This is a genomic window from Chryseobacterium gregarium DSM 19109, assembly GCF_000430845.1.
Lineage (GTDB): Bacteria > Bacteroidota > Bacteroidia > Flavobacteriales > Weeksellaceae > Chryseobacterium > Chryseobacterium gregarium.
Genome location: NZ_AUMU01000012.1, coordinates 1 through 57,671 on the forward strand (window position 1 = coordinate 1; position 57,671 = coordinate 57,671).

General features: G+C 39.3%; 42 protein-coding genes, 2 tRNA genes and 1 riboswitch (1 of these 45 running past the window's edge). Of the genes, 13 read left to right on the forward strand and 31 right to left on the reverse strand.

Features of this window, described 5'->3' with window-relative positions:
• Positions 1-5: 5 nt before the first annotated feature.
• Both H561_RS0113960 and H561_RS0113965 read left to right on the forward strand, forming a co-directional pair.
• Positions 6-77: transfer RNA gene (locus tag H561_RS0113960), tRNA-Glu, on the forward strand.
• 97 nt (positions 78-174) lie between these two features.
• A tRNA-Glu gene (locus H561_RS0113965) sits at positions 175-246 on the forward strand.
• 519 nt (positions 247-765) lie between these two features.
• Here the strand turns inward: H561_RS0113965 and H561_RS0113975 are convergent.
• The 16 genes from H561_RS0113975 to H561_RS23360 form a co-directional block, all read right to left on the reverse strand.
• Complete coding sequence (locus tag H561_RS0113975) at positions 766-3,054, reverse strand: DUF5074 domain-containing protein (protein WP_027387575.1); 2,289 nt, start codon at positions 3,052-3,054, stop codon at positions 766-768.
• A gap of 34 nt (positions 3,055-3,088) precedes the next feature.
• On the reverse strand, positions 3,089-4,285 hold the full coding sequence (locus tag H561_RS0113980) for a hypothetical protein (protein ID WP_027387576.1): 1,197 nt from the start codon (positions 4,283-4,285) through the stop codon (positions 3,089-3,091).
• Between the two features lie 12 nt (positions 4,286-4,297).
• Positions 4,298-5,434, reverse strand: a complete 1,137-nt coding sequence (locus tag H561_RS0113985) for a YncE family protein (RefSeq protein ID WP_027387577.1) — start codon at positions 5,432-5,434, stop codon at positions 4,298-4,300.
• Positions 5,431-7,407 (reverse strand): TonB-dependent receptor plug domain-containing protein, encoded by a 1,977-nt coding sequence (locus tag H561_RS0113990; protein ID WP_316929424.1) that lies wholly within the window; start codon positions 7,405-7,407, stop codon positions 5,431-5,433. Before H561_RS0113990 ends, H561_RS0113985 begins: the two co-directional genes overlap by 4 nt.
• Positions 7,408-7,578: 171 nt before the next feature.
• Positions 7,579-7,764, reverse strand: a riboswitch (cobalamin riboswitch).
• 256 nt (positions 7,765-8,020) lie between these two features.
• Positions 8,021-8,962 carry a transporter gene (locus tag H561_RS0114000; RefSeq protein WP_027387579.1) on the reverse strand — a complete coding sequence of 314 codons (942 nt, stop codon included), beginning with the start codon at positions 8,960-8,962 and terminating at the stop codon, positions 8,021-8,023.
• A gap of 11 nt (positions 8,963-8,973) precedes the next feature.
• Positions 8,974-10,017 carry a cytochrome-c peroxidase gene (locus H561_RS0114005; protein WP_027387580.1) on the reverse strand — a complete coding sequence of 348 codons (1,044 nt, stop codon included), beginning with the start codon at positions 10,015-10,017 and terminating at the stop codon, positions 8,974-8,976.
• A complete protein-coding gene (locus H561_RS0114010; RefSeq protein WP_027387581.1) occupies positions 10,010-10,837 on the reverse strand; it encodes an MbnP family protein in 828 nt (275 codons plus the stop codon). The genes H561_RS0114005 and H561_RS0114010 overlap by 8 nt, the downstream gene beginning before the upstream one ends.
• 190 nt (positions 10,838-11,027) lie before the next feature.
• The gene (locus tag H561_RS0114015; RefSeq protein ID WP_051349390.1) at positions 11,028-11,396 is read right to left on the reverse strand and encodes a hypothetical protein; all 369 of its coding nucleotides are present in this window, start codon (positions 11,394-11,396) and stop codon (positions 11,028-11,030) included.
• Between the two features lie 3 nt (positions 11,397-11,399).
• Entirely contained in the window at positions 11,400-12,074 is a 675-nt protein-coding gene (locus tag H561_RS0114020) for a superoxide dismutase (RefSeq protein WP_027387583.1), read from the reverse strand.
• A gap of 109 nt (positions 12,075-12,183) precedes the next feature.
• The gene (locus H561_RS0114025) at positions 12,184-12,864 is read right to left on the reverse strand and encodes an SCO family protein (protein WP_027387584.1); all 681 of its coding nucleotides are present in this window, start codon (positions 12,862-12,864) and stop codon (positions 12,184-12,186) included.
• Complete coding sequence (locus tag H561_RS0114030) at positions 12,851-13,126, reverse strand: YHS domain-containing protein (RefSeq protein ID WP_027387585.1); 276 nt, start codon at positions 13,124-13,126, stop codon at positions 12,851-12,853. The genes H561_RS0114025 and H561_RS0114030 overlap by 14 nt, the downstream gene beginning before the upstream one ends.
• Before the next feature lie 790 nt (positions 13,127-13,916).
• A complete protein-coding gene (locus tag H561_RS0114040) occupies positions 13,917-15,875 on the reverse strand; it encodes a heavy metal translocating P-type ATPase (protein ID WP_027387587.1) in 1,959 nt (652 codons plus the stop codon).
• A 48-nt stretch (positions 15,876-15,923) separates the two neighbouring features.
• Complete coding sequence (locus H561_RS0114045) at positions 15,924-16,343, reverse strand: Fur family transcriptional regulator (protein WP_027387588.1); 420 nt, start codon at positions 16,341-16,343, stop codon at positions 15,924-15,926.
• A gap of 12 nt (positions 16,344-16,355) precedes the next feature.
• Entirely contained in the window at positions 16,356-17,600 is a 1,245-nt protein-coding gene (locus tag H561_RS0114050) for an efflux RND transporter periplasmic adaptor subunit (protein WP_027387589.1), read from the reverse strand.
• A gap of 1 nt (position 17,601) precedes the next feature.
• Positions 17,602-21,960: a CusA/CzcA family heavy metal efflux RND transporter gene (locus tag H561_RS0114055; RefSeq protein ID WP_027387590.1), complete on the reverse strand. Its 4,359-nt coding sequence runs from the start codon at positions 21,958-21,960 to the stop codon at positions 17,602-17,604.
• A gap of 239 nt (positions 21,961-22,199) precedes the next feature.
• Positions 22,200-22,523, reverse strand: coding sequence for a DUF6660 family protein (locus H561_RS23360; RefSeq protein ID WP_051349391.1), 324 nt, complete (start codon positions 22,521-22,523; stop codon positions 22,200-22,202).
• Positions 22,524-22,637: 114 nt separating this feature from the next.
• Here H561_RS23360 and H561_RS0114065 point away from each other — a divergent pair, with 114 nt between their 5' ends.
• A complete protein-coding gene (locus tag H561_RS0114065) occupies positions 22,638-23,048 on the forward strand; it encodes a type II 3-dehydroquinate dehydratase (protein WP_027387591.1) in 411 nt (136 codons plus the stop codon).
• 119 nt (positions 23,049-23,167) lie between these two features.
• On the opposite strand, the gene pckA is transcribed toward H561_RS0114065, so the two are convergent.
• The 11 genes from pckA to rimP form a co-directional block, all read right to left on the reverse strand.
• Positions 23,168-24,787 (reverse strand): phosphoenolpyruvate carboxykinase (ATP), encoded by a 1,620-nt coding sequence (pckA, locus tag H561_RS0114070; protein WP_027387592.1) that lies wholly within the window; start codon positions 24,785-24,787, stop codon positions 23,168-23,170.
• 127 nt (positions 24,788-24,914) lie between these two features.
• The gene (locus tag H561_RS0114075; RefSeq protein ID WP_027387593.1) at positions 24,915-25,820 is read right to left on the reverse strand and encodes a GYDIA family GHMP kinase; all 906 of its coding nucleotides are present in this window, start codon (positions 25,818-25,820) and stop codon (positions 24,915-24,917) included.
• Positions 25,821-25,831: 11 nt separating this feature from the next.
• Positions 25,832-26,707 (reverse strand): ACP S-malonyltransferase, encoded by an 876-nt coding sequence (gene fabD, locus H561_RS0114080; protein ID WP_027387594.1) that lies wholly within the window; start codon positions 26,705-26,707, stop codon positions 25,832-25,834.
• 68 nt (positions 26,708-26,775) lie between these two features.
• A complete protein-coding gene (locus tag H561_RS0114085) occupies positions 26,776-28,728 on the reverse strand; it encodes a LysM peptidoglycan-binding domain-containing protein (protein WP_051349392.1) in 1,953 nt (650 codons plus the stop codon).
• Positions 28,729-28,765: 37 nt separating this feature from the next.
• Entirely contained in the window at positions 28,766-30,352 is a 1,587-nt protein-coding gene (gene bshC, locus H561_RS0114090; protein WP_027387596.1) for a bacillithiol biosynthesis cysteine-adding enzyme BshC, read from the reverse strand.
• 12 nt (positions 30,353-30,364) lie between these two features.
• The gene (locus H561_RS0114095; protein WP_027387597.1) at positions 30,365-32,296 is read right to left on the reverse strand and encodes a putative porin; all 1,932 of its coding nucleotides are present in this window, start codon (positions 32,294-32,296) and stop codon (positions 30,365-30,367) included.
• A gap of 142 nt (positions 32,297-32,438) precedes the next feature.
• Positions 32,439-33,920: a RagB/SusD family nutrient uptake outer membrane protein gene (locus H561_RS0114100; RefSeq protein ID WP_027387598.1), complete on the reverse strand. Its 1,482-nt coding sequence runs from the start codon at positions 33,918-33,920 to the stop codon at positions 32,439-32,441.
• Between the two features lie 12 nt (positions 33,921-33,932).
• Positions 33,933-36,710 (reverse strand): SusC/RagA family TonB-linked outer membrane protein, encoded by a 2,778-nt coding sequence (locus H561_RS0114105; RefSeq protein WP_027387599.1) that lies wholly within the window; start codon positions 36,708-36,710, stop codon positions 33,933-33,935.
• 297 nt (positions 36,711-37,007) lie between these two features.
• A complete protein-coding gene (gene infB, locus H561_RS0114110) occupies positions 37,008-40,007 on the reverse strand; it encodes a translation initiation factor IF-2 (protein WP_027387600.1) in 3,000 nt (999 codons plus the stop codon).
• A gap of 76 nt (positions 40,008-40,083) precedes the next feature.
• Entirely contained in the window at positions 40,084-41,319 is a 1,236-nt protein-coding gene (gene nusA / locus H561_RS0114115; protein WP_027387601.1) for a transcription termination factor NusA, read from the reverse strand.
• A 15-nt stretch (positions 41,320-41,334) separates the two neighbouring features.
• Positions 41,335-41,802, reverse strand: a complete 468-nt coding sequence (gene rimP, locus H561_RS0114120) for a ribosome assembly cofactor RimP (protein WP_027387602.1) — start codon at positions 41,800-41,802, stop codon at positions 41,335-41,337.
• 219 nt (positions 41,803-42,021) lie between these two features.
• On the opposite strand from rimP, the gene H561_RS0114125 reads away from it, so the two are divergent.
• From H561_RS0114125 to H561_RS23365, 7 genes are all read left to right on the forward strand, one after another.
• Complete coding sequence (locus tag H561_RS0114125) at positions 42,022-43,335, forward strand: UDP-glucose dehydrogenase family protein (RefSeq protein ID WP_027387603.1); 1,314 nt, start codon at positions 42,022-42,024, stop codon at positions 43,333-43,335.
• 4 nt (positions 43,336-43,339) lie between these two features.
• Positions 43,340-44,419 carry a dTDP-glucose 4,6-dehydratase gene (gene rfbB, locus H561_RS0114130; protein ID WP_027387604.1) on the forward strand — a complete coding sequence of 360 codons (1,080 nt, stop codon included), beginning with the start codon at positions 43,340-43,342 and terminating at the stop codon, positions 44,417-44,419.
• Positions 44,420-44,436: 17 nt separating this feature from the next.
• Positions 44,437-45,300: a glucose-1-phosphate thymidylyltransferase RfbA gene (rfbA, locus tag H561_RS0114135; RefSeq protein WP_027387605.1), complete on the forward strand. Its 864-nt coding sequence runs from the start codon at positions 44,437-44,439 to the stop codon at positions 45,298-45,300.
• Positions 45,301-45,477: 177 nt separating this feature from the next.
• Positions 45,478-46,146 (forward strand): carbonic anhydrase, encoded by a 669-nt coding sequence (locus tag H561_RS0114140; protein ID WP_027387606.1) that lies wholly within the window; start codon positions 45,478-45,480, stop codon positions 46,144-46,146.
• 22 nt (positions 46,147-46,168) lie between these two features.
• Entirely contained in the window at positions 46,169-46,468 is a 300-nt protein-coding gene (locus tag H561_RS0114145) for a hypothetical protein (protein WP_027387607.1), read from the forward strand.
• Positions 46,469-46,614: 146 nt separating this feature from the next.
• A complete protein-coding gene (locus H561_RS0114150) occupies positions 46,615-48,207 on the forward strand; it encodes a SulP family inorganic anion transporter (protein ID WP_027387608.1) in 1,593 nt (530 codons plus the stop codon).
• A gap of 185 nt (positions 48,208-48,392) precedes the next feature.
• Positions 48,393-48,815 carry a hypothetical protein gene (locus H561_RS23365; RefSeq protein ID WP_051349393.1) on the forward strand — a complete coding sequence of 141 codons (423 nt, stop codon included), beginning with the start codon at positions 48,393-48,395 and terminating at the stop codon, positions 48,813-48,815.
• A gap of 52 nt (positions 48,816-48,867) precedes the next feature.
• On the opposite strand, the gene pth is transcribed toward H561_RS23365, so the two are convergent.
• The 4 genes from pth to mfd form a co-directional block, all read right to left on the reverse strand.
• Positions 48,868-49,431 (reverse strand): aminoacyl-tRNA hydrolase, encoded by a 564-nt coding sequence (gene pth / locus H561_RS0114160; RefSeq protein WP_027387609.1) that lies wholly within the window; start codon positions 49,429-49,431, stop codon positions 48,868-48,870.
• Between the two features lie 89 nt (positions 49,432-49,520).
• Positions 49,521-50,462 carry a hypothetical protein gene (locus tag H561_RS0114165; RefSeq protein WP_027387610.1) on the reverse strand — a complete coding sequence of 314 codons (942 nt, stop codon included), beginning with the start codon at positions 50,460-50,462 and terminating at the stop codon, positions 49,521-49,523.
• Between the two features lie 101 nt (positions 50,463-50,563).
• Entirely contained in the window at positions 50,564-51,424 is an 861-nt protein-coding gene (locus H561_RS0114170) for a hypothetical protein (RefSeq protein WP_027387611.1), read from the reverse strand.
• 175 nt (positions 51,425-51,599) lie between these two features.
• Entirely contained in the window at positions 51,600-54,974 is a 3,375-nt protein-coding gene (mfd, locus tag H561_RS0114175; RefSeq protein ID WP_027387612.1) for a transcription-repair coupling factor, read from the reverse strand.
• Between the two features lie 298 nt (positions 54,975-55,272).
• On the opposite strand from mfd, the gene H561_RS0114180 reads away from it, so the two are divergent.
• The 3 genes from H561_RS0114180 to H561_RS0114190 all read left to right on the forward strand — a co-directional run.
• On the forward strand, positions 55,273-55,665 hold the full coding sequence (locus H561_RS0114180; RefSeq protein WP_027387613.1) for a hypothetical protein: 393 nt from the start codon (positions 55,273-55,275) through the stop codon (positions 55,663-55,665).
• A 244-nt stretch (positions 55,666-55,909) separates the two neighbouring features.
• The gene (locus tag H561_RS0114185) at positions 55,910-56,170 is read left to right on the forward strand and encodes a hypothetical protein (RefSeq protein ID WP_027387614.1); all 261 of its coding nucleotides are present in this window, start codon (positions 55,910-55,912) and stop codon (positions 56,168-56,170) included.
• A gap of 127 nt (positions 56,171-56,297) precedes the next feature.
• Positions 56,298-57,671, forward strand: partial view of a GH3 auxin-responsive promoter family protein gene (locus H561_RS0114190; protein ID WP_027387615.1) — the 5' portion only. It continues 126 nt past the right edge of the window; only the first 1,374 of its 1,500 coding nucleotides appear in the window; its start codon is at positions 56,298-56,300; its stop codon lies beyond the right edge, outside the window.

Consider the following 57,671-nt stretch of genomic DNA (forward strand, 5'->3'; position numbering starts at 1 on the left):
TAGATGGCCCGTTCGTCTATCGGTTAGGACCTCAGATTTTCATTCTGGTAAGAGGGGTTCGACTCCCCTACGGGCTACTAATTTTAATTACTGCTAACCGGGTAATTGAATAAGAGTTGTAAACTTATAAAAACAAAACACTAACCCTGTAGATTTATTTACAGTTTGGTAGATGGCCCGTTCGTCTATCGGTTAGGACCTCAGATTTTCATTCTGGTAAGAGGGGTTCGACTCCCCTACGGGCTACTTAAAGAGATTCATTTTGGATCTCTTTTTTTATTTTTATATCTATCTTTATTCTGGTCATCCTTCATAGTATGCTTTCATAAAGTGTAATCAATCAATTAATTACAGTATTCTTTGCTATTAATCATATCGGTCGTTGCTCCATTCAGGAAATATTTACATGTATGATATCAGAGAAGCTTTAAAAAAGCTTCTTTCTGTTTAACGAGAGCTGAGCTGATATGGAAAACAGGGATCTGTTTTTCAATGCAGGTTGCGCATTTGGCAGCAAATTCCGAAGCAAAAGAAATCATTAATAACCTTAAAAATACCCACGTAACAAAAGCCCGGATAATAAGCAATATTTTGACATTGATCTTTGTAAAAGGTTTACATTAAGATTAAAGCCAATGGATAATTTCCAAGCCTTGATAGTAAATTTCGGGATAGGAATAAAAACTTAAGAAATGATCAGAGCATAAAAAGCCCCCACCAAATAAAATGGTGAGGGCTGACAAAATTGAATATATGATTAAAGATTTAGTTTTTAATCAATTTCTGCTGATAGACCGCCTTTTCAGTTTTTGCTGTTAAAATATACACCCCTTTCGGAAGCACACTTACATTCACCTGTCCATTGCTGAACGGTGCATTCACCGCTTTACCAGACATATCGTACACAAAAATACTTAAGACCTTCTCCTGAGTCCGGATATTCAGAATATCAGTTGCCGGATTAGGATAGATACTGAAATCTAATTTTTTAACTTCAGCCGTTCCCAGTACAGATACTGTACTTGTTATGGCTAAAGTTTTATCAACTACTTTTCCGTTAGAATTGAAACTTACTACAATATTTGCCGTTCCGTTGGCAAGCGGCGTAAGGACCAATTCATCGTTTATATTCACTGTTGCAGAAACAGTAGCGGAATTACTGTTGGATTTTACCGATTTTACCGTAGCAACAGTCAGATTATCAGTGTCTGCAATAACCGTTTTAAGATCAATGATTGTAGTAGCATTTACATTAACCTGAGCCGGGAATGTATTGATGATTACAGGAGCCGTATTATCCGGGAATACAGCCATTGCCGGGAACCAGTAATAACTGTTCAGAACTTTCGTCCCTAACAGGGTTCCGGTATTGCTGAAAGTATGAATCCAGTTATTTTGGAAATGGGCCCCGTAGCCGCTTTCCGTTGTATTTAAAATTAATTCATCAGTTGTCGGGTTTACTCTTAACGCTGCCCCATATGGAATTTGTTTAAACGTTCCCGTCTGTCCCGGTATCGCAGCAAAATTTTCGTTAAAGGTTTTTGTTGTCACATCAAACTTTACAATCTGTGTTCCTGAAATGGAACTGTTGATAGAATTAATCCAGTACAATGAATTGTTCTGGCTGCTGGCGGTTAAGCTTCCGGCATTCCAGGCTCCCCAGGATCCGATATATTTCGTGGTCGGAATATTATAAACCGTCGTAGCAAAGGTGGTCGGATGAATATTAACCAGCTTCTGATCCTGGATGGCCCAGACACTTCCGTCCTTTGCCTGAACGATTGAATGGAAAGAACCCGTAATTGTTGCAACGATTGTATCCGTATTCGGATTAATCACTAAAACTCCTGCAGACTGTTTTACGGCAAAAACATATTGGGAGGTTCTGATCATGTTTCCGATCTGTCCGGTGTACTGACCTCCGCCACCTGTTGTCGGAATTAAGCTTCCAACCTGTAAATTATCAATATTAAAAGTAAAGATTCCATTGGAAGCCCCGATGTATCCCTTATGTTCATTGACACCGACAAAAGATCTTCCGTCTCCTCCCCCAATAGTATTAAATCCTGCAATTTTCTGCATGGTCTGGGCATTGGCGACGACTAATCTTCCCCCCGGAGTATATTGTGTATCTCCGCCGTCAGCAGCCTGTTTTGAAATAAAATAAAATTTATCCCCATAAATCGTTCCGTACTGAGTGGTTGCTCCAAAAGCCTGATTGTTATTGACGTTGCTGTACACTCGGTAATTTACATTTCCGTTATTATCAATAAAATTAACGGAGCCATTGGTGTGGCCGAACCAATCTTCGTTCACCATGAAATATCCGTTGGTAAAGTTTGCCGGAGCAGCATACGGAGCTACCGGAGTTAAAGTTGAGGAAATTGGAGGATCTGAAAATCCTGCAGCATAGTTCCAAACATCATAAGATCCGTTAACCAGCACCCTGCCTGTTGCGCCAATTCCAGAATATCCGAAATCTGCATCCGTAGGATCTTTTATCCAATATGACCAGTATCCGTTGGTCATCCAGCCTGACTGCCAGTGATCATTAGCGTCTGCAGCGGTATAATCATCAAAATCATACGCCGCTGTGTTTACGATTCCACTGACCGGATAATATGGATACGTTACATTTAAGTTTTTGTAAAGGGCATTTGTTTCTGTTCCGTTCAGATTAAAACCCAAACCACCGACTGCAGCCCCGTAAGAGGTTCCCTGGTAAAGCAATGAAAAAAACCGGTGGTCAGCAGCGGCAATAGCTTTCAGCATATCCTCTCCCGTTGCTGTTCCGTTCCATCTGAACCCCCAAACCAAAGCATCAGGGTTTTTGCTGTCGTTCCATTGGACCACAAAAGCGGCCTCATTAGTCCCTGTTCCTACCCAATATTGGATATCAGAGAAATTAATGGTGGTAGTTAAATTCTTAGCTGCCTGATTCTTCGAAGAAGATTTCAGTTGAATATCATTTCGGGGCACGCCCTGCACTTTTATCTGAGCATTCGTAAACGATGCAAACAGGAAAAGTAAAATAAAAAGGTAAAACTTTTTCATTTTCAGTTTAATTATAAATATTTATTGTTGAATTTTAATTAAGATATAAATCATAGGCTCCGGCAACTTCCGTAGAAACTTCGCCCAGCCAGCCTGCTTCCTGATTGATTCCTGTATAGACTTTTACAAAATCAATTCCGGGAAGTTTTACATATTTTCCGCCTTTATCAACGGCCCATGAGATATCGATATTGGATGCGTCATCATTATTGGGCGCATTATCGGCATATCCGAAATCGTATGATTTTCCTGCCCAGTATTCGCCCGTACCACTCTGATCATAATAATTGTTCATCAGCTTTGTCCCGGTAAAACTGTAAGAAGCATCGCCGAGCCACAACGGATAGTAGCTTTGCGCATGGAAGGTATTTTTTGTTTTAAACCCTAAATTTCCCAGATTATCCTGCCATTTGATATATTCCACATCAGTCTGCCAGAATTCACTTCCCGGAACAGGAGCCTTGTTTTCATTGGGCCTGAAATAGGTGATGCTGTAATCTTTTACCGTTGTATTTTTAAAATATTCGCTGCCTGCAATTTCGTACCATTCATTATCATCGGGCTTCCCGTTTTTGTTCCTGTCGTAGGCCACCATGATGATTCCCGGCTCACAAGAACCTGAACGGGGATCGCTTGCCGCATTTCCGAAGAATGCATTTCCAAAAATTTTGAAATCCCGCCCGTTCATGTTTGGAACGGTATGATCAAACCCGAAAACCACGTATCCGCCGTAACCGCCCAGAGTAAGCATCGTGGAATTTCCTCCTACCAGAGATTCTTTAGCTTTCTGAAGCATCTGGCTGAAAGTATTTCCGTTTTCGTATTCGGGAATTTCGTTAATGAACTGACCAACAGCAGGTCGGAAATCGAAAACATCAGAAATGTATCTGCTGTAGGTCCCTGCTTCCTGTTTTACAATAATTTTTGAATTGTAGGTTTTTGTTGTCCCGTTGCCTTCGATTTTTAAGGTCAAAGGATATGTTTTCACTACCGGACTGATAAAATCCAACTGGGGATCCTGGGAAATAATAGAATCATTGATGCTCCACGTAAAATTTCCTCCGGTTTTCGGATCGATATTCAAAACTTTAAAACGGTCAATCGTATAATATTCTTCCAATCCGTTGAAATTTGATCCGTCTTCATCTCGGTCACTTTTACATCCAGCGGTTCCGAGAAGGACCATTGAAAATACTACTGTCTTTATAACATTAAAAAATGTTCTTTCCATTTTTGATTTGATTTATTTATATAAAAAAGTAAAGTGTGCCGGGATATTCCCGCCTTCCGTTTTCCATTTGAAATGCCCGTTTTTATCGAAGCAATAGACATATCCTGTAGAAACATAGTTTCTTGCATCGGTAAGGTAAATATCTTCTGTAACAGGATTTACCGTAATGCCATAAGGCGTTTTGATGGCATCCACATATTCCTGATCAATAATTTTATTGGAAATAACCTGCTCTGTTTTCACATCAATGATTCCAAATGTTTTTGTCGAGGAATGTGTATTATAATTGAATTCGTTGCCATAATAATACAGTTTGTCATTCACAATGGTCATTTCGCTTACCGCTATGTGAAAATCTTTTTTCACCAGTCCTGTAGCCGCATCTATTAAAAATAAATTTGAAGGAACATTGTAATAATCGCCTCTGGAACTCACGTACAGATCTCCGTAGTTGTCTTTTTTCAGCCGGTGAAGATTTATCGCCACATCAATCTTTTGGGTTTCAGTGAAAGAATTCAGATCGATTACAGAAACGGTTTTATCATAATTCGGAACCATATACCCTCCCGAATTTGCCACGAATAATTGATTTCCCACAATTTCCATTTCTTCAGGCTGATAACCCACCGTAACCTGACGCTGGATCGAAAGGGAAACGGTATCGATCTCCACTACTTTTCCTTTTGGCGCGTTGGGATTAATATCCACCGGTCCGGCGTAACTGCTTGCATAGGCTTTCCCGTCTTTAAAAGCCATGTACCGGCAGTTCTGTAAAGGAATGGTTTTGATTCTTTTCGCCGTTTTGGCATCCAACACTTCAATTTTATTGGAAACATTCACCACCACATACAGCTTGTTTCCGTAGATCTGAATATCATTTCCTACATCGCCAAGTTCTTTTACCACCGTCGGATTGATCTCTGCATAAATATTCCTGTGATAGGTTCCTGTAGTGTAATCAAAGAAATCAAGGGTACATTTATTACTACCCATATTTCCTTCGTTCAGAATATAGAATCCTTTGATCGCCGTATTTTCCGGTTGTGCCAGTCCTGTTACGGTTTCTTCCTGCGGAATATATTCATCTGTTCTACACGAAACCAATGAAAATAATACATAAATCAGGATATAAAAGCTAAATTTTTTCATAATGTAAAACTTACAATGAGTTTAAAATTTCTTCCGGGCATCGGATAATTCAGTACCACATCATAGTATTGGTTGAACACGTTATTCACTTCAAAACTGGCTTTGAACTGATGCTCTTTCCATTTTATTTTTTTCTGAACTGACAGATCATGCGTATACCAGGGCTGGATATAATTGAACTGAATATTATTTTGCTGACCGTCATAACGTTCGCCTACGTACATAAAACTGTAATTAAAGCTCCAGTCTTTATAATCTGCCATCATCACAAAATTTCCGCTGTGCCAGGGCGTATAAGGAATCTGATCTCCAAAATAAGATTCGCTTCTGTCTGAAAAGTCCCTTGCCTGCTGAAATGTATAATTGATCTGGGGCTTTAATACTACATTCCCCAATTGCAGATTGGCCTGAACATGAACATCCGTTCCAAGAATTTCCACATCTCCGAGATTAAGCATGGTCCACCGGAAAAGGTTTCCGGTAGGCGCAGCAATGATTTTATTTTCAACCTTATTAAAATAGCCGTCTGCCCTGGCATACAATAATTTCAGAATTCCGCTCTTAAACTGTTTCTCATAAGTAAATCCAATATTGTACTGATTGGTAAATTCCGGTTTAAGCATTACACTTCCGATAACCGTATAATACAGATCATTGAAAGTCGGCATCCTGAAAATCCTTTTATAAAATGCTCTTATTGTAAGATTTTTTGTTGTAAAAGGGTTATAAGAAAGATAGGCTGCAGGCGTCCACTCTGTTTTATCAGGAGATTTTGCATTCATTTCTACTTCTTCATGGACAAAAGTTCCCAGTATACTTCCGAGAAACTTCAATCTTCCTATCTGATATCGTGTTGCAAAAGATACCAAAGAAGTATACCGTACAGGATAGGAAAAATTATACAGATTGGCATTCAGCGTATTATACTGAAAATCGGCACTGGCGCTTACCTCCCAATCTTTGGTGATAGAATATAAATTGGAGGAAGAAACAAAAAATTCTTTCTGAATGTAGGTATTACGGGCCGGATAAGCCGTTTCCGTAGAGAGCGTATCGGCATAAAAAGTATAATCGTAAGCAAATTTTGCTTTAAGCTGAGTTTCAAATTTCGGGAATATTTTTTTTCTGAAACTTCCCTGAACAAAATAGTTTTCATCGGTTAACCGCTGGCCGCGGCCTCCGAAACGGTTGTTGACAATCGCAGCAGGAATCCCTCTGTCTGACAAATATCCATAGCCCCGCAATGACCATTCTCCATCATTCATTTTACCGTTAACGGCCGTTTCAAAACGTTTTGACTTAATATCAGAATCAAATCTTCTGGCAATGGTATCGTTGGCGATTGTTCCGTCAGGATATTTCTTTTTATACCTGAATCTGTAAACCCCATCGCTCTGCATGAATTCTGAACTGAAACTCGCCGAAATTTTATCTGAGATTTTCTGCTCCAAACGAAATGAAGGATTAAATAAATCAATCGAACTGTTTTTAAACTTAACCGTAAGGTTTGTTTTCCGGCTTCCTTTAAAGCCCGGAATTTTTGGCTGTAAATAGACAGATCCCGAAGCCCCAAAATCTGTAGCCGGCTGGAAAATTTCGCTTTTTTGTCCATTGTACAGAGAAATTTCTTCCAAATCATCAAGGGAAAATCGCCCTAGATCTACAATTCCGTTCTGTGCATTTCCAATCCTGATTCCGTCATAAAAAACCCCGACGTGCTGGCTTCCCATGCTCCGGATATTAATGGTCTTCAGCCCGCCGATTCCGCCGTAATCTTTAATCTGAATTCCTGCAAAATAACGCAAAGCATCAGCAACAGACTGGCTGTTCAGCCTTTCGAGCTGTTCACCGGATAAAATCTGGGCCGGAAGAATTTCTTTGAAATTTTTCTTTGTAATGTTGACAGGAACAATGTTCTGCTCTTTCGTTGTATCTTTTTTGGATTGCGAAAATATAAGTTGAGCCGCTAACACAAAAACTGTGAAAACAACCTTCTGAAATTGAGATATAAAAAATCTAGTCACCATTACCATTAGCTCGTTTAGAATAATGATGACGCTAATGGATATAAGAATATAACGACTAAGTACAGCTGTATACTGCACAAAATCAATCATGTCCTAAGCTTTATTCCACGAAAGCGTCAAACGTTAAATCTTCTGGCAGGTCTTCTGACTTACTCCGTTTCTGAAATCCTTCCCATTAAAAAACAGTGGATATTATCTTCAAAAACTTGTTTTGTGGAGCTTACAGCAGCGGGTCTGTTCCGGATTTTCACCGGATTCCCTTTTAAGCGCTTTTTATGGCTCACCAGATTCCGGCAAAGATAGAAAATAAATCATAGAATCAAAATTGAATTTAATTCTATGATTTTCAATCAGATAAATTTTATATTTTAATGTAATGAAATATTTTTAACGCAAAGTTCTGATTTCCGTTATGACTATTTTAAGGAGCAAAGGGAATTCATTAAAATTGATTTTAAGAAGCTAAGTATACAATGCTCGATTCATCAGACAGTGCGCTGCCAGACCTTTACCTTCTTAGAGTTAACAAAAAAACTTTGCATTAAAAAATACATAAAAGTTAAATTCCAACATTCAGGAAAATACTGAAACGGGATTTCGCTTCAATATCTCCTCCCGCCAGATGGGTATACGCAGGAAGCATAATTTCACTTCCCAAACTAAACTTTTTATAAGAAGCTTCAAAACCTAATTTTCCGTACAAAGCACTTCCTGCCGTGTTGGGCAAAACCTCATCGAACTGTTGATTACGGTCATACACTTCTCCCTGAAGGCCGGCCTTCCCTGAGAAAACTACTTTTTCACCTGATAAAATCTGATAGAATCCTGTTGCGGCATAATTCCACTGATTCCCAAAACGGTAGTGTTTCTTGTTTTCGGTTTTAACGGTGTAATCCGTATTGAGGAGAACAGCCAATTTATTTTTCTGGAATTTATAATTCAAAGCCATCTGATAGTCCCAGCTTCCGGTTCCCAGCTGAAAACTGGGATTGACGCCCGAAATTCCTTTCTCATCAAATTTTCCCAGCGGGACTTTCATTCCCACTCCGCCGTTTAACTGATGAATGTTGTCTCTGGAATTCATCAGTTGGTAAATTCCCATCAGATTCAGATCACCGATTCCATGAATCTTAATATCTCCCTGCAGCGTTTTCTTTTCATGAAAATGAAATGGCAGACTTGCATATACACTCAGCTTTTTAGTGAACGGAATTCTACCCCAAAGCTGGATCGTATTAAAATACTGGTCCTGCGTCAGGTCTTTTACAAACAAATTTTCTTTTGCTTTGTAATGCTGGGCAAAGTATTTAATTCCGATAAACTGCGGGTTCAGTAAAGATTCAAAACCTGATGACCCGTTTCCGGCAGCACAGCCGCAGGCATCACAATCGTCCAAAGCCATGGGATGAAAATTATCCGGAATATAGAGGCTGTCAGTGATTGTTTTAGCCTGATGTACATTAAATAAAATCAGGCATATGATTAAAAATATCTTCTTCATATTCAATAAAATTATTCAGCAAATTTCGGGTCAGTAATAAACTTTTTATCGGACAATGTTTTCAGGAATGCAATAATAAATTGTTTTTCCTGAGCATTCATGGCAATTCCGATGTGCCCGTTTTGCTTCAATTGCGGGTCAAGATTCAGATTGTCTTCCACCTGATCTGAATAGAAATTAAGCACGGCATCCAGGGTATAAAATCTTCCGTCGTGCATATAAGGCGCGGTGTATTCTACATTTCTTAAACTCGGAACACGGAATTTCATCCAGTCATTTTGGTTCAGGGTCACACGATACCGTCCTGCATCTTTGAACTGCGTATTGTAGTACATTCCCGTATTCCTGAAACTTTCATCGGTAAACAATGCCCCGCTGTGGCATGAAGCACATTTCTGCTGGAATAGATTCATTCCCTGACTTTCTTCTGATGAAAAGTTTTCTTTCCCCTGTTTGAATCTGTCATACTTTGAATCTGCAGAAATCATTGTTGCCATAAACTGTGACAATGCCTTCAAAACCCTTTCTCCCGTAATGTTTTCATCGCCATATGCTTCTTTGAATAACTTTTTATATTTTGAATCTGAACTCAATTTTGAAATCACCTCCGGCATTGAGCTGTCCATTTCATCTTCATTGGTAATCGGAATAACCGGCTGCTCATTCAGGTTGTGGATCACGCCGTCCCACATATACCGCTTAAAAAAAACCATATTCTGAACCGGCGGCGCATTTCGTATCCCGGTCCTGTCATCAACGCCGTGGCTCACCGTATGGCCGTGATGGGTAAATGCATTTTCCTGGATATGGCAGAAACCGCAGGAGATGGTATTATTCCGTGAAAGGCGCCCTTCATAGAATAATTTCCGGCCCAGTTCCACCCCGTTTTTTGTAACAGGATTTCCTGACGTATCGAAAGTCATTTCAGGAAAGTATGACGGAAATGAAAGATGATAGGATTCATCTTTTTCCAAAGGCTGCATTACCTCATCAGAACATGCTATAAAACCTGAGAGAACTAAAAGAAATAAGCCTCTTTTAAATATCCTAGTCATTGTGAACATGATCTACTTTAAACATTTTCGTTAAATTATTCGTCATGTCTACCAGATGCTGGCTTGAACCCATCATCATATCATTGGCAGCATTCAAAATAAGCGGGGTATCGCCACTCAGATACTGATTGAAATCTGCAAGAATGTGAACCGAAGGCGTAATCTGCCCTGTAACCCTTGCTGTTACCGGAAGGCTCAACGTAATTTCCCGGTAAAGATCAGGAGTCCCATTTGCCGCTACACTGCCCATATTGCCAGTGTGATTCATAAATTCCTTGTCGGGGGAACCCGTTCCGTATTTCCCTTCCAGCTTTACAAATACATACCCGGCAGCCCAGGACCATGACATTCCTTTCTGTTTAGCTTTGTTCCAGAATTCTGCCTGTCCGTCCTGTCCCAGCAGATACGCATTCTGGCTGATTCCCAATCCGAATTTTATCTTTTTATAATTGTTTTTCGGGACCTCATTCAGATTTACAGGCACAATACCCGCGACTGCATCGGCCTGGTCGATGATAAATGCACCTTTGTCGGGATTGTTTTCATTGTATCTGAACTCATTTCCGTTCTCATCAATCAGGCTGATGTTGCTGATCACATATTTTAAGGCAGATAGCTGATGCTTTTGGCCCTGCGAAGAAGTCTGTGTGGTTTGATTCAGAACAATATCACCCAGATTATTGAATCCGTTTTCAAATTTAATCTGAAGATTTCCGGTTGTCTGTGCTGATGACTCTTCTTCATCATTGTTCTGGCATGATATAAAAGTGAAAAAAGTAAAGGCAATAAGGAATAATGATAAAAATTTATATATTTTCATTGTTGATTTTTTAAGTTGAAATTTTAAAATAGAAATGTTCTTGAATGCAGATACATTCAATTTTTTAAACCACAAAAGGCACAGCAGTTTTTAACACTTTGGATTTTAAAGTGAATATATGATATCTGAAGTAACAAGTAGATTTTCATCTTATGTCACCCGTGCGGTTAAAAAAGGATTTAAAACTAACTTAAAAAACGGGAGGCCTGAAAACAGGATTTAAAAACAGAAAAGAATAGTCTGTTTTATAAGTGAACTTGAAATCAAAGAGAAAAATTTTCCCGGTATTCTGAATTTCCGTACGATCAGGAAGAATGTAAAAATCAAGGATCTTCTGTCCTGAATTTTTTGTTTTGCTGAAAGGGGAAGAATCGGCATCATTGGTTTTCGCAAGCTCTTTGCTCAGGTAACATTTTCCGTTACAGTGAAGCTCGGGATTGCTTTTATTGACACATAATACTCCGGAGATATAATCATAATTTACAGCATATTCCACCAAGGGTACCAGAGGCCTGAATACCAGAAATAAAGTGAGGAATATGCTGCAAATAAAGTTCATGAATTATTTTTTGCCGGTCGCTTCTTCGTATCTTCTGCTGATTTCTTTCCAGTTGGTTACGTTCCAGATCGCCATTAAATAATCTGCTCTTTTGTTCTGATATTTCAGGTAATATGCATGTTCCCAAACATCAATCCCGAAAATAGGCGTTCCTTTTTCTTCCACCACATCCATCAGAGGATTATCCTGATTAGGCGTTGAGGAAACAAATAATTTCCCGTTTTTATCAACAGACAGCCACGCCCATCCGGAACCGAAACGGTCTGCTCCCGCTTTAGCCATTTTTTCTTTAAAACCGGCCATGCTTCCGAACGTTTCATTGATCGATTTTGCTAATTTTGCTGATGGCTGCGTATTTTTTTCAGGGGTAAGAACGGTCCAGAACAATTCGTGATTATAATGCCCTCCCGCGTTATTCCTGACAGCCGGACTCAATTTTGAAGCATTCGACATGAGCTGAAACAACGTCTGTTTTTCCTGTGGAGTTCCAGCAATGGCTTTATTCAGATTGGCCACATACGCCGCTGCATGCTTTGAATAATGAATTTCCATGGTCTGCGCATCGATATTCCCTTCCAATGCATTGTATGCATAAGGCAGTGCCGTCTGTTTGAACTGTGCAAACGCAAACTGCGCCGCAAATACTGCACTTAAAGCAGCAACTTTCATAATCTTCATAATGTCTTGTTTATGGTTTAACAATTGTTTTGTGGTCAGGATGATAAAGGGTGGAAGCCTGAATGTTATATCATTCTAAAACAGTTCCCGGCTTCCAGTTTTTCTCCTTTTATCTGAGCAATTTCTTAATATCTTCAATTAACAGTTCTCTGTCGGGATGGTATTTTCCTGTCAGTTTCGGAGTCTTGCCCTGCTTATCTTCATAATTCAACCCGGAGTAATACAGAATCGGCATATTTTCTTTATTATACCGGCAGCGGATATTGCCTTCTTTGTCCACAAGCGCAATCATTCCGCTGTGGTTCAGGCTTTCGCTTTCGTCTTCTTTGTCACCAACATAAATATTAAACTGATCCGCTATTTTCCCGATATAATCCCTGTCTCCTGTCAGGAAATGCCAGTTCGGGGATTTCACACCGATTTTCCGGGCATGTTCCTTCAGTAATGCAGGGGTATCGTTTTCAGGATCTATGCTTATGGAGATGATTCCAAAATCAGGATTATGGATTTCGTTTTCAATGGCCCTCATATTCGTATTCATGATCGGGCAAATCGTAGGGCACCTACTGAAAAAAAACTCCACCAAATATACTTTTCCCAGCATATCTTTACGGGTAATTTTTTTATTGTTTTGATCGGTCAGTTCAAAATCCGGGACTTTCATCACGGTATAAAGGTTCTTTTTAAAATAGCCCATTCCGACACCGATTCCTACAAACAATAAAGCAATAATTACAACCGGAATAATTACCTTACGCTTGGTATGATTTTCTTTTTTACTTCTGGACATATTTCGCCGGATCTTTTTTAAACTCGTCTTTACAGTACACACTGCAAAAACCGTACGTTTTATTTTTATACACTGCGGTATCTTTCATATCGCTTTCTGTCGGCATATGGCAGATCGGATCTTCCGCATTGGCAAACTTTACTTTTTTAATATCCGATTTTGAGGCTGTACTGCTTTTTTTATGCTTTACTTTGGGCGTTTCCTGGGCACACGCCATCAGTGAAACCGACAACAATGCCGTTATAATGATTTTTGATTTCATTTGAATTAAATTGAAATTAGTAATTGTATTGAATGAAAACTGGCTGATTTTTTAAACTAAACTTAATGCTGGTGAATTAATTTCAAATCATTAAGAACAGGTAATCAGTTAAGATTAATTAAGAAAAATCAAAACGATCTTTAAGCTTTACATTCAGTAAGCCTATCTTAACCGTTAATCAAATTCAATAATTAAAACGAAAACCCGAATCAGTTTAAAAAAATTTTAAGCTAAAGGAGGATGGAATATCCGGGAAAAATATTCTGAAGTATCAAGATTGATATAATCTAAATCGGAATTTTTTATTGAAATATCTGATTGAACTGTGTCAGAAAAAGAAAGGATTTCATTCGATAAGAAAACATCCAATCCTGCAATTTTTATATTTTGATTGTTATTGGACTGCTTTTCTGTTTTGGCCAGTTCTTTTTCAACATAGCATTTTCCTTTACAAGTAGATTGTGGGATGTCTCTTTTTTCACAGAGGTTTTTTACAATATATTCATAATTCACCGCATAATTTACCAGTGGCAAAACAGGCCGGACTGCTATGGTAAAAATGATGAATATGGAAATGAAAAACCTCAATTATAAATTCTTTCCTACAAATATACTACAGAAATGGTTTTTGTGAGGCATTTATGATGAAAGTCATTTTTTAGTTGATGGGTTTAGATTAATTGTTGATCTCTTTTCTTTTTCTTTTGATAGTATTATTAATCGTAAACCTCGTCAAGGTTTTAAATCTTGACGAGGCTTCGCAACCATGTGTGTAATCTGTTGAGACTGTTTAAAACTTCATTCTCTGGATTCGGACAGCATTTAAAATCGCCAATAAAGCAACTCCCACATCGGCAAAAACGGCTTCCCACATTGATGCCAGGCCTCCTGCGCCGAGTGCCAGAACAATTCCCTTTACCACAAATGCCAGGATGATATTTTGCCAGACTATTTTTTTTGTCTGCTTTCCGATATTAATAGCCATGGGAATTTTGCTTGGCCTGTCATCCTGAATAACAATATCTGCAGTTTCAATAGTCGCATCACTTCCCAGTCCGCCCATGGCAATTCCCACATCACTTAAAGCAACAACCGGCGCATCATTCACTCCATCACCAACGAAAGCAACGGTTTGGTTTTTCGCTTTAATTTCTTTGACTTTATTTACTTTATCTTCGGGAAGCAGATCACCGTAAGCATTTTGGATCCCCAGTTCGTCTGCAACAAATTGTACAACGGAAGTTTTATCGCCGCTGAGCATTGTCGTCTTTATGTGGAGTGTTTTTAATTTGTCAATGGTTAATTGGGCATCTGCTTTAATAGAATCCGCAATGGTGAGGTAGCCGACAAATTTCCCATCATAGGCAACGGCAATTAATGTATAGACGATATTTTCAGGCTGAACATCATAAACAATACTGAATTTGTCCATCAGTTTGAAATTCCCCACTAACAACTCCTTCTCATTAATGCTGGCTTTTAAACCATGGCCTGCAATTTCCTCTGTATTTTCCAGGGGAACGGTATGATCGATTTCACCGACGTATTCATGAATAGCCGTTGCTACGGGATGTGAGCTTTTACTTTCCAAAGCATTGACGAATTTCAAAATTTCATCTTTATCAGATTCATTTTTAAAATGAACTTCCTGTACTTTGAAAACGCCTTCTGTCATCGTCCCGGTTTTATCCATGACCACATTTTGAATACTCGCCAGAACATCTAAGAAATTACTTCCCTTAAATAAAATTCCGTTTCTGCTTCCGGCTCCGATTCCACCAAAATATCCCAGCGGGATTGAGATTACCAAAGCACAAGGACAGGAAATGACCAAAAAAACCAATGCCCTGTACAGCCAATCTCTGAAGAGATAGTCTTCAACAAAGAAATAGGGTAACAATGTAATTCCAATGGCCAGAAATACGACAATCGGAGTATATACTTTTGCAAACTTTCTGATAAAAAGTTCCGTCGGTGCTTTCTGCGCCGTTGCATTCTGAACCATTTCCAGGATTTTGCTCAGCTTACTGTCCTGGTACGCTGTGGTTACTTTAACCTGACTGACTGTATTCAAATTAATCATTCCGGCTAATACAGTCTCGCCTTTTATCTTGGTATCCGGTTTACTTTCCCCGGTCAGCGCAGAAGTATTGAATGAAGCAGTTTCAGATAATAATTCTCCGTCCAATCCCAATTTCTCGCCGGATTTTAACTGAATAATTGCTCCGATATTTACTTGCGCTGCTTTTACGGTCTCCGGTGTTCCATTTTTTAAAACAGTAACTTCATCCGGACGCTGGTCGAGCAGAGATTTGATGTTACTTTTTGCCCTCGTTACCGCCATGGCCTGAAAAACTTCACCAACCGAATAGAAAAGCATGACCGCAACACCTTCCGGATATTCTCCGATACCGAATGCACCGACTGTTGCCACCCCCATTAAGAAAAACTCAGAAAAAACATCGCCATGAATAATACTTTGATACGCTTCCTTTAAAACCGGCCATCCAACCGGAATATAGGCAATTAAGTACCAGACCGGACGGATCCAGCCGGTAAACCAACCGGGTTTGATATAATAGTCCAAGATAATGCCCCCCAACATCAATGCAAAGGAAATAATTGCAGGAAGAAACATCTGTAAAACAGATTGATCTCCCGTATCATGAGAGTGGTCATGGTCGTGTTCTTCATGATTATGATCGTGATGAGGTTCCTTTTCCGGTTTTGTACTGCAGCATTCTTCCATACTCTGAATTTTATTTTAGTCAAAATTAAAGACAAATGTAATGCAACACTATTGCAAACTTCCCAGGCATTTTTCACAGATCCCTTTGGCGAAAAGCCGTATTTCATCAATCCTGAAATTGGTGTGGATATTTTCGGAAAAAGAAATATCTTCTTTACAGGTCGTCTGTTTGCAGATTTTACAATAAAAATGAAGATGCCGGTCATTGTGGGTCGTTTCATCACAACCATCATGACAGAGCTTATATTTCGTCGTTGTGTTTTCCTGGATGCTGTGAACAATTCCCTTTTCTTCAAAAGTTTTTAATGTTCTGTAAATGGTGGTCCGGTCTGCATTTTCAAAATAATTTTCAATATCAGAAAGTGATAAAGCTGCCTGCTGGGAACTTAAAAAATCATAGACCAGAATTCTCATGCTCGTAGGCTTGGTATTTTTATCAATTAATTTATTTTCGGTATCCTTTTTCATTTTGTAAATCGGTTAATGTTCATGTTCTCCGGAATTAGTGAGCTTTGCGTTGATAAAAAATGCCCCCTTCACAGCGATTTTCGCAGCAGGAGAAATATCCTTCACAGCAGTAACCGCCGTGTAGCCCATATCTGATGCCCCTTTTACCACTTCTACCTTCTCAAAGGTAACGGTTTTTGATTTCCGTGTTACCTTTTCAGGTTTTTCATTATGCTGTTCATGGTCTGCTTCCTGGTTTTGATCGGTCTTGACAAACAGGTAGAATTTCCCGTCTGCTTCTACTATGGCTTCATCAGGAATCGCAGGCGTAGTGGTTTTATCAAGGCTTACGATTCCGGTGATGTTCATTCCGTCGATCAGTCCGGTTTTATTTCCTGTCACGTCCGCATGAACGGAAATGGTTTTGCTGTCATTTTCAAATGAAGATCCGATGCTGTAAATAGCAGCATCATATTCGGTTTCCGGATTATTGGTCAGCTTAAAATGGACGATCTGCCCTACTTTCATTTTAGGAAGGTCTTTTTCAAACACCTGAAGATCAAGATGGATGGAATGGTTATCAATAATCTCCGCAACCGGTGAAGACATGTCCGCATAACTGCCGATCTGTGCGGAAATGCTGCTGATGGTGCCACTGATGGGCGCTGTGATGGCAAGGCCCGATCTCATATTTCTATTGCTTATTTTCCCCGGACTGATTCCCATCATCTGAAGCTGTCTCAGGAGAGATGCTTTTTTTGTCCGTAAGGTTTTCAGCTCCGCCTCTGCGTTCTGCAGGTTTTTCTTTGCCCCGGCATCATTGTCAAAAAGTTCCTTCTGCCTTCTGTATTCCTGTTCTGCATAGGTGATCCGGCTGTTGGCTATCAGGTATTCTTCCTGTAACTGAATGAATTCAGGATTGGCTATCGTTGCAATGACCTGCCCTTTTTTTATAAAGCTTCCGACCTGGACATTCAGGGTTTTAATAATCCCGCCGTACAGGGAAGTTACCGTTGCTTTATTATTGTTCGGAACTCTCAGTAAACCATTGGCTTTGATGGTGGAAGTCAGTTCTTTCATTTCAACTGTTCCCAGTGTAATTCCGACAGCTTTGATCTGTTCTTCTGTCAATGACACAACTGACGGCTGATTGTCTGCATGACCATCAGTTTGTTCTGTTTCCTGTTCAGAATGTTCCTGGAGATTTTCTTTTTTTTCGCAGCCTACTATAAAAGCCGCGATGCACAGAAGATATAGGATAGGGTATTTCAGTTTCATATTATTGATTGATGAGTGAGTTAATCGTAATGACAGATTCATTAACCTGCTGAATGGATTCTAAGTATTTTAATTGAATATTCGTTGCGGTCTGCAATGCAAAAAGATATTCCACATAAGAGATTTCTCCTGTTTTATACCCTAATTGTGATGCTTTCACCATTTTTTCCGCATTGGGAACAGCCTGGCTGATATAATAATCATATTGCTGAATATCCTGCTTATATTGATTCAGGGCATTTTCCAGCTGTGCCGCGAGCTGTTTCTGCCGTTGCTTTGCGTTAATTTCTGCCGTCTGCTTCTGATATTCCCAAGACTGGATTCTTGCTTTTGCAGCTCTGGAACTTAACGGAATGGCAACCCCCAGCGTTACGGAGCTGAAGCGGTCTCCTGCATTGTAAAACCGTTCCCCGCCGTTTCCGGTATGGAACCCGATTAATGACTGGTTGGTATAACCGAGGCTGAATTCAGGAAGCGCCTGAGATTTTTCAACATTTTTATTTTTTTCGGCAATTTCCATTTCCTGATAAAAAGATTTTACCGTAGGATTGTTGACGACCGACGTACTGTCCAGTACCATTTCTGCGTGTAAAGGCCTGTAGCTTTTGTTCAAAGGGATTTCGAAAGCCTCAGAAGTATCCAGTACTGTGTTTAAATTTCTGTATGCATTCTGCAGATATACCTCATTTTGCCTTAACAGAAGGCTGATTTCACCTTTCTGCGTTTCTGCGGTACTGATTTCAATTTTTTTAACATCTCCCGCTTTAAATCTTACCGTGACAATTCTGATAAAATCCTGATACAGGCTGTCGAGATATTTTAATTTTGACTGGTTGTACTGCAGGTATTCAATCTGATAATAATAGGTTCTTACCTGCTTCACCAGTTCATTCACCGTTATCTCCTTATCAATCTGCCGGCTTTTAAGATTCTCATCCACCAGTTCTTTTCTCGCTTTAAACAAAGTCGGGAAAGGAATGCTCTGTGAAATGGAAAACGACTGGTCGAATTTCGGGCTGTTGTACTGTCCCAGCTGAGCCTCAGCATTAAGTTTCGGAAGCTCATTTGCCGTGCCTTTCAGGGCTTCTGCAGACCGTATGCTTAGGTCTTTTGATTTCAAAGCCAAATTGTTCTTCAAAGCCATGTCCACTGCCGCTTCAACCGAAAGCTGCCGTGACTGGGCTTTAAAAACCTGTCCCGAAAGCAGAAATCCGATGATCAGAACTGGCATTATGGGTTTCAACCCGATTCTTTTCCCCGGAATTTTCGAATTAAAAATAATATACAACAAGGGCAGAACGAACAAAGTAAGGAAAGTAGCTGTTATGAGACCACCAATCACTACTGTTGCCAGAGGCTTCTGTACTTCCGCGCCGGCACCCGTAGAAATGGCCATCGGTAAAAATCCCAGAGAAGCAACAGTTGCGGTCATTAAAACTGGCCTCAGCCTGGCCCTTGTTCCTTCAAATACCCTTTTCAAAATATCTTTTTCTCCTTCTTTTTCCAATTCGTTAAAGGTCCCGATCAAAACAATTCCGTTCAGGACCGCAACTCCGAAAAGAGCAATAAATCCGATCCCCGCACTGATGCTGAAAGGCATATCTCTTACCAATAAGGCAAAAACACCTCCGATGGCACTCATCGGAATAGCCGTAAAAATTAAAGCAGCCTGTTTGAATGAACGAAAAGTAAGATACAGGAGAATAAAAATAAGCAGCAAAGAGACCGGCACAGCAATCATCAGACGTTGGCTTGCCGCCTGTAAATTTTCAAACTGCCCGCCATACGTAAAATAATAGCCGGACGGCAGTTTTACCTTATCTAACTTTGTCTGAATGTCTTTCACTACACTTTCCACATCCCGGTTTTTCACATTAAACCCGATCACGATTCTCCGTTTCCCTTCTTCACGGCTGATCTGTGCGGGACCAAGTTTATAGCTGATATCGGCCACCTGGGAAAGCGGAATCTGTGCTCCTGAAAGGGTAGCAATCATCAGGTTATTCACATCATCAATATTCGTCCGGTGCAGACTGTCAAGACGGACGACCAGATCAAAACGCCTTTCATTCTCAAAAACCTGTCCGGCACTTTTCCCTGCGAAAGCTGTGCTGATAATATCATTTACCTCTTCGATATTCAATCCGTAATTGGCCATCCGTGTCCTGTCATATTCCACATTGATCTGTGGGAGCCCGCTGATCCGCTCAATCTGCGCAGCAGTTGCCCCGTCAACTGTCTGAATGACCTTTCCGGCTTTATCTGCATAGACTGACAGCGAATCTAAATTTTCACCAAAAATTTTCACGGCCACGTCCTGGCGGACTCCTGTCATCAGTTCATTAAACCGCATCTGGATCGGCTGGTTTTTTTCAAAAAACACGCCGGGAATGACCTCTAACTTTTCCAGAATTTCATCGGCGAGCTCTTCGTACGACTTTTTTGTTTTCCACTCATTCTGAGGTTTTAACACAACAATTAAGTCCGAAGCTTCAGGCGGCATAGGATCAGTCGGAACTTCCGCAGAACCTGTTTTTCCGATCACCATTTTTACTTCTTCAAACCCTTTGATCATCCTAGAAGCCTGCATGGAGGTTTCAATACTCTGGCTTAACGAACTTCCCTGAGGTAAAATGCAATGAAAAGCATAATCGCCTTCCTGTAGCTGAGGCATAAATTCGCCTCCCATATTTTTAAAAATAAAAACCGTAATGATAAAAACCGCTACAGTAACTGAAACCATGAGATATTTTATCTTAATCGCCTTCTGAAGCAGGGGCTGATACAGATGCTGAAGCTTGTTCATCATTTTATCTGAAAATGTCTCTTGATGTGAGATTTTTTTAGATAAAAACAACGCACTCATCATCGGAATGTAGGTCAATGACAAGACCAGTGCTCCCAGAATAGCAAATCCTACCGTTTTGGCCATAGGGGTAAACATTTTCCCTTCTACGCCTGCCAAAGTAAGAACCGGGATGTAAACAATAAGGATGATGATCTCTCCGAAAGCGGCACTGTTCCTGATTTTTGAAGCAGAAAGAAAAACCTCTTCATCCATTTCTTTCTGGGAAAGTTTCTGTACTGATTTTCTTAACCCTAAATGATGAAGGGTGGCTTCAACGATAATAACTGCTCCATCGACAATCAAGCCGAAATCAATGGCTCCGAGGCTCATTAAATTGGCACTTACCCCGAAAATATTCATCATTCCCAATGCAAATAACAAAGAAAGCGGAATGGCTGAAGCTACAATCAGCCCTGCCCGGAGATTTCCCAGGAAAACGACAAGAACAAAAATAACGATCAGGGCCCCTTCCACTAAGTTTTTTTCAACGGTTTTCATAGCCCTGCCTACCAGGTCGGTCCTGTCAAGAAAAGGTTCTATGACAATATCATCAGGAAGCGATTTCTGGATCGTGGGAATTTTTGCCTTGATGTTCTTTACCAATTCATCGCTGTTGGCCCCTTTCAGCATCATGACCACTCCGCCTACTGCATCTACTTTTCCGTTATAGGTCATCGCCCCGTAACGGACCGCACTTCCAAAACGTACTTCCGCAACGTCTTTGACAAAAACAGGAACACCTCCCGTTTCATTTTTTACGGCAATGTTTTTTACGTCATCCAAAGAAGTGACAACCCCGATTCCACGGATAAAATAAGCATTCGGCTTTTTATCGATATAAGCACCGCCCGTATTGCGGTTATTTTTTTCCAAAGCCGTAAAAATATCGGTAATGCTTACGCCCATTGCTTTCAGACGGTTGGGGTCCACAGCCACTTCATACTGCTTTACCTCTCCTCCGAAACTGTTGACTTCCGCTATACCGGGAGTTCCGTTGAGCTGCCTGCGGACAATCCAGTCCTGCATGGTCCGGAGTTCTTTGGGACCATACTTATTTCCACTTCCTTTTTTCGGATGAAGAATATACTGGTATACCTCACCCAACCCGGTACTTACAGGCGCCAGTTCAGGCGTTCCGGTCCCCGCCGGGATTTCTTCTGCAGCTTCTTTTAATTTTTCATTAATCAGCTGACGGGCAAAGTATAGATCTACATTTTCTTTGAAAACAACCGTAATGACCGACAGCCCGAATCTTGAAATGCTTCTTGTCTCTTCGATATCAGGGATATTGGCAATGCTCTGCTCAATCGGAAATGTGACTAACTGTTCAACCTCCTGTCCGGCCAGTGAAGGGCATGTCGTAATGATCTGAACCTGATTATTGGTAATATCCGGCACTGCATCAACAGGCAGTCTGGAAGCGCTCCAAAGGCCCCAAATGATCAGCAGCAGGGTCATAAAGCCAATGACCATCTTGTTCCTGATGCTGAATTTTATAATTTTATCTAACACAAACTGAGATTTAATTTGTGATTATCTGTCTGACTGCCTATTAGCACGAGACCGCCTAAGTTTACACTGTACGGTATTTAAGCACATAAAAGGATACTGATTAAAATTTTCAGGTAACGGAGTCAAAAAGATAATCGATTAACTTTATTGAAAATATTCACATTTCATTCATAAAATGAAATGCAAAATATCATGAACACCTCTGTAACAAAGGTTCAGGAATTCAAAAATCAATACAATTAAATCTTGGGAGGCTGCCAGATGTGATCATACACCTGATAGGCAAAACTGTTGGTATGGAATAAAATTTTCTTTGAGAAAGATGCCTGAATATGAGGGGGAACTTCTATTAAATCATTTATTTTAAAGGCAGCAACCGTTATCTGACAGCAATTGCAGGTACACAACGGAGAGCAGACATCTCCTTTATCTTTAGAATGGGAGTCATCTTTATTGAAAGAAAGCGGCATCTGCCCTGAACCTGACTGCTGCTGCACATCTTCACAAGGCATCAGAGACAATGCCATGAAATAAAATGCAAGAATAAATTTCAGAAGGTTCATATAGACAAAGGTAGAGATTTTCCATCAACCGCAGGATGGAATTTTAAAATATGGATCACAAATTCTTATGTAACAAGTGAAGGTATAATTGAAAAAACTTTCTATTTTTATATTATGAAAATTTTAATTGTAAACGGCCCTAACCTTAATTTACTTGGCACCAGAGAACCTGAAATTTACGGAACGGTTTCTATGGCGGATTATCTTGTACAACTGAAGTCCTTATTTCCTTCTTACGAAATACAATATTACCAGTCTAATATTGAAGGTGAATTGATCAACCGTCTTCAGACCGATGATTTTGATGCCCTGGTGATTAATCCCGGCGCTTTTACACACTATTCTTATGCGATTGCCGATTGCCTGAGGAATATCCGGAAACAGAAAGTGGAGGTCCATATCAGCAATATTTACAAAAGGGAAGAATTCCGTCAGAAATCCGTAACGGCTGCCTGTACTGATGCAGTACTATCCGGTTTTGGACTGGATGGATACCGATTGGCAATCTTAAGTCTAAAAACTTAATATTTTTAATGGCAAATTTATCTGCAGCATCACAGTCATTTGCATTATACCTAAATCTAATCTGTGATCAAATTTAAAATAAAAGCCTTATCAGTGGATAAGGCTTTGTTATTATGTATTTAGTTGGTTGTCTGTTCCTGCAGCTGAGGCCCTGAAGCAATCAGCTTTTTTGCTTCGTCATTACCACAGTACTGATCGAAGTTTTTGATATATCTTGCTGCTAAGTCTTTTGCTTTCTCTTCCCATTCGGAAGCATCGTTATAAGTATCTCTAGGATCTAAAATGCCGTTGGAAACATTCGGCAGTTCTGTAGGAACTTCCAGGTTCATAATCGGGATTCTTGTTTTCGGAGCGTCTTCGATAGATCCGTCGATAATGGCATCAATAATCGCTCTTGTATCTTTCAGAGAAATTCTTTTTCCGGTACCGTTCCAGCCTGTATTAACCAAGTACGCTTTTGCACCGTGCTCTTTCATCTTTCCGATCAATGTTTTTGAATACATAGTCGGGTGTAAGGTAAGGAATGCTTCACCGAATGCAGGTGAGAAAGAAGGTTCAGGAGAAGTAATTCCTCTTTCCGTTCCGGCTAACTTTGAGGTATACCCACAAAGGAAATGGTATTGTGCCTGATCTTCATCCAAAACAGAAACCGGAGGCAATACGCCGAACGCATCTGCAGAAAGATAGACAATCTTGCTGGCATGTCCTGCTTTTGAAGGCAAAACAATTTTATTGATATGATAAATAGGATATGATACTCTTGTATTTTCCGTGATGGAACCGTCTGTATAATCAGATACGCCGTTGTTCACGACAACGTTTTCCAGAAGGGCATCCCTCTTGATGGCCCTGAAAATATCCGGTTCTTTTTCAGCAGAAAGGTCAATTACTTTTGCATAGCATCCTCCTTCATAGTTGAAAACACCGTTATTGTCCCAGCCGTGTTCATCATCACCGATCAGGTATCTTTTAGGATCTGCGGACAGTGTTGTTTTTCCTGTTCCTGAAAGCCCGAAGAAAAGGGCAACGTCCCCTTCTTCCCCTACATTGGCAGAACAGTGCATGGAAGCCATGCCTTTTAACGGCAGGTAATAGTTCATCATAGCGAACATTCCTTTTTTCATTTCGCCTCCGTACCAGGTTCCTCCGATAATCTGAAGTCTTTCAGTAAGGTTGAACATGACGAAGTTTTCAGAATTCAGTTCCTGGGCTTCCCAGTTAGGATTTGTAGTTTTGGAACCGTTGATTACCGTGAAATCAGGCTCTCCGAAGTTTTGCAGTTCATAGTGAGAAGGACGGATGAACATATTGGTAACGAAATGTGCCTGCCACGCCACCTCAACGATGAACCTGACCTTCAACCTTGTATCGGTATTGGTTCCGCAGAAAGCATCCACCACATAAATTTTCCTGGATTCGGCAAGCTGGTTCAGCACTAATTCTTTACAAGACTGAAAAATTTCCGGAGTGGTAGGCAGATTCACTTTACCGTCCCAGAAAATCGTGTCTTTTGTAACATCATCCTGAACAATGTATCTGTCCTTAGGTGAGCGACCTGTGAAAATTCCTGTTTTTACTGATACGGCACCAGATTCCGTAAGCTCAGCTTTTTCAAAGCCCTGATTTTCAGGAGCCATTTCAGCCTGATATAATTCTTCATAAGAAGGATTATAAATGACCTCATAATTTCCCTTAATCCCTAATTTCTCTAAATCCCGGATGATTTTAGCGTGTTTCATTGTACTTATATTTTCAATTTCTTTTTGGATCCCAATAAAATTAATATTAATTAATTGTTAAAAGTGGTTTAAATATAATGATATAAGTCAAAATGGCAAATAAAAATACCAGTTTATAATCAATTGATTACAAACTAATTATCTCCTTCCATTCGAAAATCGTGTTAAAACCTTTTCCCCAAAAATAGTCCTTGAAGCCATCAAATTTTGAGCTCATGACAAAATCTCCGCCCCATGCTCCCAAACTTTTGATAAAAACCGGACAATCAATGAAAAGCCGGCTCTTAACTGTGGGAATTTCAATAAAATCTGATATTTTTTGTTCATGAATTGCCATTAGCTCAGAAAAATTTTCCAATTCGCTACATAGTAAAATTTTTCTTGTGAGATCCGAAAATTCATCAACCCGTTTTTGGGACTTATTTTTTGACTTATACAGGTTGATTCCTTCCCGGCTATCCTGCTTCTGATTCAGATGGATAAAAATGAGATCATTTTTAAAAGAAGGATTGAAACTGACCTTTTCATATTTTATTTCGGGGATGCTCTGATACAGTACAGCAGATTTCTCTTTGGCTACAGCAATGTCATAACCGCTTCCGCCCAGGCTTATCTTATTTAGATAAAAAGGATTCACGTCCGCCCATTCTGCGAGATTGGTCATTAATGTAGAACTGCTACCCAGTCCATAGTCCGCAGGAAACTGAAGATTGGTTTTTAGATGATAGGTTAAATTACTTTTGAATTTGGTTTCGGAAAGTGCCTGAACATTCTTTAAGGTTTTTAAAATAAATTCGGCACCTGATGGAATATTGGTTTCTCTGACCTGCCAGTTTTTATAATCGATGACCGCCTTTAACCATAATTTGTTTTGATGATAAGCCTCCCAAAAAATCAGGGATTTCCCGTTATCTGTTTCTTCAAAATAAAACTCTTGTCCCAGCCTGGTAGGTACCGCTAAGACAAGAGCTCCATCCATGGCGAAATATTCTGAAGTAAGCATCAGCTTTCCCGGTGAAAATATTCCGCTCATTACTTTTTATTTTAGATTGCAGAAGCAATATCTACAGAAGAATCTATTTTTTTGATCAATCCCTGTAATGTTTTTCCGGGTCCGACTTCTACGAAATTGTCAGCCGCGTCTTTAATCATATTCTGAACCGACTGCGTCCATTTCACAGGACCTGTTAACTGGGCAATCAGGTTTTTCTTAATTTCATCAGGATCAGAAACTGAAGTCGTCGTTATGTTCTGATATATTGGAATGGTTGCTTTCCTGAATTTTGTCTGTTCGATGGCAGCAGCCAGTCTTTCCTGTGCAGGCTGCATCAATGGAGAGTGGAATGCTCCGTTGACAGGCAGCAGTAAAGCTCTTTTTGCTCCCGCTTCCTTCATCTTTACACAGGCTTCTTCAACCGCTGAAGTTTCTCCGGAAATCACGAGCTGTCCGGGACAGTTGTAATTAGCAGGAACTACTATTCCGCTAATAGATGCACAGATTTCCTCCACTTTAGCATCATCCAATCCCAGAATAGCGGCCATGGAGCTTGGATTTGCATCACAGGCAGCCTGCATGGCTTTCGCTCTTTCGGAAACCAGCTTCAGACCGTCGGTAAAAGATAAAACGCCGTTCGCAACAAGGGCTGAAAATTCTCCCAACGAATGTCCGGCTACCATTTCGGCACCGAGACCGTTTACCGCTTTAAGCGCGGCTACTGAATGTATAAAAATGGAAGGCTGGGTAACCTCAGTTTTCTTAAGGTCTTCATCTGTTCCGCTGAACATTATTGAAAGGATATCGAACCCTAAAATTTCATTGGCAGATTCCATCAGATCTTTGATATCTTTTCTGGAATCGTACAATTCTTTTCCCATTCCTACGAACTGAGACCCCTGGCCGGGAAATACAAGTGCTTTCATGTATTACTTTAAATATTTTTCAAATATAAATATAATGTTAACAATATTCTTTAAAACCCAATCAGTGATTATGGAACCAACCTGATCACACGATAGCCTGTATTAATATAAGCACCGTTCGCTTTTGATTTTACAAACTCAAATTTTGTAGCCAGCTGAGTCTGAACTTTATTGATCTGCCTGAAGATTTCTCCTTTCTTGTTCTCTCTGGTCAGCATGTCATTTACCACATCAAAACCGATGATGGCATATTTAGGCGGTGTTTTACAGTATTTGCTTTTATAAGCGGCAAGAATTTCTTTTTCAAAGCTTCCTTCTGCATTGATCTTGCGGTCCATCAGATACACCAGATTGGACTGGCTGAGGTCATCCACTTTCTTTTCAAAGACAGGGAAATAATTCATACTGAATGCTTTTACACCCTGTACTTCTTTAGACAAAACAATTACTCTATTGGCAAAAGCTTCACCTGCCGCATCATTATCACTTGCAAGAATCGCAATTACGGGAGCCGACTGGCCGGTCATCATATTCTGGTCAAGCTGGATATCTGCCGGAGAAGTTACAACCGTAACATTGGCATTTTTTAGTTTTTTTTCAAGACCTGCCTTGATATAGTTTGCATTTTCTTTTTTAGAACCGGATACGATGTAAATTTTCTGGTCTGAAAATGCAGATTTTACCTCTTCCACAATCTTATCGGCATACGTCTGGTCATTGGTTTCAATAATAATCAGATTGCTGTAGTTGTACAATTCCGGGGAATTGGCAAAAGGGGCAACAATAGGTATCTTCTGGTTCTTTGTAAAATCTAAGACATCGACCACATTTGACTTAAAGAACGGCCCAATGATCAGGTCTGTATTATCAGGCTTGATCTGGGTCAATGAATTACGGAAAGATCCTTCATTTCCTGAATCCACTATTTTGACATCTAATTTCTGTCCGTTTCTGGCATTCCTCTCAATGGCAAGTTTTGCACCTGTCAGGAAATCCATTGCCATGGTTCTGTACTGGGTTTCATTGGTGCTGTACCCGAAAGGCAACATCAGAACAACACTTAGTGCATCCCCGTTTTTCTTGACATAGGCCGGATCAATTTTTTTGATTTTCAAAACCATTCCGGTTTTTAAGCCGTTAGATAGTTCAGGATTAAGAGCAATCAGTTCATCAATGGTAACTCCGAATTTATTGACAATAGAGAAAACCGTATCGCCCTGCAAAACGGTGTAAGTTACATAGTCATCAGCAGTTCCTGTAGTGACATTAGATGAAGATCTCTCATTTCCGGAGTCCACTTTGGCTTTTGGATTCACTGTTTCTTCAAAAACATCAGCTCCGGTATTTGTTTTTCCGCCGGGTTTTGCAACTTTAATTGCTTCGCCTGGCTTCAGCCCTTTTTCTTCCAGGCCGGGATTCAAGGCAAAAAGTTCTTCTTTGGTAATATTGAACTGTCTTGAAATTCTGTAATAATTATCTTTTTGCTGAACAATATATTCTCCTTCTGTAGCTTTTGCAACAGGAGTTTCAATCATTGTTTCCACAGGCTTTTCAGTGGCCGGAGCAGTCACAGCAGCTGCCGTCTGCTGATTTCCGCCATATTTTTTAATACTTTCAAGAGGCAATGAAATCTCATCTCCGATCTTCATGTGAGAATCCAGCTCAGGATTAAGTTTCCTGAGATCGGTTTCTGAAATCCGGTACTGCTTTGTAATTCCGTAAATGGTCTGTTTTGGCTGAAGGATAATTTTCCCTAACTGAACGTTATTCACAGTTTTCGGCACTGCTGCCGTCTTTGGCTTTGATGCAGCCGCTTTATCGTTATTAAGTTTTAAAACTTCTCCGATGGCCAGTTTGCCGTCTTTCACAGACGGGTTAAGCTTTACCAGCTCGTCTACAGTCAGTCCGTATTTTTTTGCAATATTATAAGGGGTGTCACCTTTTACAACGGTGTGCGATTTCTGAGCAGACACTCCCAAAACCATACATAAACTGGACAGAATAAAAAACCTCTTTATCATATTGGATCATTATAAGTACAAAAATACTTCTTTAAAATTAAATGGCAACAATTATTAGTTTTGACTCGTCAATTTGCATTTCTTCTAAACAGGTCTCCAACCATGAATATCCGTGGTCTGCAAAGAATACACTAAAGTTGTACACCCTTTCCTGCCAGTTTTTGGAAGGATGCACTTCTAAGAACAAATTTTCCAGCCTTTCCAACAGTTCTCCTTTCTTAATTTTTTCTGCGTGGAGAAGTCGTTTTTTCATCCTGCGGAAAGATTTCAGCTGTCTTACTTCTTCTGCCTTCACCATGTTTCCAAAGGATTTCTCAGTGGTTTCGGCAATGGCTTTCAATTCAGAAAACTGACTGATTAAAAGATTTTCTTTCTGTTCCAACAGGCGGAGGACCGCATTATCTTCTAACATTTTGTTATTGGTAATCGTCGCAAAGTTCCTGAAAAAATCCTCAGTCCTGAGACCCAGCTTTTCAATTTTACCTATGGTTTTTTCCTTTAAAAACAACATTGAGTTCCTGGGAATCAGAATCGGAAAAGGAATATTGATTTTCGTAAAGTAATCTTTGAGCTCCAGCCAATACATAATTTCGGCATTCCCTCCAATATATGCCAGATTCGGCAAGACTGTTTCCTGGTACACCGGGCGCATCAGTGCATTCGGACTGAATCTTTCAGGATGATTGTCCAGTTCATTCAAAATTTCCTCTTTCGTAAACCGGATATTTTTATCTACAATAATGTAGTTCTCACCGTTAAACTCGATCCGGTCTCTGGTTTCAGAAAGATAGAATAAATTAATTTCACGGGGATTCACCTGGACTTTTCCATACTTCTCCGTTAAAAAATCTACTTTTTCTTTCGATGTTTTATACAGGTCCGAATTAAGAAGTTCGCCTCTGAACGTTTCCTTAACCTGATTTTTTAATTCTTTTGAATCCCCGTCAATCATCAGCAATCCAAATTCCGAGAACAGGCGGTTGACTAAAGCTTTAATAGCTTCTGTCAGCGTATTTCCGGCTTTATAGGCTTCTTTCAGCATTAAGATCAGCTCGGTTCCGAACACGCAGTCTTTAAATTCCTTTTCAAATTCTGAAATGAAGAAGGTATCATTGATTTTTATTCTTCCCACTGCACCGCCCGGTTTCTCATTGATCTCGTAATAATAAGTTTCCGTTTTAAAATGGTTGATCTCCGCAAAATCGTGGTCTTCAGAAGCCATCCAGTATAAGGGAACAAAATTAAAGTCAGGAAAGTTTTGCTTTAAATAAGAGCAGGTTTTAATGGTCTGCAGGATTTTGTACACAAAAAAAACAGGTCCCGAAAAAAGGTTCAGCTGATGACCGGTAGTAATGGTGAATGTATTTACCTGTTTCAAATCTTCCAGGTTTGCTCTCTGTTTTGAAGAAAGTTCAAGACCGGACATCTGGCTTTCCAACGTTTCCGCAAGCACCTTCCGTTGCTCCGAAGTGAAAATGTTCTGCTTTATATGAATCTGGTTTCTGAAATGATCTGAAGAAAATGTATTTTCCTCAAATCCTTCAATCTTCTGATTCAGAAAGTCTTTTACTAATTCGGGAATACTTTCTATTTCCTGAAATGATATTTTATGAATAGTTTTCAACTCTGATAGATTTTAGTTGAACAAATACCATACAATCCCGAGGTTCAGCCTGAAATCATAGACCGGATAGCTTGGAAATGCATATGCTTTGTTCTGTGAAATAACGGTACCGATCTGCTGGCCTTCAATAAAGAAGAACATCTTTTTAACTTTCATATTAAAGTAGATATCCGCGATCGGCTGTCCGCCAATGGAAAATGAATTGGCATCGGGTAAAATATATTCGTTAAGAACGGGAAAATATGCTCTTGATGCAAATTTTGAAAAATAATAGACTTTAAGCCCGGCCTGAATTTCTGCAGCATTTTTGAACGCTTTGGACTGGAAAAAGAAATTGGCACGGCCGATGAATCCCGGCAGAGGCAGAAGGTCTTTGTTCGTCAGTAAATTCTGGAACTGCAGCCTTGTATTCAAATGGAATTTGCCATAGCTGAACGTAGCATCGCCTCCGATCTGAGAAATATTCACGGGGCTTTCACTTTGCCTCGGCATCGCAGCCGCATCAAAATAGGTGTAATTCTCGATTCTGAAATAATTGGCAAACAGTTCGGTCCTGAACCATTTCAGGTTGATATCCCCTCCGATTTCCATAACCGACTGGTTTTTTGCATCCGGTAAATAATAATTGAAGTTTTTATAGACTGAACTGTTAACCAAATAATTAAATGAGGGGTAAGCACTCTGGAAATTTACTTTTGCATTGACAAAGTAATCTTTAACAGGCTCAAATTTTAAGTTGTTTGCCGTTCTCAGATAGGTTCCGAACCGGCTGCCGTTTGAAAACTCAAGGAATGAATTGACCTGAACTTTATCGAAAAGCTTAATCTGTAAATTTCCGACTGCCCCGATTCTGGATTCTTTCATTTCACCCGAAAGGCTGAAATCAGGCGAAACAATTTCAGTAGTTCCGAATTTGATCATCTGGTAGCGGGCTCCGGCATCAAGCTTGAATTTTTCATTATCCCAAACCAGGCTTACGGTATTGCTGAAATTATCCGAATATTTTTTTGAAGTAAGAGAGGCCCCGTTTACAAGGTCTGCCGCAGTATCGAACCAATACCCTTCCGGCGACCCCTGGGTATAGTAATATTTATTCCCCTGATGAGAAATGGTATGTCTTATTTTAAAGGGAATCTTATCTGAATTGAACGGAGCAAACTGATGCGTTAGGTAGTACCTCCTGTAAGAAAACTGGGAACTTGAAGACGCGAGGTTCACCTGCATATTCTGCCGGTTTCTGGAATCGCTGTTGCCATTCTGGAAAAGACTGTCAACTGCGATCCCACCGTTCTCCTGATTGTTTACATTCTGATGTAGATAATGGGCAAACAATTCATAGTTTCCGTTTTTTGAAACATAATGCCCGGAAAATAAAGTATTGTTGTTTGCCGCCAAAGAGTTTCTGTACACTCCCTGTGAACGCAATCCGGTATATTCCAATGCAAAATTGAATCTTTTCCCGATATTCTGTGTATAAGTGGAACTTAAAGCCGCCCCGTTTTTCATCGCATTATGATAAACGAAAGTGGCAGTCGGCGTTTTCACATCATAATAACGTATGTCATTGACGCCTAAAATCCCATACGATTTATGAGCCGGCAATACTGACAGGTTCTGCTCAGGATTTACTTCATAAGACAAAGGGTTAAAGCCTGCCCCGATATTGGCCACCTGGACCCGCCCAAAATTTTCTCTGTTGTTATATTGTGAAAAGATATAGGTTTTATTAAATGTCATTACCGTATCAAATACTTTTTTATCCGAGAACTGGTTCTGATACAGATAATCATTGATGGTCGGCTTGAAGATTTTTAAGGAATCTTTCTTCCCTGAATCGATAACCAGCGTATCCTCTTTAGGAAGCTGATTAGAATCCGTTTTGTTGACGACCTGGGCTTGTGCGGTAAGGCTGAAGAAGAGTATGAGGGAAAGGATGTATTTCATTTGATTGCTTGTTATACAAAATCATATACAGTAAAATTTAAATACTAGATTTTGTAACGCAAAAATAAGAAATAATGGGGAATAAAAAACCCCGCATTAACATGCGGGGTTGATAAAAAATATTCAATTTAAAATTGTTGAATTAGTAACCAGGATTCTGCTGAATATTTGGATTCTGCTGAATTGCATTGATTGGTATTGGCCATTGCCATTTTGCACTACCGGCCGCTAAAGTTTGAGCGACAGCAGGAGTCCCTGTACCACCTGATTGCTCCCCTTTTCCAGATCTCTGCACAGATAGACCAAGTCTTTTTAGTGTATACCATCTATCATTTTCAAAAGCTAGTTCAAGCCTCCTTTCTTTATAGATTGCATTAATTAACGCTGTCCCAGTTTCTGTACCCGGTACATAAGGAACATCAACAGTACCATATCTTTGAGTTCTCAAAGAATTAAGTAATGTCAATGCTTTGGACACATCTCCTGATTTATAAGCTGCTTCAGCAACGTTTAATGCTACTTCAGCAGTTCTAAGGTATTTTACATACACAACATTCGATGCTCCGCCATTGGAAGTATATTTCGTAACATTATTATATGTCTTACCATTATAGGAAGATGTAGTAAAATAAACAGGTTTTCTAATATCATCTGCTGTATATTGATTAAAAAAGTCATAATCAACGACAAATTCAGATCTTATCCCAGAAGTTAATGTTTGATTATAAGCAACTCCAACAGTAATATTTTCAGCAGCACTATTCAAAACCTGAAACAATACTCCATCAACACTTGTTGTTGGGTTAGTAGATTTCCAAACTGAAGTAAAGTTAGCCTTAGAAGTTAAACTTGAAGAAGCTGCTAAAGCAAGTTCACCATACTGAATTGTTTTAGCATAATCACCTTTATAAAGGTATATTCTACTCAACAATCCATAAATTGAAGTTTTACTCAATCTTCCCTTATCTGCATCATTTTGAGTTATATTGTTTACTGCAAACAATAAATCAGCAGTAATTTTGTCATAAACCTGGTTCACTGTTAAATTTCTACTGGCTGTAGCATTAAGTGGATCATAACTTTCAGCATAATAAATTCCCATGCTCGCCCCAGCATCTGAAGACTGTGTTGGGATTTTTGAATATGCTCTTACAAGATCGAAATGAACAATAGCTCTCAAGGCTCTTGCTTCAGCTTCAATATTTGATTTTGCAGCTCCATTAAGCACGCCGTTACTCAAATATTTCAAAACAAAATTCGCTTTACTGATTGTATTATACGCTGCAGTATATAATCCTGTTGTTTGAGAATTATCAGAAGAAAATTCAAAATTTGAAGCTGCAAAGTTACTTCCCCTTCCAGCAGGGCTTCTCACAAGATTATCAGTAGTTAAATCACCAATAATCAATTGACTTCCTGTATCTCCGTTATAGTACCCAACTGCTTTAAGCGAAGTATATGCTCCGTCTAAAGCCTGTCTGAAAGATTCAGGCCTTGACATTGCTATGTCTTCAGGTTCATTTAAATACGATATTTGATCCAACTCTCTATCGCATGATGTTATAGCAAATGATATTAAAGTCACTGAAACTGCTAAACCTATTTTTATTATATTCTTTTTCATAGTAGTTCTAAATTAAAATTCAAATTGCATCCCTACCATCATTGTTTTAACAGCAGGATAAGTATAAAGATTATATGATCCAGGCACGAAAAGAGCTGTTGATCCTGCAGATCCTAAAGAAACCTCTGGCTCACCATGAAACTTCGTAAGTGTCCATAAGTTCTGTCCCTGTACATAAATTCGTATTTTATTTAAAGGAACATTTTCACCAAAGAAATCTTTGTCAAAAGTATATCCTAAAGTAAGCGATCTTAATCTTAAATAATCAGATTTTTCAATCCATTGATCTGAATCTCTTAGCCCATTAGAATCAGCTCTCTGGAATACTCCTGTATCACCAGGGTTTTGCCAGAAATTAGCAGCATCCTGAGCTACATTATAACCCGAGGCAGCACTTAAAGGATCTACTGCATTATAATACATATTATTATAAGTATATCCACCTAACTTATAGGTAAAATCAGCGCTTAAATCCAATCCTTTATACTGAAATGTAGTTCCAAATCCGCCAAAACTTTTTGGAAATGGTGATTTATCTGTTAATGGAACTGCATCACCTGCACTATAAACATTGGTAACATTACCATTCTTATCATAATAAAGTGCATCCCCATTTGATGAATCAACTCCTGCGAAGCGGACAGAATAGAATACATAAGGAGTTTCTCCAACTTTAAGGTATGTGCTTCCTAAATTCCTTTCTGTCTGCCCGTTAGACAATTTGTCTAATGTACTCTTCTGGAAGGAAATGTTTGCATGCAAATTCCAAGTAAAATTGCTATTTTTAAGTACATCAACACTTAGTTCTGCTTCAAGACCTTTTTGTGTCATATCTCCAGCATTGGAATATTGTTGATAAGCTCCCTGTTCTGTTGTAAATGGAAAAAGTTGAATAAAATCTTTTCTTTTATTCTGATATACCTCTACAGATCCTCGTACTCTTCTATTCCAGAATGTATAATCAACACCTAAATTAGTAATTGCATTAGATTCCCATTTTAAATCAGGATTACCAATGGTATTTAGAGGTGATAAAGTTGGGTTATTACCATATAGGCCATACCCTACATTTGTAACATTTGTATAATCAACAACAGTTCCATCATTACCAGTTGTACCATAAGAAGCTCTTAATTTCAGGTCATTGATAAATCCACCGCTCATGAAATCTTCCTTAGCAATATTCCAAGCGGCACTTGCCGACCAGAATGTTCCGTATTTAGAGTTGGCACCAAATCTTGATGATCCGTCTCTTCTAATTGATCCAGTAACCAAATATTTACCTTGGTAATCGTAATTCACAATACCCGCCAAACTAAACAAAGTATTTCTTGTTTTTGTCCCTGTGAAAGTATTTCTTGCAGATGGCGTTGTAATTGAAGGCACACTTATTTCGCTACTTTTTAGTCCATAAGCACTTGCATTCAATGTTTCATTGAAATTATCATTATATTCCACAAAACCCAATACATCAAAGTGGTGCTCACCAAACGACTTTGTATAGTTTAATGAATTATTCCAAGTATAATTAAAGCCATAGAAAGAATTCTTAGCTAATTGGCCAGTTGGGACTCCATTAATTGTTAAATCGAGATTAGATCCTTTTTTCAACCAGCTAGTACTCATATACCAATCATATAATGCATTAAAATTCGACTTGAATTTCAAGCCATTAATGATCTTATATTCTCCAAATACAGTAACAGGTATTCTTAATCTCTGATCCTGAAGGGGGTAGTTTCTTACTTGCTCTACAACATTAGACCCAGCACTCATTGTCTGATTATAGCTTCCATCTGCATTATAAATTGGCTCATAAGGAGCATATAAGTACATTGCGGCAAAAGGATTCTGAGTATTATATCTATCCAGAAAATTATCTGTTTCTTGATATTGTGCACTAAGATTAATTCCTAATTTTAACTTTTCACTTAATTGATTAGTAAAAGCAAAATTCCCAGTATATCTATCCAGTCCATTAATATCTTTAAGAATACCCGTATCCTTGTCATATCCTAGTGAATAATAGAAAGTATTTTCTTTAGATCCTCCCTGTGCACTAAATAAATAGGATTGAATTGAAGATGGTCTTAATATATCTTTTTGCCAATTGTGATCTAAAGCAGAAAGTGCAGCAATATCATCCGGCGTATTAGGAGTAACTCCTAAAAAGTCTAATTGATTTTGAAAATTTAATAACTCATTAGAATTCATCATTTTGAAGTTATTATCTTTCAATTTCTCACTGAAACCAAATTTAGTTTCAAATGAATATACTGTTTTACCAGCTCTACCAGATTTTGTAGTAACAACAACAACACCATTCGCTCCTCTTGCACCATATTGAGCAGTCGCAGCAGCATCTTTTAATATAGAAATAGATTCAACATCTGCTGGGTTTATTGCACTAAATTGCCTAGCAGTCATATACATCCCATTTACAACATAAGCAGGCTCAGAAGATCCTCCGACACCGGCAACTCCCCTTACTAATATGGTAGCGACAGAACCAGGCTGACCTGTAAGACTTTGCACATAAACCCCTGAGGCTCTACCTTGTAATGAATTCCCAATAGAAGTGGTAGGAGTATTTCTTCTAATTTCATCCCCTCCTACGACTGACTGAGCCTGTGTAATTTCATCAGCTTTCTTTCTTTGGTATCCAGTAACAATAACTTCATCTATCTGAGTTTCTTTTGCAACAGTGTCTTGTTTTACTGTCTGTGCATAAGAAAGTTGCCCTAAAAAGAACAAAACTCCAGCGCTCAATACACTTAATTTCACATTCATATTAACAAATTTTAATATTTTAAGACCACAAATATGTTAATAATTATTAACACTAACAAACTTTTTTTCATATTGCGTAATATCTTAACTGACTTAAATCTTTAATATTATATGCTTTACATATTTTTATAGTTTTAATTTTTATTAAATCACTTTACTGTTACAAAAAATTAGCTTAACTAAGCATGTTTAACACTTTTATTGTAACACCATGAATGCTATTTAGAATTACTATAAATTATACCATAAAAAAAACCCGCTTTTTTAAACGGGTTTTAAATTATTTTGAATATAGAATTATTTAAGCTTTTTCTTCACAGAAACTTCTTCATATACTTCCAAGATGTCACCCTGCTCAATGTCATTATACCCTTTAAGGTTTAATCCACATTCATAGCCTTTCGTTACCTCTTTGACATCATCTTTGAAACGCTTTAAGCTTTCAAGCTCTCCGTCGAATTTCACGATACCGTCTCTCAACAGACGTACCTTAGAGTTTCGGGTTACTTTTCCTGAAAGAACCATACATCCGGCAATTGTTCCTACTTTAGAGATTTTGAATACTTCCCTGATCTCAACATTTCCGATTACCTGCTCCTGAATTTCCGGAGAAAGCATTCCTTCCATCGCTTCTTTAACTTCATCAATGGCTTTATAGATTACAGAGTAAGTCCTGATTTCAATTTCTTCACGGTCTGCAAGATCTTTGGCATTGGCTCCTGCTCTAACGTTAAATCCGATAATAATCGCATCTGACGCAGCCGCTAAGTTGATATCGGATTCAGTGATCTGTCCAACACCTGAGTGCAGGATATTGACACTGATCTCTTCTGTTGATAATCTCTGTAACTGATCGGAAAGTGCTTCCACGGAACCATCTACGTCACCTTTAAGGATAATATTCAGTTCTTTGAATTCACCTAAAGCAATACGTCTGCCCAATTCTTCAAGCGTCGTATGTTTTTTAGTTCTGATCGAAAGTTCTCTCTGAAGCTGTTCCCTTTTATTGGCAATCGCTTTTCCTTCGCTCTCGTCGGCATATACACGGAACTTATCCCCTGCTGTAGGAGCACCGTCCAAACCTAGAATTGTTGCAGGAATAGATGGCCCTGCTTCTTCAAGGTTTTTCCCTCTTTCATCAAGTAAAGCTTTTACTTTACCATGATTTTTACCTGCTACAACATAATCACCTACTTTTAAAGTTCCAGTTTGTACCAACATCGTCGATACATATCCTCTACCTTTATCTAAAGAGGCTTCAATCACAACACCCTGTGCTGCACGGTCCGGATTCGCTTTCAGTTCAAGCATTTCAGCCTGAAGCAATACTTTTTCCAGCAAGGTATCCACATTGTTACCGAATTTTGCTGAAATTTCCTGAGCCTGTACATTTCCTCCCCATTCTTCCACCAAGATATTCATTCCCGAAAGCTGCTGACGGATATTGTCCGGATTGGCACTCGGCTTGTCTACTTTATTGATCGCAATAATCATTGGAACCCCTGCTGCCTGAGCGTGGGAAATTGCTTCCTTGGTCTGAGGCATTACATCATCATCCGCGGCAATTACAATAATCGCAATATCAGTAACCTGTGCACCTCTTGCTCTCATCGCTGTAAAGGCTTCGTGACCCGGTGTATCTAAGAATGTAATTCTCTGACCGCTTTCCAACTGCACATTATAAGCACCGATATGCTGTGTAATCCCCCCGGACTCACCGGCAATTACATTGGTTTTCCTTACATAATCCAATAATGAAGTCTTACCGTGGTCTACGTGTCCCATTACCGTTACGATAGGTGCTCTTGCTAACAGGCTTTCCTCTGTATCAATATCATCTTCAGAATCTGCTTCTTCAAGATCAGCATCAGAGAATTCGATTTTAAATCCGAATTCGTCAGCTACTAATAATAAAGTGTCCGCTTCCAGCCTTTGGTTCATGGTTACCATTACCCCTAATGAGAAACAGGCCGAAATTACTTCTGTAGGAGAAACATTCATTAAGCTCGCCAATTCACCAACAGTGATGAATTCAGTCACTTTTAATGTTCTGTCCTGTGCATCGATTTCCTGCTGACGCTCATCCTGTTCTCTACGGTAATTCCTCTTATCTTTCCTGTGCTTGGCAGATTTGGATTTCCCTCCTTTATTGGTTAATTTCTCAAGGGTTTCCTTGATCTGATTTTTAACTTGTTCGTCTGTTAATTCAACAGGCATGGTACGCTGCCCCGGTCTGTTGGTTCCAAAACGGTTTCCGCCACCCTGACCTGCAGGACGATTGGCTCCCCCCTGACCTGGCGGACGATTTCCCTGGGTATTGTTCCCGAAACGGTTTCCTCCAGCCTGGCCTGCCTGACCGGCAGGACGGTTTACGCCACCCTGACCGACAGGACGATTAGCGCCACCCTGCCCTTGAGGACGGTTTCCCTGTCCCTGCCCCGGAGGACGGTTTCCTTGGGTACCCTGGTTATTGTTGTTACCTCCCTGTTGGTTTCCACCTTGTGGATTCTGTCCGGGCTTCTCAATCCTCTTTCTTTTCTTTTTAGCTCCTCCTTTCGGCGCAAACTGAGTTAAATCGATTTTTTCTCCGACGATTTTAGGTCCGTCAAGTTTCTGGTAGACCGTTTCAATCTTTTGGGATTCCTGAGGCTGAGATTCTTCTTCAGGTTTAGCCGGTTTTACTTCAGATGCTTTAACCGGTGCTGGGGCCGGTTTTTCAGCAACAGGTTTCGGAGCTTCTTTTACAGGTTCAGCCGGTTTTTGTACAGGCTTTTCCTCTTCTTTCTTCTCCTCCATTTTTGGTTTGTCTTTTTTCACAGGTCTGTTTCTAGACTCGATCTGAGACAAATCTATTTTATCCAGAACTTTGAATTCCTGTTTTTCAGGAGCCGCCTTTACTTCAGGCGCAGGAGCAGCTTCTTCTTTTTTCTCTTCCACCACAGGTTCCGGTTTTGGAGCAGGAGTTTCTGCAATCTCAGGTTTTTTAGGCTCTAAGTCTATTTTACCTAAGATTTTAGTTTCTGGTTTATTAGCTTTAGCTCTTATTACTTCAGGGGTTTTCTTTTCTTCAATTTCCAGTTTTTCTTCCGGAACCTTTGTGATCACCACCTCATGGGAAGCTTTACGTTGTTCGCCGTCCTTGGCAAACTCAGCCTCCAATGCAGAATATGCCGCTTCTTCTAATTGAGCGTTAGGATTGCTTTCAACCTCGATACCCTTAGCCTGTAAAAACTCTACTAATCTGGACATCGAAATGTTGAATTCCTTAACCGCTTTATTTAATCTAATTTTTGGCATCTATATTATTTACTATTTTTTAATTCTTAAAATTAAAGTATTTCCTTTTTACTGTTTATTAAAATTTATTAAAATTTTAATCTTCAAATTCTTCTCTCAGAATCCGTTTCACATCTTCAATGGTTTCTTCTTCAAGATCAACCATATTTAACAGACTCTCAGTCTCTTTATCCAGTACTGATTTTGCAGTGGTAAGACCTACTTTCTTAAATTCATCCAGAATCCACTGTTCGATATCGTCATTGAATTCTCTCAAATCAACATCGTCATCCTCACTGGCCTCTCTGTACACATCAATTTCATATCCTGATAACCAAGAAGCGAGTCTGATATTCTGCCCCTGCTTTCCGATTACTTTGGAAATTTCTTCAACCGGAGTATACACCAATGCGTAATTTGCCTCCTCGTTAATATCAATTTTATTGATGGTTACATTTCCTAATGCTCTTTTCACTAGGATCTCAGGGTTTTTAGACCACTGGATCACATCAATATTTTCATTTCTCAACTCTCTTACCACACCATGAATCCTTGAACCTTTCACCCCTACACAGGCACCTACAGGATCAATTCTGTCATCGTAGGCATCTACTGCAATTTTTGCTTTCTCTCCAGGAATCCTTACTGCTTTCTTCAGCATAATCGTACCATCCTGAATTTCCGGAATTTCCAGCTCAAGCAATTTCTCTAAAAATTTAGGGGCAGTCCTGGAAATAATAATCTGCGGCTTTGATCCTTTAAAATCTACCGTTTCAACAATAGCTCTGATATTCTCCCCTTTCTTAAAGAAATCTGACGGAATCTGATTTTCTTTAGGCAAAATAAACTCGTTTCCTTCATCATCCAGTAAAATAACATGCTTATGACGGACATGGTGGATTTCCCCTACTACAATTTCTCCGATCTTATCTTTAAACTGCTCGTAAAGCATGGCATTGTTGTGTTCCTGCAATTTCGTAGCCAAAATCTGTTTCAAAGTAAGGATATTTCTTCTCCCCAATTGGGCAACAGGAATTTCCATGGTAAAATCTTCTCCCACTTCGAAGGTAGGGTCAATTTTTTTTGCTTCAGAGATTTCAATTTCCAGATCATCGTCTTCAGACATATCGTCTTCAACAATGGTTTTGTTTAAAAATATCTGAAAATCTCCTTTGTCAGGGTTTACAATTACATCAAAATGATCATCCGAATCATATCTTTTTCTCAAAAGTGTCTTCAGTGAATCTTCAATAATTGCCATAAGATCAATCTTACTGATCCCTTTCTCGTCTTTAAAATCACCAAAGGATTCAATCAACGCTATATTGTCCATTTATTCTTTTTTCTTTTAAAATTTAATCGTTACTAATGCTTTTTTAATCTCAGAGTACGGAATTTCTTTTTCCTCCTCCACATCTACCTTTCCTTTACCCACCTCTTTCGGCTTACGGTAACGCAGGATCAATGTAATTTTTTCTTCATCCACTTTTGCCAGTTCTCCTTCAACTTTTGTTTCATCATTCAGCAAAACGTCAATTTCTCTTCCTAAATTTTTCGCAAACTGCCTTTGGGTTACCAGAGGCTCGCTTAATCCGGCAGACATTACCTGCAGGCTGAAATCGTGCTCTTCACGATCCATATTGAATTCTATGGCACGGCTTGCATCCAGACAATCCTGTAAAGAAACACCATTATCACCATCCAAGATTACGGTGATGTCGTCTCCTGCAGAGAATTTTAAATCTATAAGAAATAAATCTGTTCTGGCCGCCAGGAATTCATGTAATAATTCTTCAATTTTCTTTCTAAACTCCATACGTTATTTAAATCTTGATTTACCCGTACGAAAAAAGGCTTTCTTCCGAAGGCCTTCCCATGTTTTTCCTGTAAATCCAATGCAAATATACAAATTTTTATTAAAAATACAAACATTCTTATTATCAAGTGAATAAGTTCTTTTTATTTACACTAACTTAAAAGCCTATATGATGCTATTTTTATTACTTTTGTGTCTTGAATTTTAAATATATATATTTTGAATATTACCATTGTAGGAACAGGTTACGTAGGGTTAGTTACAGGAACTACCTTAGCCGAACTTGGAAATTCAGTATACTGTGTAGATATTGATGAGAAAAAGGTGGAAGGCATGAAAAACGGTGTAGTCCCTATCTATGAGCCGAATCTTGAAGAGATGTTCCTGAGGAATATTCAGTCCGAAAGGTTATTTTTCACTACCAATTTAAAAGAGGCACTGGATAAAAGCGAGGTTATTTATTTAGCCCTACCCACTCCTCCGGGAGAAGACGGATCCGCAGACCTTTCCTATGTATTGAAGGTGGCCCGCGACCTTGGGGAAATGATGACGGAATATAAAGTTATCGTTAATAAAAGTACCGTTCCTGTAGGTACAGCCGACAAAGTAAGAGAAGTAATCTCCTCAGAAACACAAATTCCTTTTGACGTGGTTTCCAACCCAGAATTTTTGCGGGAAGGATTTGCCGTCGAAGACTCTATGAATCCTGCAAGAGTCGTGGTAGGATCGAGTTCGGATAAAGCGAAAGATATTATGGCTAAAATTTACCAGCCGTTTACCAATACCGGAATCCCTATTATTTTCATGGATGAAAAATCTTCCGAGCTTACGAAATATGCTGCCAACTCATTCTTAGCGGTAAAAATTACATTTATGAATGAAATCGCCAACTATTGCGAAAAAGTAGGCGCAGACGTAGACAAAGTAAGACTGGGTATGGGCAGTGACGACAGGATCGGGCAAAGGTTCCTGTTCCCCGGAATCGGATACGGAGGAAGCTGTTTCCCGAAAGATGTCAAAGCTTTAATAAGATCAGGGAAACAGGAAGATTTCAATTTTCAGATCTTAGAAGCTACGGAGAATGTAAATGTAGCTCAAAAGGTAATCTTGGTTTCTGAAATCGAAAAATATTTCGGCGGCAGTATCGAAGGCAAAACCATTGCCATGTGGGGACTGGCTTTTAAGGCGAATACCGATGACATCCGCGAAGCTTCATCTTTAGACAACATTGCCATTCTTTTAAAAAAAGGGGCAAAAGTAATAGCGTATGACGCCATTGCAGAAAGTAATGTCCAGAAAGTTTTAGGAGATCAGATTCAGTACGCAAAGAGCATGTATGAGGCACTGGAAAATGCAGATGCCTTATTCATTGCTACGGAATGGCCTGAATTTAAAAATCCGAATTTTGAATTAATGGGTAAAAAGATGAATAATAAAGTTATTTTCGACGGCAGAAATATGTATCCTCTGGAAATTCCTAAGCAAAACGGCTTTTACTATAAAAGCATAGGACGAAAAACAATTGTAAATTAAAAAGATGAAAAATATCATTATTACCGGTGGGGCGGGATTTATCGGTTCCCATGTGGTAAGAGAATTTGTAAAGAATAATCCTGATTCCAAGGTCATCAATCTTGATGCGTTGACGTATGCCGGAAATCTTGAGAATTTAAAAGACATCGAAAACGAGCCTAATTACGTTTTCGAAAAAGCTGATATTACAAAACCTGAAGAACTGAGAAAGGTTTTTGAAAAATACAATCCCGATGCTGTTATACATCTGGCAGCAGAAAGTCATGTAGACAGAAGCATTACCGATCCGATGGCATTCATCAATACCAATGTCAACGGGACAGCCAATTTGCTGAACCTCTGTAAAGAATTCTGGACATTAAATCCTGATCATACCCACGGAAGATTTCCGAATGAGCCAAGACAAAACTTATTTTATCATGTCTCAACCGATGAAGTATACGGAAGCTTAGGGGAAACCGGGTTCTTTTTAGAAACAACCGCTTACGATCCCCAATCGCCGTATTCCGCTTCAAAAGCAGCTTCCGACCATTTGGTGAGGGCTTATGGAAATACCTACGGAATGCCTTTTATCGTATCCAACTGTTCAAACAATTACGGTCCGAACCATTTCCCTGAAAAACTGATCCCGCTCTGTATTTCCAATATCATTAATGAAAAGCCACTGCCGATTTATGGTGACGGGAAGTATACAAGAGATTGGTTATTTGTCATCGACCATGCAAGAGCGATCCACCAGATTTTCAATGAAGCGAAAACCGGTGAAACTTATAATATCGGAGGGTTCAACGAATGGCAGAATATTGATTTGGTAAAAGAATTAATTAAGCAGATGGACGAAAAGCTAGGAAACCCTGCAGGCCATTCCGAAAAACTGATTACTTACGTAAAAGACAGGCCGGGCCATGATAAGCGGTATGCCATTGATGCTGCAAAGCTGAATTCAGAACTGGGCTGGAAGCCGTCGATAACATTTGAAGAAGGTTTGGGGAAAACCATCGACTGGTATCTTGAAAACAAAGAATGGCTGGAGCATGTAACGAGCGGCGATTACCAGAAATATTACGAAAAGCAGTACAACTAAGTATAACACACCACAAGATGAAAGGCATTATTTTAGCCGGAGGTTCCGGTACCCGACTTTACCCTCTCACCATCGCAGTCAGCAAGCAGCTGATGCCGGTTTATGACAAACCGATGATTTATTATCCGCTTTCCACACTATTGCTGGCAGGAATAAAAGATATTTTGATTATTACCACTCCTCATGACCAGCCCGGATTTATTAAGCTGTTAGGTGACGGTTCACAAATCGGCTGCAATATCGAATATATAGTACAGCCAAGCCCGGACGGACTGGCACAGGCTTTTATTTTGGGGGATCAATTTATTGGTGATGATCCAGCAGCTTTGGTTTTAGGAGATAACATTTTCTACGGATCAGAAATGGGCACTTTGCTTAAAAACAAAACCAATCCTGACGGAGGCGTTGTGTTTGCGTATCATGTTTCAGATCCTGAACGGTATGGCGTTGTGGAATTTGATGATGATTTCAAAGCTGTATCCATTGAAGAAAAACCATTGCACCCAAAATCCAGTTATGCTGTTCCCGGCTTATATTTCTATGATAATGAAGTCGTGGAAATCGCAAAAAATATTAAACCGTCCCCCAGAGGCGAACTTGAAATTACCGATATCAATAATGTTTACCTTCAAAAGGGAAAACTGGAAGTGGGTGTTTTAGACAGAGGGACTGCCTGGCTTGATACCGGGACGTTTGATTCTCTCAACGACGCTTCGGAATTTGTAAGGGTCATTGAAAAGAGGCAGGCCTTTAAAATCGGATGCATTGAGGAGATAGCTTTCAGAAATAAATTCATCGATGAAGAAAAACTACTGGAAACGGCAGTAAAATACGGTAAAAGCGGGTATGGGGAATATCTGAAACAATTAGTGAGTAAATAATCAGCTTTATTAATAGATTTTATAACTTCTATAATTTTTTAAGTTAATATTAAACTTTGTTAAAAATAATCGATTTTTAATCAAAAATTATATTTTTGTAGTATTATTGATTTAGTCTATTGGATTTAGAAATAATTTAAAACGAAATAAATAATTATAAACTTAAAATTTTAATTTATGTCACAATCGTACGAAGTTATTTTCGAAAACAACAGAAAATGGGTAGAGTCTAAAATCGGTGATAATCCGAGCTTTTTTGAAGATCTTGCCAAAACCCAGACGCCTGAGTATCTTTATATAGGATGTTCAGACAGTAGGGCTACCGCGGAAGAACTGATGGGAGCAAAGCCTGGAGAAGTATTTGTTCACAGAAACATTGCAAATGTAGTTAATGCTTTAGACATGAGCGCAACGGCAGTAATAGAATACGCTGTACAGCATCTGAAGGTAAAACATATTGTGGTATGCGGGCATTACAACTGCGGGGGTGTAAAAGCGGCGATGACGCCTCAGGACCTTGGTATTTTAAACCCATGGCTGAGAAACATCCGCGATGTTTACAGGATCCACCAGACTGAACTGGACTCTATCGAAGATGAAGGTAAACGTTATGACAGGCTTGTAGAGCTGAATGTCCTTGAGCAGTGCATCAACGTTATTAAAATGGCCTGTGTGCAGGAACGGTACATCCTTGAGGAATACCCTATTGTTCACGGCTGGGTTTTCGACCTTAGAAGCGGTAAAATTATTGATCTTGAAATTGATTTCGAAAAAGTTTTGAAAGATATTCAGAAGATCTATAATCTTAGCGAAGATCAATGGGTGATGAGCAGAAAGAAAATATAATTTTTTTTCTAAAACTGAGTATATGAAATTCTGGAGTATAATTACATTACTGATTATCCTGAACTTTACAGCATTGCCGAGCATTGCTGTCATTTCCGGTTGGGAAATCCCTAAGACTAATGTGATTGTTAACGAAGAAGAAACTCATTCTCACTATTCCCCGTTTTCTGTTTATGAAAAGACACTTCCAAAAACACTGAATGTCTATGACTATCTGAAGTTTTTTGAACCTTCCACGGAAGGCAGTTCTTTTGTACTGATCGATGATTCTTTTCATCTGTCGCCCTTATTATCCGTATTTTCTCCTCCTCCGGAAGCATAATTTTTACACTACACTTTTTTGATTATTATTCCTGTCGAAGCTTTTCGATCGTGGAACAATCCGTATTTTAAAAATTAAATTTCATTTTTTTATATTGATTTATTGAATCTCAATAGGTCAGTTCTATTCACAGCAGTTTTCACATCATGAAAAAAACATCATTAATCGGAGGCATTAAAGAAAATTTCCCTTCAGGTCTTGTTGTATTTCTGGTGGCACTCCCACTTTGCCTTGGTATTGCTCTGGCATCAGGAGCACCACCCTTATCCGGCGTTATTGCAGGCATCGTAGGAGGTTTGGTCATAGGTACCATCAGCAACTCGAATATCTCGGTTTCAGGTCCGGCAGCAGGCTTAACAGCAATAGTCCTGACCGCCATTACAGATTTAGGTGCATTTGACATTTTTCTCTGCGCAGGAATTATAGCAGGAGCTTTGCAGTTGATCTTAGGCTTCATAAGAGCGGGAAGTATTTCCAATTATTTTCCCAACAATGTTATTGAAGGCATGCTTGCCGCCATCGGAATTATTATTATTTTAAAACAGATTCCCCATGCACTGGGATTTGACAAAGACTATGAAGGACATGAATCTATTTTTGACAATGGATTGAACTTCGGGTATTTTACGGAACTATCAGGAGCTGTTCATCCGGGAGCTATTATTGTCACACTGGTTTCCGTAGCGATCCTTATCGCATGGGATAAAATTTATGTTTTGAGAAGGATGAAAATGCTTCCGGGAGCTTTGGTAGCTGTCGTGGGCGGAATTATTATGAATCAGATCTTCAGAATGACAGGGAGTTCACTGGCCATACAGCCCCAGCATCTGGTCTCTTTGCCTGTCCCGCAATCGTTGAACGATTTTAAAAACCTGATTACCCTGCCCAACATCCATGGTTTTACCAACCCTAAAGTATGGATTGCAGGAGTAACCATTGCTATTGTAGCGTCAATTGAAACCCTGCTCTGTATCGAAGCATCAGACAGGCTGGATCAGCAAAGACGAATTACTGACACGAATCTGGAACTGAAAGCACAGGGAATCGGGAATCTTATCAGTGCCTTTATCGGCGGACTTCCCATGACATCGGTTGTGGTAAGAAGTTCTGCGAATGCTAACGCTGGGGCTACTTCTAAAATTTCCGCAATCATCCACGGCTTTTTATTATTGATCTGTGTACTTTCTATTCCCGTAATCCTGAATTTAATCCCTCTGGCAACACTGGCAGCAGTATTGATTTTAGTTGGATACAAGCTGGCAAAACCTGCAACATTCAAGCACTTCTGGCATTTGGGAAAATTCCAGTTTATTCCTTTTGTAGCAACTGTAGTAGCCGTAGTGGCAACAGATTTATTGAAAGGCGTAGGTATTGGTCTGGCCATCTCCGTCTTTTATATTCTTCAGGGAAATATGAAGAGGGCCTATTACCTGAGCCGCGAAAAGCTGAATAATGCAGACGGCATTGTCATCAAACTTGCAGAAGAAGTATCTTTCCTCAACAAAGCAGCCATTAAAAAGACTTTAAAGAACATCAAACCCAATTCCACGGTCACGATTGACGCCAGAGGGACTTCTTATATCGCAACGGATGTTCTGGAAATGATTCAGGATTTCGCCAATATCAGGGCTAAAGAAGAAGATATTACCGTAGAGCTTTTAGGCTTTAAAACATCGTACCGTGACTATGAAACAGATGAAGATTCCCACATCGTAGTTACTCATAACAGAGCGATGTAGAGCTCAGCTCAAGAAATCAGAAAGCCATATGTAAAATATGTTTAGTTAGATAAATGGATGGAAATTAATTAAAGTACATCAGAAGGCCACCGGATGCGGTGGCTTTTTATGCAATTAATCATGATAAGACATTTCAGTATTAAATACTTACCTTTGATCTGCAAAATTACGTGATTCACAAACTCATGAAAATAATAACAAATGCATTTCTGATAGGGACCTTCTTGTTTTCAAGCGGATGGTTAATGGCCCAGAAACCGGTAAAAGATACTTTGGCTTATCTTAAAAAATTTGAAACCAATAAAGAAAAATATATCGGGAAACCGTTTTCTCTGCTTTTAAAAGATATGACCCAACTGCAGCCAACGAAAGCCAAATCTGATATCAAAGAAGATAGGGACAATCCTTTGCCAAGCACCTTATTTACATTTTCCGAAAAAGAGATTATTTCCGGTGCTCAGCCTTCACTTGTTATTACCTGGAAAGCGGACAGCAGTCCGATAACCCCTCTTGAGTTTTTTCAGGAGGAACACAACTACCATTTTACAGTAAGTGAAAAGAACTATTTTGAGAAAAAAATAATCAAGAATATTGTTGTCTCCAAATAGCAAAACCTCCGGGTCCGGGAGGTTGCTTATGATCATTAAGTCAGCTTATCTGTTATTTCCCGTTAAAAGCAGACATTGTATTGCTGATGCCTGCAAAAACAAATGATAAACCTGCTTTGGAAAACTTCTCAATTCTTTCCGGAAGCTTTTCCGTCTCTTCCCCATTCCAGGTTCCCAATACATAATCTACCTGCCTGCCTTCTGAGAATTCTGCTGAAATCCCGAAACGGAGTCGCGCGTAATTCTGGGTCTGAAGAACTTCATTGATGTTTTTCAATCCATTATGGCCAGCATCCGACCCTTTCCCCTTCAACCTTAATGTTCCGAAAGGCAGCGCTAAGTCATCGGTGATGATCAGTACATTTTCCAACGGTATATTTTCTTTCTGCATCCAGTATCTTACAGCATTTCCGGAAAGGTTCATGTAGGTATCAGGCTTTAAAACCAGTACTCTTCTTCCTTTGTATTTCCCGTCTGCCATCCACCCGAAATTCGTAGTATTAAAAGAGGCTTCCAGCGTTTCCGCTATTTTGTCCGCTACTTTAAAACCTATATTGTGGCGTGTATTTTCATATTCAGGCCCTTTATTTCCAAGACCTACGATCAAATATTTCATGAAGAAATTTTTCGCAAAATTAAAGCATTAAAAATAAAAAAGCTCAATCTTTGGAAAGATTGAGCCATCAATGTATAAAAAGATTGTTTTTATAACGGTTTATAGATATAATTTACTCCATATCCCCTGATCATATAAGTCTGAGGATCATAAACATAATCCGTTGATTTTATTAACGGATCAGGAATAGGCTGCGTAAGATCTGTAGCAGAGATTCTTTTCGGGCTGTTCGGTGATAGAATCCAGAAGTTTTTCAAATCATTGTCCTTATTTTCTACAGACAAAAGCCTTGAGATTTTATAAGCATTTGGCAATAGAGTGAATGGACTGATCTGTGCATCATAATTACCATAATCATACCCCCATTTTCCAGTTACCGCACCAAATATGTTTCCATTCATAGTCCCGAAAGTTTTTGTTACTTTAGAAATATTGTCTCCTGAATACTCATATTTTGTTTTTGAATAATCCGTAAATGAAGTTCCGGGTGCATCCGGTCCGTTTCTCATGATAATAGAATCTAATTTTCCGGTAGCTGCAGCATATTTTAAGTTATAAAGGGCTTTTGTCTTTTTGTAAAGTGTCTGGGGACCAGGTGCGGCGACAGAATAAGGAGCTGTTATACTTCTCACATAGAAAGAACGATTTTCTGAAATAATTTCCAATCTTCCTGTATTTCCATAAGTAAACTGCTGAGTATATGATATACTGTCTTTATCAATTTTATTATTGCCATCAAGATCAAGAAAGCCTCTGAAATCAACTCTGCTGATCTTATCACCGCTCCACGCAATATTAGCTGCAGAATCGGCACTGTCTGTAATCACTTTAGACAGTTGCAATCCATTATAATAATACGTTGCCAGGGTATCTGAATCTGTAATTTCTCTATATAATGCTCTCGGGCCGTTAAGCCCTGTATTCATATTGATGTCAACTAACGGATCTCCGTTTTCATCCAACGTATCTTTACAAGAATGGACCGTAGCCACACCTACTAACAGTAAAATAAAATAAAAAAGTCGTTTCATTCCGATAGGGATTATTTATTTTTCCACAAATATAATTTTTTTTTGAATAAAAACCATGTATTTATTCGTTTTCAGATAAAACTATCAATGGATAATCGGTATTATAATGCTTTATAGATGTATTTAATGGTCTGGCTCTGGTCAGAAACCGGATAATTCTGAGAATCATATAAATATCCTTTCGGAAGCGAGATTGGAGGGCCCGCAGGATTTTGTATGGTTATTTTCCCATAATTATTTGAAGAGATCATATTAAAATTCATCTGAAACAGGGTGCCGGCCACCATACAATACTCTTTTGGCAAAGTGGTATAAGGATTTATTTTAGCATCATAATCTCCATAAGCATATGATGTGGTGGACGCTGTCGAAGGATCAGGATTAGCTCCCTCCATCAGCATAATGGTATAGTCGACCTTGGCAACATTATTTGCCGAGAATGTAAATTTAGATTCCGTATAATGGGTGTAGGATGTGCTGCCTCCCAATTTCTTCTTTTCAACAATCCTGTACAACTGACCGTTGGCATCATAGAAAACCGTAAAATCACTGTGGTTGGATATCCCTAAAACAGTTTGGTCCATAGTGAATGAGGAAAGCTTTCCGCTTGTGTAAGAAAGGGTATATAAATTATCATATACATGCGAACTTGCATTATCCACATATTTGATTTTTGTAATTTTATCACCGGTATACGTTACCGTTGCCGTAATGGTATTATCAGATCCTGCATCTCTTAAAAAAACCTGGGAAAGGACTCCGGCATTGGTAATGTATTCTTCAAAATCCTTATTGCCGCTCTTCAGTTTGCTTAAAATCCTCGGACCTGTAATCGTCGTTGTTCCTCCTCCTGTTGAGCCATTGTTGTTCTGGTTCGGCGGATCTTCTGTTGTATTGTCACATGAAACCACAAAAGCAAGCGCCAATGCTGTCAAAGATGAAAGAAAATACTTTTTTATCATAATTATTACTTTTAATGCCGTCAAATATAAATTATTTTGCCTAATGTTCCTTTGAATTTTTAATTAATCATACAAAAAATGAAAAAATCTGAAAACTTATGCTTTCAGATTAATTATTGAAGCCATCCTGACTTCTTTTATGAAATTCTTATCATAAAACCAATACTACTCATTATCAGTTTTCTTCATTTTTAAGGATTGACTGAAGCAACTGATTCACTTCTTTTACATTCACCACATTATCTTTTCTCATCATAAGCTGATTTCCCTCTTTGCCTGATTTTTCTTTCAACTGGGCTTCTGCGGGCTTCTGAGTAAGGTAACTGATGATGTGCCTGAACTTATTGGTCTGGTAAAACTTATCATGAGGATTGCTTGGGAAGTACCCTAGGAATACTCCGTTTTTCATTACAATTCTCTCGAAACCGATTTCTGAAGCCAGCCACTTCAGGCTGACGCTTTTCAATAAATTTTTTGCTTCTTCGGGCAGTTTCCCGAAACGGTCAATAAGCTCAGATTCAAATTTTTCAAGGGTTTTCTCGTTATCAATCTCTGCAAGTTTCTGGTAAAGCAGCAGCCTTTCTTCCGTATTTGAAATATATTCATCCGGCAGCATCAGTTCCAGATCGGTATCAATATTAACATCCTTCGTCGTTTTAAACAACTTATTCCTTTCCTCTTCGTTTTCAAATAAATTTTCAAATTCCTGATCATCTTTTAATTCTTCCAAAGCTTCCTGCATCAGCTTCTGGTAGGTCTCAAAGCCCATTTCATTAATAAAACCGCTCTGCTCGGCACCCAACAGATCTCCTGCGCCCCGGATTTCAAGATCTTTCATGGCAATCTGGAAACCGCTTCCGAGATCTGAAAACTGTTCTATCGCTTCCAGCCGCTTTCTGGCATCAGAAGTCATCATATCATACGGCGGTGTAATAAGGTAACAAAATGCCTTTCTGTTGCTCCTCCCTACCCTTCCTCTCATCTGGTGAAGGTCTGCCATCCCGAACCGCTGGGCATCATTAATAAAAATGGTATTGGCATTCGGAACATCCACACCGCTTTCTATAATCGTGGTGGAAACCAGGACATCATATTTCCCTTCCATAAAATCAAGGACGTTTTTTTCGAGCTGCTTCCCTTCCATCTGGCCATGTCCTGTAATCACTCTTGCATCCGGAACCAGCCTTTGGATCAGCCCGGCAATATCTTTCAGGTTTTCAATCCGGTTATTCACAAAATAGACCTGCCCATCGCGCTGAATTTCATAGGAAACGGCATCACGCAATGTTTCCTCGTTAAACCCGATGATGTGGGTATCGACAGGCTGCCTGTTGGGCGGCGGCGTTTTGATGACCGACAAATCCCTTGCCGCCATTAAAGAAAACTGCAGGGTCCGCGGGATCGGTGTGGCTGTTAAGGTCAGCGTATCAACATTATTTTTCAGGGTTTTTAATTTATCTTTTACCGATACTCCGAATTTATGTTCCTCATCAATAATCAGCAACCCGAGGTCTTTGAATTTAACCGAACTGCCAGCCAGTTGATGCGTTCCTATGATAATATCAACTTTCCCGTTTTTTAAATCGGCAAGCGTTTCAGATTTTTGTTTTGCCGTCCTGAAACGGTTGACGTAGGCTACGTTTACCGGAAAATCCTTTAACCTTTCTCTAAAGCTTCTGTAATGCTGGAAAGCAAGAATCGTTGTAGGCACTAGTACGGCTACCTGTTTTCCGTCGGTTGCCGCTTTGAAAGCCGCACGGACTGCCACTTCTGTTTTCCCGAAACCTACATCCCCGCATACCAGGCGGTCCATCACCGTATCCGCTTCCATATCTTTCTTAACGTCTATGGTTGCTTTTTCCTGATCCGGTGTGTCTTCATACAGGAAGCTTGCTTCCAGTTCATTCTGCAGATAAGAATCCGGGGTAAAGGCAAAGCCTTTTGCCGTTTTTCTCTGTGCGTATAATTTAATCAGGTCGAAAGCAATCTGCTTTACTTTTGCCTTTGTTTTCTGCTTTAAGGATTTCCAGATCGGAGATCCCAATTTGCTCAGTACCACTTCCCTTCCTTCCGGTCCGTTATATTTTGAAATTTTATGAAGCGAGTGAATACTTACATACAGTAAATCACCGTTTTTATACGTCAGCTTGAAACATTCCTGGATCTTACCGTCATTATTTACTTTTACCAATCCCATGAATTTTCCGATCCCATGATCGATATGAGCAATGTAATCGCCTATTTTCAATGACATCAAGTCTTTTAAGGTAAGCTGCTCGGATTTGGCAAATTCATTTTTGGCTTTATACCGCTGATACCGGTCGAATATCTGATGATCCGTATACACCAGAAATTTATTTTCATGATCTACAAATCCTTCATGAAGCTCGGATGTAAAACTTTTAAACGGAAGCTCACGCTCCAGCTCTTCAAAAATCAATTCTAATCTTTCCTTCTGCTTTTCCGATGAAAAAGAAATCCAGGTATCATAGCCTTCATCCTGCCTGGCTTCAAGGTCTTCAGCCAGCATTTCAAAATTTTTATGAAAAGAAGGCTGCGGAATCTGATTGGTTTTTACCTCTTCCCATTCTATTAAGCCTTCAATAGGGACACTTCCGAAATCAACCGTTTTAAACTTTTTATAATCAAATAAAAACTCCTGATCTGAAATAAACAGTTCCTGCGGCGACCGGTGTGCAATATCTTTGCTTAACGTATCATATTTCTCCAGTGATTTTTCATAAAATGTTTTTAGCTTCTGCATGCCGAGAATCCCGTTTTTAGAAATGACGAAGCTTTTTTCCGGCAACAGCTGCAGCAGTGAAACACGGCTTCCCGTCACCGTAAAATTCATATTGGATACGAGCTGAAGCTCATTCACTTTGCCTACAGACAGCTGGGTTTCAATATCAAATGTTTTAATACTTTCCACTTCATTCCCGAAGAAAGTAATCCGGTAAGGCTTTTCATTGGAAAAAGAGAAAACATCCACAATCCCTCCTCTGACGGAGAATTCACCGGGTTCAGAAACAAAATCAGCCTGCTGAAAATTATAGTGGTTCAGCAATTCATCAACAAAATCAAAATCCAGCTGGTCACCCACTTTAATATGATGGGAAATGGCTTTAAAATCTTCTTTCTTTAAAACATTTTCAGATAAAGCACCTGCATAGGCCACAATTATTTTCGGAGATTTGCCTGAAGTGATTTTATTGATCACTTCTGTTCTCAAAACCAGATTGGCATTTTGCGTCCTTTCAACCTGGTAAGGTTCAAGATGGGTGGCCGGAAAGTATAATACTTTGTCTTTCCCTAAAAGATTCTCCATTTCCGTATTCGCATACAATGCATCTTCCTTGTCATCCAAAAGATAAAGTAAGTGCTTCTTTTGAGTCAGAAACAGTTCTGCAACAAAAATAGAAACCGAAGAACCGGCATTCCCTTTTACGTAAATATGTTGGTGATTTTCCAGTTGGGCAAAAATTTCTTTTCCGAATTCCTTTTGAAGCAGATGCGGAAGAAACTTTTCAGAGATGGTTTTTAACTGCATAAATGATATGGGTATAAACGGCAAAATCGATTCAGGAGCTCCCGGAATCGTTTTGACTATAACAAAGATAATGCTATTTTTTTCTTTAACATGATTTCAATGGAAATCTCATAAGATCATAAAATTATCATAACCGGTAAAAGATTGGAATCTCATCTGGAAAATAAAGATTTCGACAACATCTCTTATTCTTAATAAATACTAAATTTTCATTTAAAAAGTTAAAATATCCCTTAAAAAGAAAGATGGCACATTGTTTGAAAAACTCCCTTTATCAAACTTAAAAGAAATAAATATTATGAAAAAAGCAATCAGAATTTTAGGCCTGTTCCTATTAACATTTTTTGTAGTCACGACCATTACTTCATGCAGCGATGATGATGATCCGGCCAACAATGACTTCTTTGCAGGGACTTACAGAGGTAACGTAGCGTATAACGGTGGTGGTGATAACATCAACTCTAATGACGGAAGTGTATTCGTAACCAAAATTGCCAGCGGAACCAAATACAACTTTTCTTTTTCCAATGGAATTCCAGACCTGAACGGAGTGGAATTTAACCAACAGGGTGACAACACTCTGGTCATGGTAGGATCTACCGCTACTTCATACATCAGAATTGATAATAATGATCTGAAAATTCTTTATATAAAAGACGGTAAGACCTGGACAGCCAACTGTACAAGATAAACTAATTTTTTATAATAATGCATCACCTGCTTTCTTTAAGGAAGCAGGTTTTATTTTGTTCCCAATCCTCTTCATCAGAAGTCGATACTTTTATCATTAGGCCTTATGCAGAAGTGATATTTAGAACAGCGGTTTAATCTTTTTTTAAGCTCTGATAAACTTTAGTTAAGTTTCTGAAATTTAGATTTTCAGTCGGGATTTTGTATACCTTTGAATCAAGAAAAACAAAACAAAACGATTCATTATGAAAAAATTATTTTCTGCCCTGTCAATCGTATTAGGCCTTGGCTTGGCAACCGCTCAGCAGACTGCACCGATGGCAAAAACATCTACTCATCAGACTGCAAAAACTGTAAAATCTGCGGCTCCGGTTACGGCAAAACCTGCCCCTGCTCCTCAGCCGGCAAAAATGAAAAAAGACGGAACTCCTGATAAAAGGTATACTGAAAACAAAAATGTAAAGAAAGACGGTACCCCGGACAAAAGATACAAAGCAAATAAATAAACTCAACTTATAGTTGTTATTTTCATAATCAAATTTCGAAGAACCGATGATCATTTATTCATCGGTTTTTTTATTGTATACAATAAAAAGTGATGACAGATTCTTCAGTTATTTATAAATTTGGGACATGGTAAACTTCCTAAAGAAAACGGCGGCATTGGCCTGGGCAAAAAGCCACGTCCGGAAAGCTGAAGAATTTAAAAAAAACGCTGAACAAAACCAGGAACAACTGCTGTTGTCATTGGTAAATACCGCAAAAAAAACATTATTCGGAAGAGAACATGAGTTTGAAAACATCAGATCCATCGCAGATTTTCAGGAAAAAGTCACGATTTCAGACTATGAGGATCTGAAACCGTATATCGAAAGGGTAAAGAAAGGACAGGCCAATATCCTCTGGACAGATGTTCCCGAATATTTTGCCAAAACATCAGGCACTACTTCCGGATCAAAATATATCCCTATCTCTAAGGAAGGTATGCCTTTTCAGGTAAAAGGAGCCCAAAGTGCCCTTTTCCATTATATTGCAAAAAAAAACAATGCGGATTTCGTTAACGGAAAAATGATCTTCCTGCAGGGAAGCCCTGAACTGGAAGAAGTTTTCGGAATACAAACAGGACGTTTATCAGGGATCGTGGCCCATCACATTCCGAAATATTTACAGGAAAACAGGCTTCCAAGCTGGGAAACCAATATGATAGATGACTGGGAAGCGAAGGTAGATAAGATCGTTAAGGAAACAGAGAAGGAAAACATGACCCTGATTTCAGGAATACCTCCCTGGCTCATTATGTATTTTGAAAAACTGATTGAAAAGCGAGGCATGAAAATCAAACAGATTTTCCCAAATCTCCAACTGATCGTAACGGGCGGCGTCAATTATGAACCTTACCGCGACAAAATGGAGGAACTTCTGGGAGGAACCGTAGATATCGTACAGACATTTCCGGCTTCTGAAGGTTTTTTTGCATTCCAGGATGATTATACCAAAGAAGGACTGTTGCTTTTAACCGATCACGGTATTTTTTATGAGTTTGTTCCGCTGGAAGAATATGGAAAACCGGATGCCAGAAGATTAACGTTAAAAGAAGTTGAGCTGAATAAAGACTATGCTCTGATTTTAACAACGAACTCCGGACTTTGGGCCTATTCCATCGGTGACGTAGTGAGGTTTACGGATAAAAACCCATACAGGATTCTGGTGAGCGGAAGGACGAAGCATTTCACTTCAGCCTTCGGGGAACATGTTATTGCCTTTGAAGTGGAAGAGGCCATGAAAGCCGCACTGGAAAAATTTCCGGCACAGATTACAGAATTCCATCTCGCTCCTCAGGTGAACCCGGCTGGAGGACTTCCTCATCATGAATGGTTCATTGAGTTTGAAAAAGAGCCCAGAAATATGGAGGCCTTTAAAATTGAACTTGACAGCCAGCTTCGGAAACGCAATACGTATTATGATGATCTGATCTCGGGAAATATCTTGCAGCCTCTCCATGTTATT

What these genes read in the sequence shown, in the direction of transcription:
- H561_RS0114065 (WP_027387591.1), top strand. Translation starts at nt 22,638, where the DNA reads ATGAAAATTTTAATTGTAAACGGCCCTAACCTTAATTTACTTGGCACC.
- H561_RS0114085 (WP_051349392.1), bottom strand. Translation starts at nt 28,728, where the DNA reads ATGATAAAGAGGTTTTTTATTCTGTCCAGTTTATGTATGGTTTTGGGA.
- mfd (WP_027387612.1), bottom strand. Translation starts at nt 54,974, where the DNA reads ATGCAGTTAAAAACCATCTCTGAAAAGTTTCTTCCGCATCTGCTTCAA.
- H561_RS0114000 (WP_027387579.1), bottom strand. Translation starts at nt 8,962, where the DNA reads ATGAAGAAGATATTTTTAATCATATGCCTGATTTTATTTAATGTACAT.
- H561_RS0114180 (WP_027387613.1), top strand. Translation starts at nt 55,273, where the DNA reads ATGAAAAAAGCAATCAGAATTTTAGGCCTGTTCCTATTAACATTTTTT.
- H561_RS0114015 (WP_051349390.1), bottom strand. Translation starts at nt 11,396, where the DNA reads ATGAACTTTATTTGCAGCATATTCCTCACTTTATTTCTGGTATTCAGG.
- H561_RS23365 (WP_051349393.1), top strand. Translation starts at nt 48,393, where the DNA reads ATGAAAATAATAACAAATGCATTTCTGATAGGGACCTTCTTGTTTTCA.
- H561_RS0114040 (WP_027387587.1), bottom strand. Translation starts at nt 15,875, where the DNA reads ATGGAAGAATGCTGCAGTACAAAACCGGAAAAGGAACCTCATCACGAT.
- H561_RS0114140 (WP_027387606.1), top strand. Translation starts at nt 45,478, where the DNA reads ATGTCACAATCGTACGAAGTTATTTTCGAAAACAACAGAAAATGGGTA.
- H561_RS0114045 (WP_027387588.1), bottom strand. Translation starts at nt 16,343, where the DNA reads ATGAAAAAGGATACCGAAAATAAATTAATTGATAAAAATACCAAGCCT.
- H561_RS0114105 (WP_027387599.1), bottom strand. Translation starts at nt 36,710, where the DNA reads ATGAATGTGAAATTAAGTGTATTGAGCGCTGGAGTTTTGTTCTTTTTA.
- H561_RS0113975 (WP_027387575.1), bottom strand. Translation starts at nt 3,054, where the DNA reads ATGAAAAAGTTTTACCTTTTTATTTTACTTTTCCTGTTTGCATCGTTT.
- H561_RS0114100 (WP_027387598.1), bottom strand. Translation starts at nt 33,920, where the DNA reads ATGAAAAAGAATATAATAAAAATAGGTTTAGCAGTTTCAGTGACTTTA.
- H561_RS0114020 (WP_027387583.1), bottom strand. Translation starts at nt 12,074, where the DNA reads ATGAAGATTATGAAAGTTGCTGCTTTAAGTGCAGTATTTGCGGCGCAG.
- H561_RS0114150 (WP_027387608.1), top strand. Translation starts at nt 46,615, where the DNA reads ATGAAAAAAACATCATTAATCGGAGGCATTAAAGAAAATTTCCCTTCA.
- H561_RS0114145 (WP_027387607.1), top strand. Translation starts at nt 46,169, where the DNA reads ATGAAATTCTGGAGTATAATTACATTACTGATTATCCTGAACTTTACA.
- infB (WP_027387600.1), bottom strand. Translation starts at nt 40,007, where the DNA reads ATGCCAAAAATTAGATTAAATAAAGCGGTTAAGGAATTCAACATTTCG.
- H561_RS0114185 (WP_027387614.1), top strand. Translation starts at nt 55,910, where the DNA reads ATGAAAAAATTATTTTCTGCCCTGTCAATCGTATTAGGCCTTGGCTTG.
- H561_RS0113980 (WP_027387576.1), bottom strand. Translation starts at nt 4,285, where the DNA reads ATGGAAAGAACATTTTTTAATGTTATAAAGACAGTAGTATTTTCAATG.
- nusA (WP_027387601.1), bottom strand. Translation starts at nt 41,319, where the DNA reads ATGGACAATATAGCGTTGATTGAATCCTTTGGTGATTTTAAAGACGAG.
- pckA (WP_027387592.1), bottom strand. Translation starts at nt 24,787, where the DNA reads ATGAAACACGCTAAAATCATCCGGGATTTAGAGAAATTAGGGATTAAG.
- H561_RS0114075 (WP_027387593.1), bottom strand. Translation starts at nt 25,820, where the DNA reads ATGAGCGGAATATTTTCACCGGGAAAGCTGATGCTTACTTCAGAATAT.
- H561_RS23360 (WP_051349391.1), bottom strand. Translation starts at nt 22,523, where the DNA reads ATGAACCTTCTGAAATTTATTCTTGCATTTTATTTCATGGCATTGTCT.
- H561_RS0114095 (WP_027387597.1), bottom strand. Translation starts at nt 32,296, where the DNA reads ATGAAATACATCCTTTCCCTCATACTCTTCTTCAGCCTTACCGCACAA.
- H561_RS0114010 (WP_027387581.1), bottom strand. Translation starts at nt 10,837, where the DNA reads ATGAAAATATATAAATTTTTATCATTATTCCTTATTGCCTTTACTTTT.
- pth (WP_027387609.1), bottom strand. Translation starts at nt 49,431, where the DNA reads ATGAAATATTTGATCGTAGGTCTTGGAAATAAAGGGCCTGAATATGAA.
- rfbA (WP_027387605.1), top strand. Translation starts at nt 44,437, where the DNA reads ATGAAAGGCATTATTTTAGCCGGAGGTTCCGGTACCCGACTTTACCCT.
- H561_RS0114170 (WP_027387611.1), bottom strand. Translation starts at nt 51,424, where the DNA reads ATGATAAAAAAGTATTTTCTTTCATCTTTGACAGCATTGGCGCTTGCT.
- H561_RS0114050 (WP_027387589.1), bottom strand. Translation starts at nt 17,600, where the DNA reads ATGAAACTGAAATACCCTATCCTATATCTTCTGTGCATCGCGGCTTTT.
- H561_RS0114025 (WP_027387584.1), bottom strand. Translation starts at nt 12,864, where the DNA reads ATGTCCAGAAGTAAAAAAGAAAATCATACCAAGCGTAAGGTAATTATT.
- H561_RS0114165 (WP_027387610.1), bottom strand. Translation starts at nt 50,462, where the DNA reads ATGAAACGACTTTTTTATTTTATTTTACTGTTAGTAGGTGTGGCTACG.
- H561_RS0114005 (WP_027387580.1), bottom strand. Translation starts at nt 10,017, where the DNA reads ATGACTAGGATATTTAAAAGAGGCTTATTTCTTTTAGTTCTCTCAGGT.
- fabD (WP_027387594.1), bottom strand. Translation starts at nt 26,707, where the DNA reads ATGAAAGCACTTGTATTTCCCGGCCAGGGGTCTCAGTTCGTAGGAATG.
- H561_RS0113985 (WP_027387577.1), bottom strand. Translation starts at nt 5,434, where the DNA reads ATGAAAAAATTTAGCTTTTATATCCTGATTTATGTATTATTTTCATTG.
- rfbB (WP_027387604.1), top strand. Translation starts at nt 43,340, where the DNA reads ATGAAAAATATCATTATTACCGGTGGGGCGGGATTTATCGGTTCCCAT.
- H561_RS0114030 (WP_027387585.1), bottom strand. Translation starts at nt 13,126, where the DNA reads ATGAAATCAAAAATCATTATAACGGCATTGTTGTCGGTTTCACTGATG.
- rimP (WP_027387602.1), bottom strand. Translation starts at nt 41,802, where the DNA reads ATGGAGTTTAGAAAGAAAATTGAAGAATTATTACATGAATTCCTGGCG.